The organism is Rothia sp. 27098_8_161, assembly GCF_041432905.1.
GTDB lineage: Bacteria > Actinomycetota > Actinomycetes > Actinomycetales > Micrococcaceae > Rothia.
In genome coordinates this window covers 1-45,109 of record NZ_JAPWAL010000017.1, presented here as the reverse complement: position 1 = coordinate 45,109, position 45,109 = coordinate 1, and the positions used below count along the sequence as shown (strand labels likewise).

Below are 45,109 nucleotides of genomic sequence, written 5' to 3'. Positions count from 1 at the left end.
CACGGTAGAACCCAGCCTCCTTCGTTATACCTAAGCTCGCATCGATCGCGCTGCGACCCAGGTCTAAAACCAGGACTAAAACCTCAGCCTAGATCCCCAGCCTAAAACCCAAGCCCAAAAGCCGAGCTATCCTAAATCCAGGACTTAAACCACATATGCGAATACCACTGCTCATACGGAATCACCTGAGCAGTCCACAACGGCATAAAGTACGCGCTCAACACCAGCACACCCACCAGGTAGATCGCCACCAGCGTCACGCCCAAACGAGCACGCAACACCGAACCGCGAGAACCCGACAGAGCCAGACCCAAAACACCCGCCAACAGTAGAATCAGGAACGGCTCAAAGGACAGCGCATAGAAATAGAACATCGTGCGAGTCGGGTACATAAACCACGGGAAATAGCCCGCACCGAATACAACCAGCAGCGCACCAAAACGCCAATCCCGCTTCAGCAGCAGAATCAGAAGCGCCACAATAATCGCCGGAATAAAAGCCCACCAAATCGCCGGGTTACCGATATTCAAAATAGCCTCGGAACACGACTTCACGGTACAACCCGAAGAACCCAACTGCGGCGACTCATAGTAGTACGAGGTTGGGCGACCCAAAACCAGCCACTGCCACGCCTGCGAAGAATATGTATGCGGGCTGCTCAAACCAGAATGGAACTTAAACGCCGAGACATGGTACTCCCACAGGGAACGCAAATCCTCAGGAAGCCACATGACACCCTTGCCCGGGTTCTCAACCGCCCAGCGACGGAAATACGCATTCGACGACTGGAACCAGCCCGCCCAGGTACTCAGATACACCAGCAGACCCATACCAATCATCTGGAAGAACGCGGGGATGCCATCACGCACCAGCGCCGTCAAACCCCACTTGTTCAGACCCACAATACGGCGAGCATTAATATCCCAGAACACCGTCAGCAGACCCATCGCCGCAATAAAGAACAACGAATTCCACTTCACGCCCACCGCAGCGCCGGCACATACACCGGCAGCGAAACGCCACAGACGCAGACCCATACTCGGGCCCCATGGCGTCGGTGGAAGCACACCGCTATTTTGGCGTGCTGCTTCCGCAATATGGTGCGCCAACACACGCCGTGCCTGAATACGGTCAAGCACCAGACACACAAAAGTCGCCAAAATCCAGAACATCTGGAAAATATCCAGCAGAGCCAGACGAGACTCCACCAGCATCAGACCATCAACAGCAGCCAGTAGCGCCGCAATAGTCGCCACAGTCATCGAACGGAACAGCAACCAGCCAGAATAGGCAATCAACGCCACCGACAGGGTGCCAACCACCGCAGCAGAAACACGCCAACCAAAGGGATTATTATCACCAAAAATCGCCATGCCCGCAGCAATCATCCACTTACCCAACGGCGGATGCACCACATACTCCGGCGAATCCGTCAACAGACCCGACGGGTGACCGGCAGCGAAGGAAGCGTTAGCCTCCTTTGACCAGCTCAGCTCATAGCCGTAATGCACATACGAATAGGCATCCTTGGCGTAGTAGGTCTCATCAAAAACAATGGCATTCGGATGCGCCAAATTATAAAAACGCAGAATGCCGGCAACCAGCACAATCAATGCAGGCGCCAACCAACCCCAACGCGGGGCACGAATATAGGCAACAGCGAGCGCATCCAGCAGAGAATCGAGGCTGTAACGACCATGTTCAGACGAAGAACGGGTCGAATCAGCCGGAGCGGCAGATGCGGGAGAAAGTAGCTTAGGTATCTTCACCCCATCAATCCTAAAGGGTCAGAAGGTACGATGCACCATTTCAGCACGTGAACGGCATATATGACGCACTCGGACCCCCCACTCGCACTAGCTACTTCTATCCTCTACCTCGCCTAGTAAGCCCACCCGGCATCCGACAGAGCGCGGGCGTTACACTTAGTGGGTACACGAAGACCAGACACAGACACGAGGCCTGCCATGACTGCATCCGCAGAATACACTGAAGCAACCACCGACCCCTTAGAAACGGTCCAGGGACCCCAGACTGACATCGCTGATACCGCTGACACCGCCGTCACTTCCGAAGAAGGCGGCGTGCTCATCCTCGGCGGTACCCCCATCGGCAACCTTGCCGATGCCTCCGACCGACTGCGCTCAGCCCTCGCCACCGCAGACCTCATCGCCGTTGAAGACACCCGTAAGCTACGAACCCTCGCCTCCGGGCTTGGCGTGCGCACGCGCGGCCGCATCATCGTCAACCACGACCACAACGAAGCCGAACGCAGCGAAACCATCGTGCAAGCGGTACAGGACGGCCAGCGCGTGCTACTGCTCTCGGATGCGGGCATGCCCACCATCTCCGACCCCGGTTACGTTGCCGCCGCAGCCGTCGCGGAAGCCGACCTGCCCGTCACCGTGGTGCCCGGTCCCTCCGCGGCGTTGACCGCGCTCGCGCTCTCCGGTCTGCCCACCGGACGATTCACCTTTGAAGGCTTCCTCGCCCGCAAGGGCTCCGAGCGCACCCGCCGTCTTGCATCGTTGGTGGGGGAGGAGCGCACCATGATTTTCTACGAATCCCCGCACCGCACCGCCGCAACCCTGGCAGACTTCGTGCAGACCTTCGGCGCCAACCGCCGCGGAACGGTCAGTCGTGAGCTAACCAAGCTTCACGAAGAGGTTCGACGCGGTACCCTGGCTGAGCTTGCCGAATGGGCTGAGTCTGAACGCGTCCGAGGCGAAATAGTCATTATCGTTGAGGGGGCACAAGCCCCCGAAACCCCCGAAGCGCAGGACGTAGTACAGCTGGTCCTCGACCGCGTGGCTGGCGGAGAGCGTCTCAAGAGCGCCTGCGCCGCGATCGCAGCTGAGACCGGCACCTCCAAGCGTGACCTGTACGAGGCGGCACTGGCTGCCCGCTCCGAATAGCCCAAAAACACCCCGCAGTTTTACCCCCCAGCTTTACCCCGTAGTTTTATCCCGAGGATTTATCAATGTGTCAGAGCCATCCCGGTCCTGAAATCACCCAGGAGTACTTGAACTCCCTCGCCGCACTGGCGAACTACACCCTGCCCACCCCCACGGCACTCCAAACAACCGCCCTCCCTAAAGGCTGGGAGCCGGTGCCCGGTGAAGTACCCGCACCCTATAAGGCGGAACTTTACACCGGCATCAGCGATGCCGAAGGCGGAGAGGGAACCCGCCGCCGCTCTACCACCGGCGAGAACGGCCGTAGCCGCAACCTGGTCTTCCCGCCTGCCCCCGAGCCGCTGCCGTACCCCATCGTGGATAACCACACCCACATGGACCTGCTCGACGGCGAAGTAGAAATCAGCGCCCGCGACGCACTTGACGCCGGTGAGAAGCTCGGCATCGCCGCCATCGTGCAGGTCGGATGCGATATCCCCTCCTCCCTATACGCGGTCGCCGCCGCGCAGGCTGATGAGCGTGTCCTCGCCGCTATCGCAATTCACCCCAACACCGCCCCCGAGCTGGCTGCAACAGGACAGCTGGAGGCGGCGCTCGCCACCCTCGACGAGCTCGCCACCGCCGACCGTGTACGCGCTATTGGTGAGACCGGCCTGGACTATTTCCGCACCGGCGAAGAAGGCATGGAGGCGCAGCACTACAGCTTCCGCGAGCATATTCGCATTGCGAAGAAGCACAACCTGGCGCTGCAGATTCACGACCGGGATGCGCACGAGGATGTTGTGCGGATTCTGGATGAAGAGGGTGCGCCGGAACGTACCGTGTTCCACTGCTACTCGGGTGGTCCGGAGCTTGCCGCAATCTGCAATGAGCGCGGCTGGTACATGAGTTTTGCCGGCACGGTGACCTTCAAGAACTCGAAGGGTATTCAGGAGTCGTTGGCGATGGCTCGCCCGGAGCTGATTCTTGCTGAGACTGATGCGCCGTTCTTGACCCCGCATCCATTCCGTGGCCGCCCGAACGCGTCCTACATGACGAACTACACGGTGCGGTTCATGGCGGCTCACCGTGGTGAGGAGCTGGAGGCGCTATGCCGCCGCATTCGTGAGAATTCGGAGCGGGTTTACGGTCAGTGGTAGGCGCGTACAGCCTGTAGCGGATAGATATTCTGGGCAGCCTCGCGGTGCGTGCCTGCGTGCTAGACTGTAACGGCTACAAACAAACTCACTCAGACAGCTATACCATGATTTGGTTTGCAGTATTTAGGTGCGTATAGTGCCTCAATAATTGGTGCTGCGAACATCCCGACAAGAGTTTATGTATAGCCCCCATGGCTGGTGTTTTAGGAGGATACTATGGCAAAGATTCTGAAGTATGTTCTGGGCCTGGATGGCGCTAACCGGTTTGATTCTTTCTTCTCGGTGGGGGCGCCCGCTCAAGATTTTAAGCGTTATTCGGCGGTAGATAATCGCGACGATCATGTCACTGATGCAGAATTCGATAGTAAGCCGTTCTTGACTCGTTACGGTAAAGACCCAAGTCCTGTCGAGAAGGGTTGTACGTTGAGCCACTACTACATGTGGAAGGACTTCCTCGCTTCAGATGCCGACTGGGCTTTGATTGCTGAGGACGATATCCTCATTTCCCCTGACCTGCAGCCTGTAGTGGAGAGGATTATCGAAAAGTATCCTCACGTGCAGATGGTTAACCTGTGCGATATTTACGCTTCTGAACCTGGCAAGCTCAACCCGCAGGTTGATTACCCCCGTCTTTCACTGTTCGCTCCCTTTGTGTACGGCAAGTACCGCATGGGTAGCACGTATCGTTCGAAGCCTCTGCACGGCACCGGCTTGTACCTTCTTTCACGTTCTGGAGCTGAACGACTCGTAGAGTGTTTTGGTGAACCGGCTCTGGGCGTTGTCGCTGACGATTTTACTCTCTATCGAGAGTGGGGAGTGGGCGTATATTTGGTGCAGCCGGGCCTGTGCGGTTGGGAGGGTAGCAGTGTCATCCTGGAAACCGGTAAGAGCCACCTTAAAATGCTGACTGAGAAGAAGAAGGGCGAGAACCCTTTGGACCGTCTGCGTATTGCGTTGGCTCTGAAGACGCGTCTGAAGAATGTATGGAATGCTCTATACGCAACCTTCGATGAGGTAAAGCAGCACCTGGGCAAGGTGAAGTAAGTAAAGCTTCTTTGCGAAACTTCCTCTTCGCCACATGTGTGGTGGGGAGGAACTTTTTTGTGGGCGCCTTCAATCTTTGCATGTGAGGCGGTATGCAAAGTGTGGGATATAACAGGAAGAAGTGTGCTAATTATTGGGGTTATCTTCGCTTGAATGATAGGCTGTTCTATATATTATTCGCTCAGTGACTAGGCAATATTTCATAGTACGCGCGTGTACTTAGCGCATCTCGTATATGTTGTTGTTCGGTCAACACTTCGGCAACTCATACAGAGCTCACGTCGTTTTATATAAAGGCTGTATGGGCGTGCTATAGAAGCCATAGACAAGGGGGAGAAAGCATGGCAAAATTCCTGAAATATGTCCTGGGTCTGGACGGCGCGAATCGTTTTGACTTTTTTTCTCTGTTGGGGCTCCTGCTCGGGATTTTCAGCGATACCCCGCGGTAGATAACCGGGATGATCATCTGACCGATGCAGATTTTGATAGTGAGGCCTTTCGTAAGCGCTGGGGCCGTGCCCCTTCGGCAACTGAAAAGGGATGCATGCTCAGCCACATAAATATGTGGCGCGATTTTCTGGCAAGCGATGCTGACTGGGCTTTGATTGCTGAGGACGACGCTTTCATCTCTGCTGATGCAGATCGCGTAGTTCAGCGGATTATTGAGCGTTATCCCGAGGTGCAGCTTGTTAATCTCTCTGATAATTATTCTTTCCATGCTGGTGTCATGAATCCGCGCAGGGCGTATATCCGTCTTTCTCTTCTCTCTCCGTTGGTGTACGGCAAGTACCGTATGGGGAAAATGTACGGCCCTCACCGTGTGGAGTGTACTGGCCTGTACCTGCTGTCCCGTTCGGGTGCTGAGCAGCTAGTGAAGCATTTTGAGCATAAGGCTCCGGGTACTGTGGCTGATGATTATCCCCTGTATGAGGCGTGGGGCTTGGATGTGCGTTTTGTGCAGCCGGGCCTGTGCGGTTGGGAGGGTAGTAGCGTCATCCTGGAAACCGGTAAGAGCCACCATAAAATGGCGACTGAGACGCAGAAGGGCAAGAGCCCTTTTGACCGCCTGCGTATTGCGTTGGCTCCGAAGATGCGTTTGGCGAATGCAAAGAACGCCCTGGACGCCACTATTGATGAGGTAAAGCAGCGTTTCTCGCGGTAATCTAAACTGTAACCTACCCACCATCCACCTATGTGAAGGAACGCTGTGAACGATCTGCCCCTGCTCGGCCCTGCTGAGATTCGCGAGCTTACCGAGATGCTCGGTATTCGTCCTACGAAGACTCTTGGGCAGAACTTTGTGATTGACCCCAATACGATTCGTCGTATTGTCAACGCGGCAGAGATTTCACCGGAGGAGACGGTGCTGGAGGTCGGCCCGGGCCTGGGTTCGTTGACCCTCGGTATCCTGGACGCTGCGAAGGACATGGTGGCGGTGGAGATTGACCCGCCGCTGGCTCAGCAGCTTCCGCACACGATTGAGAAGTTCCGCCCTGAGAAGGCGGGCGATATTGACGTGGTGCTCATGGACGCCCTGAAGGTCACCGAGCTACCTCGCACTCCGGACGCTTTGGTGGCGAACCTGCCCTATAACGTGGCGGTTCCGGTGCTTCTGCATCTGTTTGCGCAGTTCCCGAGCATTCGTCACGCCCTGGTGATGGTTCAGGACGAGGTCGCCGACCGTCTTTCGGCGACCCCGGGTTCAAAGATTTACGGTGTACCCTCGGTGAAGGCTAATTGGTATGCCGAGGTGTATAAGGCGGGCGTGATTGGCAAGAATGTGTTCTGGCCTGCGCCGAAGATTAACTCGGGCCTGGTGGGTTTCCGCATGCGCGAGGAGCCTCTCTCTACCGTTGACCGTGACCTGGTGTTCACGATTGTGGACGCCGCTTTCGCTCAGCGCCGTAAGACTCTGCGCGCTGCGTTGAGCTCCTGGGCGGGGTCGGGTGCGCGTGCGGAGCAGATTCTGGTGGCTGCCGGTATCGCTCAGACGGAACGCGGTGAGAAGCTGGATATTCACGGTTTTATCCGCATTGCGGAGGCTTCGCTGACTATTCCGGCTGAGCCTGTAGCGGAGTAGCTTTTTCCGCTCTGAATTTTTCACTGACGTTCTCTCGCGAGTTCCCGCGCGAAAGGTGTATGCGCTGATGAGTACCCAGGCCGCTATTTCCGTTGATGCTCCCGGTAAGGTCAATCTGTACCTCGCCGTGGGGGATGTCCGCCCGGACGGCTACCACCCGTTGACTACGCTTTTTGCGGCGGTCTCTTTGACGGAGACCATTACGGTCTCTGAGGGGCAGATACCGGGGCTGAGCTTGAGCATGGATATTGTGCCCGGTTCCCTGGTGAATCAGCAGATGCAGGCTGGCCAGTTCGATCCCGCCGACGTGCCGATGGACGAGCGGAACCTCGTATACCGTGCCGCCGAGCTGATTCTTGCCGAACACGGTATTTCTGGGCACGGCGTTGAATCCGCGCCGGCGCTGCACCTGCACATTGCGAAGGCTGTGCCCGTGGCAGGCGGCATGGCTGGCGGTTCAGCGGACGCGGCTGCTGCACTCATTGCTACGGACCGCTACCTGCACGCAACCGGCCGCACCGGTGCGCTCCTGACCCAGACAGATTATGAACGTCTCGCCGCGCAGCTGGGCGCCGATATTCCCTTTAGCGTGCGTGCCGCGCTCGGGCAGGCCCTCGCACTGGGGCAGGGGACCGGTACCGAGCTACAGAACGTTACGGCGCTTCGAGAGCCTCTGCACCTGGTAATCGTTGCCGCACAGTTTGGCCTCTCCACCCCCAGCGTCTTCAAACAGCTGGATGCGGGCCGCGCCTCGGGGCGGTACCCCGCCTCAGGTGAGCTGGTGGAACCTGCAGAACTTCTGGAAGCTCTGAACTCTTATGACGGTTCGGAGGCGGCGCTCGCCTCCCTAGCGGCCCTGTTGCGTAACGACCTGCAGGCACCCGCACTCTCGTGCGCCCCGCAGCTGGCTGAAACCCTGGCCCTGCGCAATGACGGGGCAGTGCACGCATCTCTGGTGTCTGGCTCCGGTCCGACCGTGCTGCTATTGGCCTCTTCTCAAGCACGAGCAGAGGCTCTCGCTACCTCTCTTCGTGTTGAGGGCCACCACGCCGTAGCTGCCGAAGTTACTAGTGCGTAGCCCGTATATCTGTCACACTAGATAATGATTTATCACTCACTGACTTCTATTATTCTCTGGCGGAAAGGGAGAATCTTATGAAGGTTAAAAATATTGTTATCTCCCAGGACCGTTTTAGCCTTCTTGGCGGTATTACGACCGTTAACAGGATCCTGGGCAGGGCCTTTAAAGAAGCCGGGTACAACGTTAGCTATCTGGCGCTCTACGATAATACGGGAGATAACCCTGACGCTGTGACCCCGGATTTTGTGATCCGCGCCGGTTCGCTTGTCTCGAAGACCACCCATAATAAGCTGGTGTACAACAACCCCGGACCGCTGGGTGCCGTGCTGGCGGCTAAGAAGGCATTTACCGCCCTGTGGGACCGCTATAACGCAGTGCGCACCCGCCGTTACCTGCAGTCGCTGGGCAAAGATACCGTTGTTCTGACCTCGATGACCGACATTGCTGAGTATCTGGTGGACTATGCGCGACAGGGGCGGAAGCAGGGGATCGGGTATCTCTACGAATTCCACAGCGCTTTCGACAGCTTTCACCGCACAACTCGTGAAAAGACCCTTAAGGATATTGGGCGCTACTACGACTCCTTCATCGCGCTTTCTGAAGGAGACGCGCGCCTATTTGCTGAATGGCTGAACCGCCCGGTTGACGCTGTCTTTAACCCTAACGTTTATATCACCCCTGAGATTCAGCAGAAGATTATGGGCATAGCTCAGCAGAAGAAGCCAGTTATTCAGTATATTGGCCGCTATGGGGCTGAGAAGGGTCTCATGCGCATTCTGGAGAGCTTCATTGCGTGTGCGCCGGAGTTCCCTGAATGGACTTTGAAGCTCAACGGCAGCGGAAATGACGAGACTGAGCGTCAGATGCATGAACTTCTCGAGACCCTTGAACCTGCCCTCGCCGAGCGTATCGTGGTGGGTGGACCCCTGAGCTCCGAGCAGGTGCTTGAAGCCTATGCTGAAGCATCATTGACCATTTGTGCCTCTGATTTTGAGGGTGGCCCCATGTCTTTGCAAGAGGGCATGCGCGTTGGTACGCCTTTGGTTTCTTACCCCTCCAGCTATCTATTGTTGGACTATTTGCCTGAATTCGGCTATCTCGCTGAAGAACGTAGCGTTGAGGCGCTGACGAAGCAGCTACGCCTGGCTATAGGTGATGATGAATTGAGAGCTAAAAAATCTGCTTTGTGTGTTGAGAAGTCCTCTATTTTCTCTCCCGAATATATTGTTCAGTGTTGGGAGAAGGTTTTTGGCTCTATCCACCGTTAGCTGTAAGCACCGAGGAATGCTTATATAGAAGAATGCCGGTTCTAGATTTACTCTAGAACCGGCATTCTTCTATATCCTCTGCAGGCTAACCATTAGAGGTGCATCGAAAGATACGTTATTATCCCATGAGCTGACGTTCCGGAACCGCATGGAAACGGTACTGGAACATCCCCTTGAGAGCACCTAGGTTCCCACCGGCTTCTCGTGCACCCACCAAACGAGTGGCAGGGAAGAGCAACAGTGGCAGGGACTTCGCCAGAGCAATAACCGAGTACTTGATGCTCGGGCCGGTCATACCTAAGTCCTTGAAACGAGCCCAGAGGAGCATACGGTAGTACTGGTAGTTATATTGCTGACGGAAAATCTGCTTTGGGGTGGAGCGAAGACGGTAGCGTACCAGCGAGGCGTAGGTCTTATAGAAGGGCACGCCGCTTAGACTCACGCGCCAGGAGAAATCAGTCTCTTCGGACCCCGCGATGTAGCTACAATCCATGCCGCCGTTACGTAGGTATACATTGCGCGGGACGGAGAAATTGCAACCGGTAATTGAGGGCAGGAAACCCGCGAAGGGAGGTACCTGGTCTTCGGTCTCCACGAGGGAGCTCTTCTCCAACACCTTCTTGTCAGAATCGAGGGGCACGCCGTAGGCTTTGAGCACCTCAGCGGGATTGGTATTGTGCAGGTTAGCTCCCGAAACGAGCGCGGGGCTGTGCCTGTCGTGTACCGCTAGGTGGCCTTCCAACCATCCGGTTTCCACGTAGTCGTCCGAGTCACAATAGGCAAGAATCTTGCCTCGGGCTTCCAACGCACCAACGTTACGGGCATTAGCGGGACCCTTAATGTTGCTGGAATCTACCCAACGTAACGGGTAGGGGGCGTTGAACCTCTCTACCAGTGTGCGGGTATTATCAGTGCTGCCATTATCACTGACCAGTACCTCGAAAGAGCGGCTAGTTTGCTGTTCAGCCAGCGCTTGTAGTTGCTTTTCAATGAATGCGGCGCCGTTGTAGACAGGAACCACGACAGAGGCTTCGTACTCGTACTTTTCGCTCATGTTACTCCCCCAAATCTTTAATGCGGCGTGCAGGAACACCCGCGTAAAGGCCATTCGGCTCGCAGTCGGAGACCACCACAGCACCTGCGGCAATCATGCATCCGGCGCCGATGGTGACGCCAGCAATGACGGACACGTTCTGGCCGAGCCAGGAACCGTCACCAATCACGATAGGAGCCTCAACATTTTTTCCTGCACGCTGGCGTGAGGGACCCATCTCGTGGCTTGCGGTGCATAGGGTGACGCGCGGGCCCAGGTAGACGCGGTCGCCCATCTGTACTGCGCAGTCGATAAAGATATCGTGGTTAACCCAGCAACCGGAGCCAATCCGAGCCCCTGGAAGAATCTCGGAGCTGGGATGCACGTAGGTGCCATCACCAATGGAGACGCCGGCGGCGCGGAGCTTTTCGATGCGTGCCGTGCGGCGCTTGGTCTTCTGCTCCAGAAAATGCTGGTGCTTGAGCTGTTTGAGCGTGTTGAGCATGAATACCTTCATAAGGGTGTACAGGGAAAAATGCTCCCTAAAAGGGGTAAAGGTTACTATCCATAATGGTAGCGGGATATCGCCCCGACGAGGTGATATCCCGCAGAAGTAGATAAGAAACCCACTGTTATATATGGCACATAAAGCAGACGCTATCCCAGTAGCTCGGAGAGTTCGAGCCAGCGCATTTCTAGCTCGTCAATCTCATCCTGAAGTGTCTGCTGCTGTTCGCCGAGTGTCGCCAAACCGGCGTAGTCCGAGGCGTCGTGCGCGCTCATCTGCTCGGAGAGCTTCTCCTGCTCTGTAGCGAGCTTGGCGAGGCGGCGTTCAATTGCACCGGATTCCTTCTGCGCCGCACGCAGCTCGGCACCCGAGACTTTCGGGATATCCTGCTCAGTGGAAGGCTGCACCGAGGAGGCGGCACGCGCCTGCACGCTACCGGCGGCAGAACCACCAGCACCGGTTGCAGAGAGCGCCAAGTACTCCTCCACACCGCCAGGCAGGTGACGGAATGAACCATCAATCACGGCGTACTGCTGATCGGTGACACGTTCCATGAGGTAACGGTCGTGGCTGACCACCAGTAGGGTACCCGGCCAAGTGTCTAGCAGGTCCTCCATCGCGGCGAGCATATCGGTGTCCAGGTCGTTGGACGGCTCGTCGAGAATCAGTACGTTCGGCTCATCCAGCAGAATCAGCATGAGCTGAAGGCGACGCTTCTGACCGCCCGAAAGGTCCTTGACCGGGGTAGACAGCTGCGCACTCGTAAAGCCCAGACGCTCCAGCATCTGCGAAGGGGACAGCTCCTTACCATCGGCAATGTAGCTACGCTTCTTGCGGCCAATCACATCCGAGACGCGGTCGTTAGCAACCTCGTTCAGCTCATCGAGCTGCTGGGTCAGGGTTGCAATCTTCACGGTCTTACCGTGCTTGACCCGGCCCTCGGTCGGCTTCAGATCACCGGTCACGAGAGAAAGCAGAGTGGACTTACCTGCGCCGTTCACACCCAGGATGCCGGTGCGCTCGCCGGGGGCAATACGCCAGGTGACCTTCTTCAACACCGGGCGCTTGCCGCCGGGCATCGAGGAATCGTCATAGACGACAGAAACGTTTTCGAGATCCACCACGTCCTTGCCGAGGCGGGATACCGCCATCTTCTTTAGCTCCACGGTGTCACGTACGGGCGGGACGTCTGCAATGAGGGCGTTGGCGGCATCAATGCGGAACTTCGGCTTGGAGGTACGCGCGGGCGCACCGCGGCGTAACCAGGCGAGCTCCTTGCGCATCAGGTTTTGACGCTTCGCCTCCGCTGCGGCTGCCTGACGGTCACGTTCTACACGCTGCAGAATATACGCCGCGTAGCCGCCCTCGAAGGGTTCGACGATGCGGTCGTGCACCTCCCAGGTATCGGTACAGATTTCGTCAAGGAACCAGCGGTCATGGGTAACGACCATGAGGCCGCCCGCATTCTTTGCCCAGCGGGACTTCAGATGGTTGGCGAGCCAGGTGATGGCTTCAACATCCAGGTGGTTGGTGGGCTCGTCAAGCATGAGCACGTCCCACTCCTGCGCGAGCAGTGAGGCGATTGCTACACGTCGGCGCTGACCGCCGGAGAGTGAAGAGATGGGCGCATCCCAGGGAAGGTCAGAGACCAGACCGGAGATGACATCGCGGATGCGTGCCTGCGACGCCCATTCGTATTCGGGGGTTTCACCCACAATTGCGTAGCCGACGGTGTGGTTGTCGTCGAGGATGTCTGACTGGTCGAGGTAACCGATGCGGGTGCCGCCGCGCACGGTAACCCGGCCGGAGTCCGGTTCGAGCCGGCCGGCAAGAATCTTCATGAGGGTGGACTTGCCGTCGCCGTTGCGACCGACAATGCCGATGCGGTCGCCTTCGTTCAGGCCGACTGTGATGCCTTCAAAGATGGTTCGGGTAGGGAATTCGAGGTGCAGCGATTCGCCGCCAAGTAGATGTGCCACGCCTTCTAGGGTACAGGGTGAGTCTTTACTTCAAGTAGCGCTCCAAATTTTGATGAGGGGGTACTTGATGGCGGTGAGACAAGCTGTGGGGATTGCGGGGTGTGCGGCTAAGTTGAGCACAGATATTTGATAAACTGAGGAAAGCATTTCCTGCATTGCGTTGTTCTGTGCCCAAAATTGCGGCCATGACGATGAGGACCCGTTAGCGGGGGCTTGTCGTGAATGTAAGGATAATCCGCCATGGTGTAATGGCAGCACAGCGGCCTTTGGAGCCGTTTGTCTAGGTTCGAGTCCTAGTGGCGGAGCGTAAGCACTCAACGGCACCGTTGATAGAGAGTTATCGGTCCGCGCTCACTCCTCACTCTTGCAACCTCGTCTAAGGAGTCTTCCCAGTGAACACTGAACTGGCACCCTCTGCAGTGATCGTTCTCGCTGCAGGCGCTGGTACGCGCATGAAGTCCGCTACCCCCAAGGTCATGCACGGCATTGGTGGTCGATCCATGGTTGAGCATGCTGTCGCTGCTGCACGAGATTTGAACCCCGAGCGCCTCGCTGTTGTGGTACGCCACCAGCGCGATAAGGTCGCTGAGCATGTGCTTACATTTGACCCTGAGGTAACCATCGTTGATCAGGACGAGACTCCGGGTACTGGTCGCGCGGTTGAGGTCGGTCTGAATGCCCTGGATGCGCAGGCACCCGTCTCCGGCACCGTCCTGGTGACCTACGGCGATGTTCCTCTGCTGCGCCCCGAAACCCTGCGCGAACTGATTGCCTTCCACGAAGAAGACAAGAACTCCGTAACCGTCCTGACCACCCATATTGATGAGCCCGGCGCCTACGGTCGTATTGTCCGTAACCAGGCTGGCGAAGTGACCGCCATTGTTGAGGCGAAGGACGCTTCCCCAGAAGAACTCGAAATTACCGAAATTAACTCCGGTATTTACGCTTTTGATGCCGCTGTTCTGCGCGAGGCACTGCTCGAGGTGACCACCAACAACGCACAGGGCGAGAAGTACATTACCGACGTTCTGTCCATCGCTCGTTCTAAGGGCTACCGCACCTCCGCTCTGGCTATTGAGGACCGTTGGGAGGTCGAGGGCGCTAACGACCGCGTGCAGCTGGCTCAGCTGGGTCGTATGCTCAACAACCGCATCCTTGAGACTCACATGCGTAACGGCGTGACCGTCGTTGATACTGAGAACACTTGGGTTGATGTTACCGTCACCATTGAGAACGACGTAACCCTGCTGCCTGGTGTACAGTTGCACGGTTCTACCACCGTCGCTACCGGCGCTACCATTGGCCCAGACACCACCCTGACTGACATGACCGTTGAGGCTGGTGCTACCGTCATCCGCGCGCACGGTCACGGCGCTGTCATTGGCAAAGGTGCAACTGTTGGCCCGTTCGCATACCTGCGCCCCGGTACCACCCTGGGTAAGGACGCTAAGCTTGGCACTTTCTGCGAGGCTAAGAACTCGCAGATTGGTGATAGCGCAAAGATTCCGCACCTGTCCTACGTTGGCGACGCCACCATCGGTGAGGGCGCGAACATTGGCGCTGGCTCTATCTTCGCGAACTACAACGGCCTGGTGAAGAGCCGCTCCGTGATTGGCGCACACGCCCGTATGGGTGCTGCAGGCATTTATGTTGCACCTGTTACTGTCGGTGACGGTGCCTACTCCGGCGCGGGCGCGCTAATCCGTAAGGATGTTCCTGCGGGCGCCCTCGCCTACTCTGAGACTTCCCAGCGCACTATCGACGGCTGGGTCCTGAAGAACCGTGCCGGTACTGAACCCGCCGAGGCAGCTAAAGCTGCTGGTGCGCAGGAACCGGCAGAATCCTAATTCGAGGAAAGAACAACACCATGAGTAGCGAGATTACCAACCCTGGTGAGCGCAAGCTTGTAGTGGTCTCCGGTCGAGCGCACCCCAAGCTTGCCGAGGAGATTGCGCAGGCACTTGATCACGACCTGCTGCCCACCTCCTCATACACCTTCGCCAATGGCGAGACCTACGTCCGCTTTGAGGAGTCAGTGCGCGGTGCGGACGCTTTCGTGATTCAGTCGCACCCGGCACCCATCAACGAATGGCTCATGGAGCAGATCATTATGATCGATGCGCTCAAGCGTGCATCCGCTCGTTCCATTACCGTGGTGTCTCCCTTCTACCCCTACGCTCGTCAGGACAAGAAGCACAAGGGTCGCGAGCCCATCTCGGCACGTCTGATTTCGGACCTATACAAGACTGCTGGTGCTGACCGCCTGATGTGCGTGGATCTGCACACCTCGCAGATTCAGGGCTTCTTTGACGGCCCGTTGGATCACCTCTTCGCGATTCCTGTTCTGGCGAAGCATATCCGCGAGCGCGTTGAGGATCTTTCGAACGTGACCGTTGTTTCCCCGGACACTGGTCGTGTCCGTGTAGCTGAGCACTGGGCTGATCTGCTGGACGGCGCCCCCCTGGCGTTCGTGCACAAGACTCGCGACATTAACGTCCCCAACCAGGCTGTTTCTAAGACTGTTGTGGGTGATATTGAGGGTCGTACCTGTGTGCTGATTGACGACATGATTGACACCGGCGGTACCATTGCTGGCGCTGTGAAGGTCCTCATGGACAAGGGCGCGAAGGAAGTTATCATCGCAGCTACCCACCCGGTTCTGTCTGATCCTGCTGCTGAGCGTCTGTCTCAGTGCGGTGCTGTGGAGGTCGTCGTGACCAACACCCTGCCCGTGCCGGAAGAGAAGCAGTTCGATAACCTGACTATTCTCTCCATCGCTCCGTTGATCGCTCGCGCTATCCGCGAGGTCTTCGACGAGGGCTCTGTGACCGAGATTTTCGAGCACTAAGCTTCTAAAGCCTAAAGAGAGTCCCCCGCCGACCGTCGGCCGGTGGGGGACTTTTTGTTGTATGAAGCTAAAGCTTACCCCGGCAGGGACAGATACTTGTCCCTGCCGGGTTAATGCTCTATACGGTGCAGCGTAATTAGCGGTGTACCTGTGCAAGCCAAGGCAGAATCATGCGGAGGGACTGCTCCACCTCGTCCACGGCAACTTTCGCTGCTGCGGGGCCGCGGCGGTAGGGGTCTTCTAACTTGTCGCTATCGAGCGGACGAGCACCGTGTGAGTAGAGGTAAGAGAGCGGCTCGGCGCGGCGTGCATCCTCACGGATACGTGCAACCTGCTTGAGCAGCTTGATCTTGGCGTGGTGCTGGGGCCATTCGCGCACGATCCAGTCGGCGTGTACCTTCTCAGCGACCAGGATAATGGTGGCGTTCTCGACGATCTGGCCGTTAAGTTGGCGGGAGGCGAAACCTTCGGGGTTGTAGCCGCGCTCAATAAGTTCGTTGGCTACGTGCTCGTAGACGCCGTGGCCAACGAGTGCGCCGGTACCCGCGCTGGAGAAAATCCACTTGTCTTCCAAACCGTATTCTGCGGCGAGGTGCTTGGAGATCACCTCACCGGATGCGCTGCGGGCAATGTTACCGGTGCATACGAAGAGCGCTTCGAAGGGGCCGTCTTTGCGGACGCTGTCGGTAGGGTTGAGAGTCTTGGGGGAGAGCTTGAAGAGGGAGGGGCGTTTGCCGCGAGGCGTAGTAGCCGGGCGGGAAGCCTGTGCGTTCTGGCTGTTAGCTTCTTCGGGGTTGGCGAGCTCTTTGGCATCAACGGTGGGTGGGTTGTGCTGGCCTACACGGATAATGCTGGGGCCTGTGGGCTTAGCGTCTACATCGAGGATGTCAGCGGGGGCTGCCTCGATATCGGTATGGGTGAGAGGCTGCGAGATGGTTGCGGTGCCGTCGGCGCTCAGTTCTTCTTTCGGGGTGACTTCCTGCTGAGGGGTCCGCGTAGCGGTGTATGCCTCGTAGTCGTCTACTGCTTCAAGGAGGGAATCGTCAGGGGAGATGGTGCGACTGGCTATCCCGTGGCGGTTCTTGCCTGCCAGCTCGGGGCTACTCTTAATGAGGGATCGGACTCCATCAGCAATATTTTCGGTGAGAGAGGCGGCGGTTGCCTGCTGCTCCTCAGCAGTTTCTGCGGAGCTGGTTTTGTCCTCGGAGGAGCCCCACGTGTACTTGTCCTTGAGGGACTTGATGTTGAAGATGCCCATCAAAAAGCCTTTTCTAATTGACGTACCCAACAGTAAACAGGGAAGCCGGAAGTGTCGGGTTTGCTGAATGAATAGTATCTATCATACCGAGTTACTTGCACTTTCAACGGTTCCTTTTCCTGTGCGTGGCGAATACCCTACAAGTGCGTAGAAGAGCAACAGTAGCCGTATAAACATCCGTTTAAAAATGACCTAAAGTACAGGAGGCTCTCCAAAGCTAAAGAAAGCCTGCATGCTAGAATTATGCGTAGATTCTACTCATCACTCCTCAAATACATGGGCCCGTCTGTAATTGATGGCGGGTCGAGAAAGGCATCATGGACCTTCTTATAACGAAACCTCTGTTCTATCAACAAACACTAGATTCATCTTTTGGTAAAAGATGCTGAGATTTAATGAATTTCTTTACAGTTTGTTACATTTCTCTTCTCCATACAGCGGTAGTAAGGGAGGTTCGGAGAGGTCTCCCTCTGTGCTGGGTAGCAGAAGTTAAACAGGCTCAGGATATTAGAAACGATGCTTATGGTGCAGAATGTTAAATTTTGGAATATCTATTTAAAACTTGTTTATTGTTGAAGGCTTAACTTTGTGTCTAATAGTAAAATTTGGATTAAAACTCTGAATTTATTGCAGATACTGTAATGTTTCTTCTCATATTCAATTGGTTTGTTCTATTGCGGATTTCTATCCGCAGAAGGTGCAGGTTTTATCGTGAAGAGTATGTACTCTAAGATCCGACTTTTCTTCCCGGGTAAGAAATTTAGGCTCCTCATCGTCAATATCATTGGCCTTTTCCTTGTATCGCTGGTCGAGATGCTTGGTGTTGCGCTGGTGCTTCCTCTGGTGAACCTTGCTACAGGAGCTCCACGTGAGGGTTTCATCTTGGAGGTTTCTAATTTCTTTGGCGACCCAGATACTCCGACCTTGATTATTATCTTCGGGTTGACTCTTGTTGCTGCGTTTGTACTTAAAGGCGTTTTTTCGTTGGCCATCCGTCGCTGGAGTCTTAGCTTTCTTGGAACCCAACAGAGCGCGGTGTCGGTAGCCCTCTTGAATCGATACACTCGTGAGCCTTATCTGGATCATCGCAAGCGTGGCGCAGCCTCAATTTATAACGCGGTGAATGATCTTACCACCCAAGCATATGGCGCCTATGTGGGTGGTGTCTTATCATTTATCGGCGAATTGCTGTCGATTCTAATGCTTATGGTCATGTTGCTGGTTATTATGCCTGTTCCAGCGTTGCTGGCAATGGTTTATTTCGGGCTGACATCTTTCGTTCTGCAGAGTGTTCTTAAGCGTAAGAACCGCGAACAGGGTGTTATCGCCCTGAATGCGACTAGGGGTGCATGGTCTGCGATGGTTGAGTCGGTAGACAGCTTCCGTGAGATTCGTCTGTACGATGCGGCCGATCGTTACATGTATCGTTACCAGGAAAAGCGTCAAGAATCGGTAGGTGCTTCTATGCGTAGTGCTTTCCTTTTGGATTTTCCTAAGTACACCCTTGAGATTATTTTTATCTTGGGCATTGCGGGTCTTCTTGCATTTATGAGCGCAACTCAGGGTGCAGATAGTACTGGGTATCTGGTTCTTTTTGCGGGTGCTTGTATTCGAATCCTGCCGAACTATACTCGTATGGTGTCATCTCTTGGTAACATCCGTGCTGGTGAGTATGCCAGCGATGAACTCGTGAAGGAGATCGAGCAGCTCTCACCTGAAGCTCGAATGTTTATCCTGGCTTCTAAGCCTATCGTTCCGGAAGGCCATGAGTACATCAATAAAACTATTGAACCGATTAACATTCAGGTTGATAATTTGAGCTTCCAGTACCCGGATGGTGATAAGCCGGTCCTTAATAACATTACGCTGGATATCCCGATGGGCTCTTCAATTGCTTTCGTGGGCGGCTCAGGATCGGGTAAGACGACTCTCATTGACCTTATCTTGGGTCTTATCGCTCCGACCCATGGACAAGTGCTCGAGAATGGTGAGCCGATCCAGAAAGATTTGCGTTCTTGGCATCAGCGTATTGGATATGTGCCTCAGGACGTTTTTATTGCAGACTGCACTGTAATTGAAGCAGTTGCTTTTGGCCTTGAGCCTCATGAGATTGATGTGGAGCGTGTTAATTACTGTCTTGAGGTTGCTGCGCTGACTGAGGTAGTAGAATCATTGGAAAATGGTTTAGACACTAAACTTGGGTACAATGCGACCCGTCTTTCGGGTGGCCAGAAGCAACGCCTGGGTATCGCCCGTGCACTGTACCGTAACCCGAGTGTGTTGATTCTGGATGAAGCAACCAGCGCATTGGACAACGAGACCGAGCACAAGATCACGAAGACAATCGAGCGTATTTCTAAGGACATTACGGTCATTATCGTGGCTCACCGTCTTTCCACGGTGCGCAACGTTGATCAGCTGGTATACCTCTCCCAGGGCCGCATTGCCAATAAGGGAACTTTTAAGGAAGTTCAGGCGGCAAACCAAGAATTCGCGAACCTCGTTCGCCTGGGCCAGCTGCCCGACTAATTGAAACTAAGGGGGTGATCGTATACAGATATAGATACGGTCGCCCCCATATTTAGACTTCTATAGCTTGTGAATTTCCGGCACATCACTCAAAGGACATATTGTGACTCATACTCCCCGTGTTTCTGCGGTTATTCCTTTCTACGGCGAGCCGGAACCGGTTCTTGCCATTATTGACACTCTGCGTGCTCAGCAGGGCATTGACCCTACTGATATCGAGATTATTGTCTCTGATGATGTTTCTCCCACCCCCTTCCCCGAAGTTGAGGGCGTGACCGTGGTTCGCCGCCCTGTTAATGGTGGTTTCGGTAAGGCTGTGAACTCTGGTGTTGCTGCCGCTACCGGTGAGTGGGTTTTCATCCTCAACAGCGACCTGGAGCTGGATAACAGCTTCGTCTCGCGCATGCTCGCAGCCGTGGAACGCCACGGCGAGATCCTGGCTAGCCCGCAGATCATTGGCCACGACGGCAAGCAGCAGTGGGTGGCACGTAAGTTCCCCACCGCAGCGCATGTGGCGTGGGAGTGGTTCACTCCGTTGGCTCGTTTCAAGCCGACCAACTGGTGGCACCGCGGTGTTGGCCACGATGTTGAGGCATGCACCGGCACCTCCGATGCGAAGGTCGACTGGGTTATGGGTGCGTGCATGGTCGTTCCTCGTGCGACCTTCAACCGCATTGGTGGCATGGATGAGCGTTTCTACATGAACAGTGAAGAGGTGGACTTCCAGTACCGCCTCCGGAACGCTGGCGTGGACCGTTACCTGATTCCTTCGGTGACTGTAACCCACGAGGGTGGCGGATCTTCGCCCTCCGAACGTCGTGTACAGTGGCTGACCACTGCTCGTTTCATTTATGCGGACAAATGGGGCTGGGAGAAGAAACTGGCCAACCTACTGCGTGTGACCAGCTACGTGAACTTCCTGGTGAACTCGATACGCGGCCTGCGCAATAAGGATGTGGATGCTCGTGGCTTCCTCGCCACAGAGTTGGAGCGTATCTCCAAGGCAGAGCGCCGCGAGAACTAGACGCGGAACGTGCGGAATCTACCGCGGTAGTTCCGCAAGATTTCTATTGCTCTTCATTAGAAGGCTCACGCAGAACGTAGGAGGCGACACAACGCATTCGCGTGTGTCGTCTCCTGCTTTCGTTGTAAAATTTTAATAGGTATGTTTTGCCTCAAATTGCAGGTGAAACTTTCCGTTCCTCTTCACTCCAACACATAGCACCGTACGGTTTTACCCTGCGGGTTCGTATAGCAAACGCCGACAGGATTCAATCCTCAATATGACTCAGACCAAACTTCTATTGCTCTCGCCCGCATTCCACGGGTACTGGAAGGCAATTCAGGCATCTCTGGAAGTGCACGGATACGAAGTGCGCACCCACATCTACGATGCGCCGGGTACTCTGCCCGAGCGTATCCTCAACAAGCTTGCCCACGAGCTGCCCGAGAAGTACCGCCCTGAAAGTTTCGCAGCGCAGGCAACCCGTAAGGCTATTGACGCTTTCAATGAGTTCCGCCCCGATATTGTGCTGATCATTAAGGGCGATATGCTCTCCCGCGAATGGTGGGATCTGCTGGAGACTTCCGGTGTTCGCTATGGTACCTGGCTCTACGACGAAATGCGCCGCATGAGCTACACCGAAGAGGACCTGCACCACCTGGGTGCGTTGGCAAGCTACAGCCCGCTGGATGCGCAGCACCTGCGTGAGCAGGGCTTCGAGGTGCTCGACATGCCTAACGCCTACGACACCCACTGCCCGGTCGTCCCCATGCGCGAGGACTCCATCAACTTCGTGGGCGCTAAGTACCCTAACCGTGAGGAGACCCTGCAGGCGCTGGTCGCAGCCGGTCTGCCGGTGCGTGCTTATGGTCGTGCTTGGTCGCGTCACCCCTACGACATTCTGCGCACTAAGCAGTTCAAGGATTCCGGTGTGCCCGCAGGCCGCGATATTGACCGCGCTGAGGCGTACGGTATTATGGCGTCCTCCCCGGCAACGCTGAACATCCACAATAACCAGGATGGTTTCACCATGCGCACCTTTGAGGCTCCCGGCGTGGGCGCTCTGCAGGTGATTGACCGTGCCGATGTGGATCGCTACTACATTCCTGGTGAAGAGGTTCTGGTCTACGAGAGCATTGATGAGCTCATCGAGATTTGTACCCGTATTTTCCGTGAGCCGAAATGGGCTCGTCAGATTCGTGAAGCCGGACAGAAGCGTACTCTGGCCGACCACACCTTCGATCAGCGTGTAAAGATCTTGGAGCAACTATGGGCCTAACCTATCCCGTTGATATTGACGCATGGGCTACTTGGCAAAAGCGCCAAAACACCCTGCGATGGGCTAAGAGCGAGGCTCGCGTTCTTGTGGGACGTCTGCGCGGAGGCGCGGATGAACAGGAAGGCCCCGTCGGCGGCGTGCTGTACACCCGCGGTGCCGTACCCCGCGTGCTCATCGTGCTCGATTCGTTCTCGCCGACGAGCCGTAACTCCCTATTGGAGCCGCTCAAGTACCTCGAAAACGTGGGTGTGGCCCTGTGGGTCCCTGAGGACGCTTCGGAGTACCTCAACGGCCAGTACGCCACTGAACGTTACGACCGCGATGCCTGGAGCGAGCAGGAAGCGACAGGAGACCAGCTGCAGGAGCTTCTGCCCGGTGTGCGCGTAGTTCTCTCCCTGGGCCACTACCTCGCACGCGGTGCGGCAGCGTACGAGTTCTCTCGTGCAATTGGCGCTGAGTACTGGGTGGTTCAGCACGGCCTGCTGGTGCCTCAGGCGCCGCCGCTACCGGTCGGATGCACCCTGCTGGCTTTCAGCGAGGCAGACGCCGAGTTCTGGGCATCGGGTCGCCGCGACGTGACCACTCACGCGGTGGGTTCGCAGCTGCTCTACCTCGCGTCGCAGAAGGCAACCGGTGCTGAGGCACAGAAGCAGAACGACCTGGAACCGATCTTCCTAGGCCAGATGCACGGTGCGGAACTGCCGCGCGCATCCTTCGCGTACGCTTCGCGCTCCTTCTTGAAGAAGTTCGGCGGAAGCTACCGTCCGCACCCGAGCGAGAAGGACAAGCTGTCGGTGCTGACCCACCAGCTGTGGGAGAAGGAAGGTATCCGCATTGACCGCTCCGGTACCCCGCTGAACGAGGTACCGAACCCGGTGGCGTCCATCTTCTCTACCGGTGTTCTGGAGGCTGCAATCCGCGGTATCCCGGCGTGGGTTTACCACCCGGCACCGCCGGCATGGCTGGTGGAATTTTGGGACCGTTACGGCATGAACCAGTGGGGTCAGGAACCGACCCCGGCGCCGGTTCAGCCGAAGAAGGAACCGGCACAGCGTATCGCTGAACTCATGATTGAAACTTTGGAGGCATAATGCGTATTCTCTGCGTCATCCCCGTGCGCGGTGGCTCAAAGGGTATTCCGCGTAAGAATCTGCGCCCCATCGCGGGTAAGCCGCTGGTCGCATGGACTATCGAGCAGGCACTGGCTACTAAGGAAGAAGTAGCCGGCGAGCACGAACTGCGTGTTGTCGTCTCCACCGACGATGCTGAGCTGGCTGATATCGCCCGCGAGTACGGTGCTGAAATGCCGTTCATGCGCCCTGCACACCTGGCTGAAGACACCACCGCAACCGAACCGGTCATCGAGCACGCCATCGAGTTCTACACCGAAAACGGTTGGGAACCCGAGGCTGTCATGCTGTTGCAGGCAACCAGCCCGGTGCGTCTGCCCGGTACCCTGGCTCGTGCGGTCCGCCAGTTCGCGGAGAACGGTAAGGACTCCATGGTCGGTGTGATTCCGATTGGTCCGTTCATCTGGACTTGGCACGCTGACGGTGAGCCCACTGCGGCGTTCGAGATTATGGCTCGCCCGCGCCGCCAGGAGCTGACCAAGGAAACCTTCCGCTACCGTGAGAACGGCTCGATGTACATCACCAAGACCCACGTGTACATGGACCACCACAACCGCCTGGCGGGCTACCCCGGCGGTACCATTGATTTGTTCATGCTGGACGAGGTCGAGGGCGTCGACATTGACGCACCGATTGACTTCTCCGTGGCAGAGCACCAGCTCACTCAGATCCTGGCCGAAGGAAAGTAACCTTCACCCGCGGCAGTACCTTGTCTGCCGCTCCCGGCTTGACCGGCACTCAGGCATTCAACTAAACATTCAAATAAAAAGGTCAAAATCGTGATTATTGAACGCAATATTGCCCCATACGTGGTCTTCGCTGAAGACCCGATTCTCAACGCACTGCAGAAGATTTCTGCTAACGGCCAGCGCATCATCTTCCTGGTGAACGAGTCCGGTATCCTGCGCGGTTCGCTCTCTGACGGCGACTTCCGTCGTTGGCTGATTGCTAACCCGACCGCATCCCTGGAGACCAGCGCGCTGGAGGCAGCGAACACCAACCCGCAGACCGCACCGGCTGACGCTGATCCCGAGACCCTGCGCGCATACTTCGCGAAGGGTATCAACCACGTGCCGCTGACCGACGAGCGCGGTCACCTCGTGGCGCTGGCAATGGACGAGCAGGACGTTCTGCGCATCGGTAAGCACACCATCAGCGAGGATTCCCCCTCCTTCATCATTGCTGAGATTGGTAACAACCACCAGGGTAGCGTTGACTTCGCTAAGGAACTGGTGGACTTGGCTGTTGAGTCCGGCGCGGACGCTGTGAAGTTCCAGCTGCGCGACATGGACGCTCTGTACCGCCAGCGCGGTGCAGCAACCGCAGGTGAGGACCTGGGCGTTCAGTACACCCTGGACCTGCTGTCTCGCTTCTCCCTGACCGTTGACCAGATGTACGAGGTCTTCGACCACGTCAAGCAGCACGACATGGACATCATGTGCACCCCCTGGGACGCACCCTCCGTTCAGGCGCTGGTTGACTACGGTATCCAGGGCATGAAGATTGCTTCGGCTGACCTGACCAACCACGAGCTGCTGCGTGACGTTGCTTCCCGTGGCCTGCCTATGCTGATTTCTACCGGTATGAGCCGCGAAGAGGAAATCCTCGAGTCCGTGGCTCTGCTGCGTAACGCTGGCGCATCCTACGCTCTGCTGCAGTGCCAGTCCGCATACCCGGCACCCTTCAAGGACGTCAACCTGGCATACATGGACCGCCTGGCTGAGATTGGTCAGTGCCTGGTTGGTTACTCCGGCCACGAACGTGGCTACCACGTGCCGATCGCTGCTGTTGCTCGCGGTGCGAAGATCATTGAGAAGCACTTCACCACTGACAAGACCCTTGAGGGTAACGACCACACGGTCTCCCTGCTGCCTGAGGAATTCAAGGCAATGGTTCAGCAGATCCGTGAGGTTGAGGCCGCTATTGGCTCCGCTGCTCCTCGCGAGGTGTCCACCGGTGAGCTGATGAACCGCGTGAACCTGGCGAAGTCCCTGGTCGCTACCCGCCACATTGCCAAGGGTGAGGTTGTGACTGAGGACGATGTGGCTGTGAAGTCCCCCGGCCGCGGTCTGCAGCCGAACTACCTGCCGAAGTTGCTGGGCCGTACCATGCAGCGCGACGTTGAAGAAGGCTCGTTCTTCTTCGAGGGCGATCTGAAGGACGACCTGGTGACCCGCCGCGACTTCAAGTTCGACCGTCCCTGGGGCCTGCCGGTTCGTTACCACGACTACAAGCCGCTGATTGAAGAGGCAAAGCCGGACTTCCTGGAGTTCCATTTCTCCTACAAGGACCTCGAGATCAACATCGACGACGTCTTTGACTCCAAGCTGGACATGAGCTTCACCACTCACCTGCCCGACCTGTTTGCCGGTGACTTCCTGGTGGATCTCGCGTCCAAGGACCCCGAGGTATGGGAGCGCTCCATCGCTGAGGTTCAGCGCACCATCGACATCACCCGTGGCCTGACCCGTTACTTCACCGTAGATGAGGACCCGGTCATGGTCGTGACCATGGGTGGCTTCACCAAGGACAAGCACATCCCTGCCGCTGCACGTGCTGAGAAGTACGAGCGTATCGGTGAGGCGCTGAAGCGTCTGGACGCATCCGGCGTTCGCCTGGCGGCTCAGACTCTGCCCCCGTACCCCTGGCTGATGGGTGGTCAGCAGTACCACAACCTGTTCCTGGATCCCAAGGACACCGCAGAGTTCTCGCGTGCATTCGATACCGCGCTCTGCCTGGATATCTCTCACACCATGCTGGCATGTAACTTCCTCAACATTCCGCTGTCGGAGGCTGTTGAGCAGCTGGCACCGCTGTCCATCCACCTGCACCTGGTGGACGGCACCGGCGTTGACGGTGAGGGCGTTCAGGTTGGCGAAGGCGATGTTGACTGGGCATCTCTGGGCAAGCAGCTGCGTGAACTGGCACCGAAGGCATCCTTCATTCCCGAAATCTGGCAGGGTCACATCAATAACGGTGAGGGCTTCTTCACTGCACTGGACCGCCTCGAGAAGTGGCTGTAGAAAGTAGACACTCACTCATGAATTTAAACGGAGTTCCCACGGCCCTATGGGTCGTTCCGGTTCCCGATTTTGGTGGAGTAGCTCGGCACGTTGTCGATATGGCACGTGCCGGGCTCCCCGGCTTTAACTTGGTGGTTCTCGCACCCGAAGGTAAGCTCACGAGCCGCCTTGAGGAACTGGGCGTCACTGTCATCAAGGCTGAGCTTGGCCCCGACTACGGTTTTAAAACTTCCTTTACCTCTCTGCAGAAGGCTATTGAGCAGCTCCGCCCGGATATTGTGCACAGCCACCTGGCGTACGCGGATGTTGTAGCGACCGCTGTGGTCAACGTGCTGCGCATCCGTAGCGTTATCAAGCGTGGCACTTGCGTGCCGAAGCTTCTGACCACTGAGCACGGTATTGCCGGTAATGACTCGGTGTACCACGGTAGCTCCTGGCGTTCTAAGCTCATGGAGACCGTGCACCGTGTGCGTCTGTGGGGTACCGATCAGGCGATTGCTGTTTCCCGTTCTACTGCTGATCAGATGCGCGCCAAATGGGGTGCTCGCGGCGTGGAGCTGGTGTACAACGGCGTGGATATCCCCGAGGTGCACGCGGCTGTTGAGCGGCAGCGTGTACCTGCCGAGGGCGGTCCCCGTATTCTTTCACTCTCTCGTCTGTCCCCTGAGAAGGGTATTGACGTGTTGCTGGATGCTTTTGCGCAGCTTCGTGTTGATTATCCGCAGGCTCATCTTGAGATTGCGGGCTCTGGCGATTTAGCGTCTGAGTTGCAGGCTCAGGCTCAGCGTCTGAACCTGGGCGATTCGGTGACCTTCAGCGGCTTTGTTAACCCGATTGAGGCGATGGGCCGTAGCGACATGATTGTTCAGCTGTCGGTGTGGGAGAACTGTTCCTACACTCTGCTGGATGCTAAGGCAGCCGGTCTGAAGACGGTCGCTACCGCTGTGGGCGGTAACCCGGAGATTTTGGGTGCCGACGAGCTAGTGGACCGCCAGAGCGCAACCCTGACTCAGGATGTTCAGCAGGCTATGCGCGCGCAGCTGCAGAAGGGCGAGTCTGAGCCTTTCACCTGGATTTCGAATGAGCAGATGGTTGCTCAGACGGTTGATATTTACGCACGTGTACTTCGAGGAGGCCGATGATGAGCCAGACTTCGCAGGTTTACGCGCATCTGAACGAGCCCGCTGAGAAGTCGGAAGTTTCGCGTTTCTCTGAAGCCGTGTCTCGCGGTAGCAAATACGTCCGCCACCAGAGTAGCCAGGTTCGAATGCCCGAGTTCATTATGGCGTTCCTTCTGCTTTTTGGTGAAGCCGTGCCTGGCGTCGGTTTGCCCTTTAACCAGGTAGTTATTATCGTTTTGGCGGTATACGGATTGACCCGTAAGCCGACTTTTGACGTGAGTCATTTTTCGGGTCTGCGCGCCATTATGTTTATTGCTATGGGCTACCTCGCAATTGTCTCGTTGTACGGCGTGCATTCGGAAGATGCATCAGACTGGACTCGACGTTTGATCCGCATGGTGGCGACAACAGTGCTGATTTGGGCTATTGCTGCCGGACGCTTGCATATCCGATCCATTATTTTGGGCTACTCACTAGCGATTGTGTTTAACGCAGCGGCTTATTTTGCTGGGTTTGCGCCGGTAACTGGTTATTACGGTTATTTGACCGGTTGGTTGAACGACAAAAACTTCTCAGGTCTGGTGTACTGTCTTTTTGGTTTGCTGATTCTGAGCTTTGCCCGTAACAAGATTGAAGTCATTCTTGCCATTGTGATTTTCGCTGCTTTGTTGTGGGCTACTGGATCTCGTACCTCTATCGCGGCGTATGTAGCGGGTCTGATTTGGATCGTTATTGCTCACCGTATGAAGACTTTCGGCCGCATAGCCTTGGGTGTGGTCCTGTATTGGCTCATTAATATTTTGACCAGTGACTACGCGCAGTCTGGCGCCTTCGCAGATCGTACCGGTACGGATGCGCTTCGTGCGTTGATCGACCAGGCATCTGAGATTAAGGTTCAGGCTTCTGGCTTCTTTGGCCAGGGCTTGGGCGAGGCGTACGTATACCTGACACATACTGGTTCGAAGATCTGGTTCTTCCACAATTCATACTGGTCTGCGCTTGTCGAGGGCGGTTGGCCGTGGATGATTCTGGTTGTTGCCATCACCCTGCTCTTTATCGTGAATGTGTCTAGTGGCAAAAAGACTCTGCCGCCGAAGTTCTATGTCGTGCAGGGTGCCGGTATCGCCATCATGATTTGTGCCGTGCGTCTGGGTGAAGTGTTCTACACCTGGCCGTGGGCTATTGCCTGTGGTTTGGCTCTGCGCGTGTTGTTGCTTGAACGTGAGCAGCGTCTTGGCACTGGTCATGATGAGGCAAGTATCGAAGGCTTTGACGAGCGAATTGAAATTCGTGATGCTGAAGAAGCCTATAACCACGTGCTAGCCGCCCAGAATATCCATAAGGCGTAGAGGATATTCACATCGTGTCGTCTGCCTCGGCAGGTAGTTTCTCTAAGTCTCCAGCATAGCGCTCTACATATTTGTTGAAATGCTTATTGGAGCGCCTTGTTCTGGCGTATCCGGGGAGGACAAATGATTCCCTAGAAGAACTATTCCCCTCGTCATTTGCTCTAGGAGTAGAACATTGAAGAAAGAACTGTACATCGCTACTAATAACGGTGATATTGGTGGCGGCGAGGTCATGCTTCTAAACATCGCCCGTGCAGCCCGTAACCTCGGCTATAAGGTCACTATTGTAGGCCCCTCCGAACCGAAGCAGCTCATGGAGGCCGCAGCGGATGAGGGCTTTGCCCGTATTATTCTGCCGGCAAAGAACCGTGCACAGTATATGCTTGCCCTGCGCGCTTGGCACGCCCACAATAGGGACGTTCTGCTGTGGTGCAACGGGCTGGTTCCTGCGACCGCTACCGGTGGACGTAAGAACCGTATCGTACATCTGCACCAGTTTGCTACCGGTATCAATGCTAAGCTGGTACCTTTCGCCCGACGTAACGCTTCGGTTACTCTGGTCCCCAGCCACTATGTGGTGCGTGCCTGCCCTGGTAGTGAGGTTTTCGCAAACTGGGTTAGCGGTGTATCCACCGAGCTGGACCATCATGTAGGTGATCGTCGTCTGCGCATCGGCTTCCTGGGGCGTCTAACCCCTGCTAAGGGTATTCCTACTCTGTGTGAGGCGTTGAGCATCCTCAATAAGGACGAAATCATTTACGACTTCATTATTGGCGGTGAGTCTGTCTTCGCTTCTGAGAAGGGCCGTGTTGAAGTCGAAACTGCTCTGGCTCGTGTTGCACCGTTCAGTACCCGTCTGGGATGGACTACTCCGGATCGTCTTTTCAGCGATATCGACATGTTCGTTGTGCCTTCGGCCGGTGCCGAAGAATCCTTCGGCCTGGTTGTTGCTGAGGCGATGAGCGCCCGCGTTCCCATCATTATTAGTGATTCCGCACCTCTGATGGAGGTTATTGGCGGCCTAGGTTCTTACCCCTACATCGTTCCTGTGAATCAGCCTCAGGCACTTGCTCAGGCTATTGAGAACTTGGGTAATGAAATCCGTGAAGAAACGGAAGAATTGGCGGAGCGTACATCTGAACTGTTTTGGCGATGGCAGGAGAACTACTCGCCTGAAGCAGGACAGGTCCGTGTCGGTGAGATTCTGGACCGTTTTATCCGCTAAGGTGCTTCTAAACCTATAGATCATTCCCAACGGATATCCTCTCACTCAAAACGGAAGGAAAATTATGAAGACTACCCCCCGCTACAAGGCTGCGGTTATTATTCCCTCTCGCGGTGGTGCAGACATTCTGCATTACCCGCTGGATGCGCTTGCCGCCCAGACCGAGAAGGACTTCCAGGTTATCGTGGTCCTCGACGGCGATATTGATAACAGTGAAGCTGTGCTTGATCGCTACATTGCAGAAGGCAAGCTGAACCTGATCAAGATCGTTTTTGATGAGAACCGCGGTCGTGTGGCAGCGCTGAACGCTGGCCACCGTGCGGCTAATGCGGATATTCTCATCCGTTGTGATGACGACCTGCAACCCGACTCCAACTACGTTGCGAACCATCTCAAGTACCATGAGGCTCCCGGTGAGCACGGCGTGATTGGTATTTACCTGAACCAGTTCCCGGACACTCCTTACTCTCGTGTGTACGGTAACTACCGTGACCAGAAGTTTCGTGAAACTGCGTACCAGGTTGCCCCTGAGAAACGCTGGATTTACTGGGCAGGTAATGTATCTATGTCGAAGAAGCTCTTCGACGAGATTGGTGGCTACGACCCCGCGTACCGTCTCTACGGTTGGGAAGACGTAGACATGGGTTACGAGGTTGCTCAGCACTGCAGTGAAATTCACATCGCCCCTGAACTGGCGACTAAGCACTACGTGGCTGCTACCACCACTGCTGTGCGTGCTCTGCGTGCCCTGCACTCGGGCTCTGCCCGCACCATCTTCGCGCGTAAGCACGGCGAGGAAGCACACCCCGCCCCGAACCCGACGGGCCCGTGGGGTTTGCTGGTCAAGACCCTCGCTCGTTTCACCACCGAGAAGACCATTAAGGCTCTCGGCGATGCGAGCGATAAGATTCTGCTAAAGCTGCCTGCTAAGGCTGCTGAGAAGCTTGTGGCGTTACAGGTTGAGGCTGCATCTTACGCCGGTATTCACTATCCTGAGCGCGCTCAGAAAGTTTTCTAGGAGGAAAAGAAAATGTCACTCACTCAGCTCTTGACCTCCGCTCCGTTTACCGCACCGAAGAACCCCGACGCGGTGCTTGCGGATATACCGAAGAGCCTCAAGAAGCTTGGTCGCCTGGCGCGCCGTTACGTGCCGCTGGTCAAGCCTGAGGCTACTGAAGAGATTGCAATTGCCCACGACTATCTGACTCAGCGCGGCGGCGCGGAGCGTGTTGTTCTGGCGATGCACCGTGCGTTCCCGGATGCACCGATTTACACGACTCTGTACGACCCGGAGGGCACCTTCCCCGAGTTCAAAGACGCGAAGATTATCACGAGTCCCTTGAACAAGATTGGTTACCTGCGTCGTAACCACCGCATGGCTCTGCCGATTTTGCCGTTTGCTTCTTCTTTCTTGAAGGTGCCGGCTGAGCGTGCTGTGGTATCGACGACCGGTTGGGCGCACGGCTTCAACTTCGCCGGCCGTAAGTTCATTTACTGCCATTCACCGGCGCGTTGGCTATACCTGAGCGATCAGTACCTGGGCGAGAAAAGCACCGGCCCCGTGCCGCTGCTATTGAAGACCCTGCGTCCTGCGCTGATGCTCTGGGATCACTGGGCGGCTCACCGCTCGGCGGTGTACGTGGCGAACGCGAGCGTGATTAAGAAGCGCATCGAGAACGTGTACGGCAAGAAGGACGTTCCGATTTTCTTCCCGCCGCACTCGGTAGAAACCACCGCACCGGTTGAGCCTATTCCGGGTCTGGAAGAGTTCACCGAATCGGACGATTATTTCCTGATCGTTTCTCGCCTGCTGCCCTACAAAAATGTTGATAAGGCTATTGAAGCCTGCAATGAGTTGGGCAAGAAGCTACTGGTGATTGGTCGCGGTCCGGAGAAAGAACGCCTGGAAGTGCTTGCGGGCCAGACCGTTCGTATCGTTTCGGGCGTTTCGGACGCGCAGCTACGTTACGCGTACCGTCACTGCCTGTCACTGCTGGCTATCTCTTATGAGGACTTCGGCATTACCCCGCTGGAGGCAGGTGCTAGCGGTAAGGCTGTGATTGCCTACCGTGCGGGCGGCTTCCTGGATACCATTCAGGAAGGCAAGACCGGTATGTTCATTAACCAGCCGACCGTGGAGCAGCTGGTGGAAGCTCTCAAGGCTTTCAACCCGGATGACTGGGATGCTGACTACATCCGTGAGCACGTTGACGGTTTCTCGGAGGCTCGTTTCATCACCCGTCTGAAGATGTACGTGCAGGCTCTGCCCGAAGACTAAAAGAGCTAGACGGCTCATAAAGAAGGCGGGGTGGTAGAACTATAAAAAGTTCTACCACCCCGCCTTCTTTATGCATTCTGAGAGCCCTAGCGGGCTTCTAGGAGCCCCTTGGAGAGCAACTCCGGAATAAAACCCTCAATCTGCGGTCCCATAATCTCTACGGGCTGTTCATACATTTCACAGAGCGCATCGATAGCATCCTGCAGAGACATCGGATCTTCAAAAATACTCCAAATAATGGAGGCTGAATCCTGTAGAACAGACAGCTCACCGTTGGCAAGATTCGCGAGATAAGTTGCCGTGGTGGAGTACTTAGCGAACTCTTCAGAATGAACGTACGCGATGTTCTCGGGGATACCGTATACGGTCTGACGGAAATCTACTGGATTGCTCATTTATTCACCTTGATTCCGAAACGTTCAAAGAACTTTGCACGTATCTCTGCCTTAGTGGGGGTGCGTCCCAGCTGCATCGCCAGGTGGTCCTTATTTACGAGGAAAATGTTCTTGAGGGTGCGTAGCTTATCGTGCAGGGTGGTCGCTGACTGCAGGCGCCCAATCCACTGAATATAGTGGGGCACATCCTGGGAGACTGAGAGCCACAGCAGATAGTCGCGGTCGTCACGGTACTGCTCCAGACTACCCATAGCCGCGCTATATGCGAGGGATGAGTCAAGCTCCTCGGCACGGGCTCGCAGGCGCTGCCAATCGCTATAGGAGAGTAGAGAAACCAGATAGTTAATATCCGCGCTGTAGCGTGATGCCGCACGGGCGCGGTGAAGCACCACGAGAAGACGTGCGTCCAGATCGCTGGGAACAGCGCAGGGATGGTGAGCAATCATACGGGTCTTACGTGCCGCCCAGACACGGTCAAACGCCTTCTCATAATCGCCGTGGCGTCCAAGACCGGGGAAGAAACGATGAATATCGGTTAGGCCCCATGAAGCGTGGTAGAGCGTCATTGCGTGCTCGAACACTGAGCCTGTCTCGAAGTGCGCTTGAATACGCCATCCATCTGCCAGAAGAATCTCTACAAAACGGTCCACATGAGAGGGACGGATCAGCAGGTCGGCGTCGGAGCTGTACCTACCCTTGCGGTAAATTTCCTGAGAGAAAGCGTAGCCTTTGACATGCAGAATATCGATTGAGTGCATGTCAGCCATTCGTTGGAAGTAGGCGTGCGCAAGCCGAATCCGTGCCGCCAGAGGAGTAGTCTGCGGCTCCGGGGTATTGGGTGAGTGAGTGGTCACAATAGCCTTTCGGTGCACATGTATACCAGATAAGTATAAGGCGGGACGGGCAGAAAAACTGCCCATCCCGCCCTAAGTCGCTCCCTAAGATTTAGGGTGCTTATTACGTTATTACTTCTTGGTCAAGGACTTCTTAGATGACTTCTTATCGTCTTCCTTGCTGTAACCGTAGTAGGTTGCATAACCAACGTAAGCGCTTGAGTAACCGAAGCCGTAGTAGGAGTTACCGAGGCCCTTACGGGGTGCACGGTTCAGAACCATACCGATGAGGTTTGCGTTGACCTTCTTTAGAATGTTGGAAGCTTCAGCCATCTGCTCACGGTGGCTTCGGCCGATAGAAGCAACGAGAATCACGCCATCCACGGAGTGGGAGAGCAATGAAGCGTCGGTCACGGGTAGCAGCGGCGGAACGTCAACGACTACGATGAACTCTTCGGAAAGCTCATTGATCAGCTGGCGCATCTTATCGGAGCCCAGAAGTTCGGAGGGGTTCGGGGGGATACGACCTGCAGGAAGGACGAAGAGGTTTGATTCACCGAGTTGGTGCACAGCGTTAGCGATCTCAACCTGGCCAGCCAGAACCTGGGTCAGGCCAACCTTAGCGTCCAGCTTCAGCTTCTTAGCTACGGTGGGGCGGCGGAGGTCGGCGTCAATGAGGATGACGGGCGAACCCGCATCAGCCATTGCGCGAGCCAGAGACAGCGACACGGTCGACTTACCTTCACCGGGCACTGCGGAGGTGACGATGAACGAACGCGGGGGGGTATCAACATTCACGAAGCGTAGGTTGGTGCGCAGCTGACGGATGGATTCCTGTGCAATGTGGTCGTCAGTGTTGCCGTTAACGATGTTTTCTTCGTTTAGGTCGTCACTAACAGGCAGAACGCCCAGGACGCTTGCACCGGTTGCCTTGGTAGCGTCGTCACGGGTACGGATGCGCTGATCCAGTGCACGGCGCAGGAAGATTGCCGCGTAGACCAGAACCAAACCGGCACCAGCACCCATGAGCACGTTCTGCTGGTAGTTCGGAGCTATCAGCGGAGGGTTTACGCTTGCGTTATTCAACGGAATCACGCGAATGGTGTTGCCTCCAGTAGGTGAAGCAACAGTATCGTCGCCATTTACCAGAGCCTCAGCGTTACCGGGGTTCTGCTCAATTTGCTTGATATAGTCCGCAGTAGCCTGCAAAGCACTGTTAGCGAGCAACTGTGCGTTTTTTGGCGAAGAAGCTTGCGCGTTCACGGTAATCAGTGCAGTATTTTCACCTGCAGCTGCAGTGAGGCTTGCGCGAATCTGGCCGGTAGTCAGGGACAGCTCAGGGGTGTTCTGCTTAATCTTCTGTGCCACAGCCTCAGAGGAGACGATAGCTGCGTAGGCGCGAGCGCGATCCTTAGCGGCCGAAGAGCCTGAGAGAACATCCACCGTACCGGATTCACCCACGGTCACGTAGCCCGAGGCCGATGCGGCGTAGACCTTCGGCTGGAGAGAAGCATAGCCGAAGCCCGCTGTGGCACCGACAACGATGCCAATGATCAGCAACCAGAGGTTAGCCCTCGTGGTGCGGAAAAATTCCAAAATGGTCATGGTAGTGAGAATACTCCAGAAAGTTTGAGTTAGTGTACCTGCGACGTGGAGTGTTGTTGCAGACGGTGAAGGGATACGAAAATCCCCTGGTGTTTATTAGCGGAGCAATCCGAGCAGGTAGCTACCGTAACCGCTCTTGACGAGGGGGGTAGCAATGTCGCGCAACTGCTCATCGGAAAGCCAACCGTGGCGCCACGCAATTTCCTCCGGGCAACCAACTGACAGGCCCTGACGGCTCTGAACAGTGCGGATGAAGTTACTGGCGTCAGCTAGTGAATCAAAGGTTCCAGTGTCCAGCCACGCGGTACCGCGAGGTAGAACCTCTACCTTCAGTTTACCCTGTTCCAGGTAGATGCGGTTGAGGTCAGTGATTTCCAACTCACCGCGCGGGGAAGGCTTGATCTGACGTGCATACTCTACAACCTTTGAGTCGTAGAAGTACAGACCCGGAATAGCGTAGTCGCTCTTGGGGTTTTCAGGTTTCTCCTCAATGGATAGCGCGTTGAAGTCCTCATCGAACTCCACCACACCGTAGGCGCGAGGGTCAGCAACCTGGTAAGCGAAGACAGTCGCGCCGTCCTTCTGCTCGTAGGTGGCAAGCTGAGTGCCCAGACCGGGACCGTAGAAGATATTGTCACCGAGCACGAGCGCTACAGGGTCATTGCCAATAAAGTCGGCACCCAGAATGAATGCCTGTGCCAGGCCATCCGGAGAAGGCTGCACCTTATATTCGAGATTAATACCGAAACGGGAACCGTCACCGAGCAGTCGCTGGAACTGCTCCTGGTCGGCAGGAGTGGTAATAATCAAAATATCGCGGATACCCGCCAACATGAGAGTGGACAGCGGGTAGTAAATCATCGGCTTGTCATAGACCGGAGTGAGCTGCTTGCTAATACCCTGAGTGATAGGGTGCAAACGGCTTCCGGTACCGCCGGCAAGAATAATTCCCTTCATAACTTCTTATTGTGTCATGTTTATCTCTTTGTTGAGGCATAAAAATCACTGTTTAGCCAGGTAAAATCTACCGTATGACTCACATTCTTGTTACCGGCGGTGCCGGTTTTATCGGTTCGAACTTTGTTCACCACCTCATCGATAACACTGATCACACTATTACTGTGCTAGATAAGATGACCTACGCCGCAAACGCCGCGTCTTTGGAAGGTCTTCCTGAATCCCGCTTCAAGCTCGTTGTAGGCGATATTGCCGACCGCGGGCTGGCTGACGAACTGGTCGGTAAGGCAGACGCTGTTGTCCACTACGCTGCGGAATCACACAACGACAATTCTCTGTCTAACCCCGAACCGTTCATCCACACTAACCTCATCGGTACTTTCACCCTGCTGGAAGCAGTCCGTAAGCACGGCACTCGCTACCACCACATCTCCACCGACGAGGTCTTCGGTGACCTTGAGTTGGACGATCCGGCAAAGTTCACCGAAACCACCCCCTATAACCCCTCTTCCCCTTACTCCTCCACTAAGGCAGGCTCCGACCTGCTCGTGCGTGCATGGGTCCGCTCCTTCGGTATTGAAGCAACCATCTCTAACTGCTCCAATAACTACGGCCCCTACCAGCACATCGAGAAGTTTATCCCCCGCCAGATCACTAACATCCTCTCGGGTCTGACCCCGAAGCTGTACGGCGAGGGCCTAAACGTTCGTGACTGGATTCACGCATCCGATCACTCTTCTGCTGTGCTGCGCATCCTGGAGCAGGGAAAGATTGGCGAAACCTACCTCATCGGTGCAGACGGTGAAGAGAATAACATCACCGTTCTGCGCACCATCCTGCGCCTGATGGGCAAGGATGAGAACGATTTCGAGCACGTGGTTGACCGCCCCGGTCACGACCTGCGCTACGCAATCGACGGTAGCCGCCTGCGTGCAGAGCTCGGTTGGGAGCCGAAGTTCACCGACTTCGAGTCCGGTCTTGCCGACACCATTAAGTGGTACACCGAGAACCGTGGCTGGTGGGAGCCCCTGAAGGCTGAAGTTGAGGCTAAGTACGCAAAGGCAGGTCAGTAATGACCAAGGAACTGAAGGTTACTGAAACCGAGATTCCGGGTCTGCTCATTATTGACCTGCCGGTTCACGGCGATAACCGCGGCTGGTTCAAGGAAAACTGGCAGCGCGAGAAGATGCTCGCAGCTGGTCTGCCCGACTTCAACCCCGTCCAGAACAACATCTCGTTCAACGCTTCGGTAGGTACCACTCGCGGTATCCACGCCGAGCCGTGGGATAAGTACGTTTCTGTTGCGACCGGCCGTATCTTTGGCGCGTGGGTTGACCTGCGTGCCGGCGAGTCCTTCGGCAAGCTCGTCACCGTGGAGCTGGGCCCGGACACCGCAATCTTCGTGCCCCGCGGCGTGGGTAACTCCTTCCAGACCCTGGAAGAGAACACTGCCTACACCTACCTGGTGAACGACCACTGGTCGGCGGACGCAGTATCCGGCTATAGCTTTCTGAACCTTGCCGATGAGACCGTTGCAATCGACTGGCCCATCGACCTGGCGAAGGCAGAGCTCTCCGAGAAGGACCGTAACCACCCACGTCTGAACGAGATCGAGCCCCTGGAGGCCGATCCGATCCTGATCATTGGCGCGGGCGGTCAGCTCGGCACCGAGCTGGTTCGCCAGCTCACCGAGCAGAACGTACCCTTCCTGACTGTGGATCGCGACCGCCTCGACCTGGGCAAGCCCGAGCAGTGGCGCGATGCATTCCGTTGGCGCTCCTTCCGTGCGGTCATCAACGCTGCAGCGTACACCGCAGTGGATCAGGCTGAAACCCCCGAGGGTCGCCGCGACGCCTGGGCAGCTAACGCCCTGGGCGTGAGCGCTCTTGCCTCCATCTGTGAAGAAGCTAACCTGCCGCTGGTTCACGTATCCACCGACTACGTCTTTGACGGCTCCCTGCCCCTGGGTGAGGAATACCCGGAGAATTATCCCCTGGCGCCGCTGAGCGTCTACGGCGCGTCCAAGGCTGCTGGTGAGGTTGCCGCTGCCGCATGGCGTAAACACTACATCCTGCGCACCAGCTGGGTTGTTGGTGCCGGCAAGAACTTCGTTGGCACCATGGCGTCCCTGGCTGAGCGCGGTATCGACCCGTCCGTGGTTGCCGACCAGTGGGGTCGTCCGACCTTCACACAGGATCTGGCAGCAGCTGCCCTGTACCTGCTCTTCTCCGGCGCTGAATACGGCACCTACAACGTGTCGAACACCGGTGAAGTCATCAACTGGGCACAGTTCGCTCGTGCAGTGTACGAAGGCACCGGCCACGACCCGGCACGAGTCAGCGACACCACCACCGAGGAATACTTTGCCAGCGCTGAGCTCTTCGCTCACCGTCCGGCGAACTCGGCAATGGACCTGTCCAAGCTGATTGCTGCAGGCTTCACCCCGCGCGATCACCGCGTCGCATTGGAGGGCTATCTGAAGCAGTAAATACAGAGTGCTCACTGGTTAGCCCCTCAAATTCGAGAGTATTAGTTATAACTTGTGAAATCGGCAAACGATTAGCTCCGAATTTGAGGGGGGTATAAGTAATAGGGTGTACGAATATAGATTTATTCAGGTATACATAAATCGTTGATTTAATGTAATCTAACACCTATACAACTGTATTCATTCATATTGGAGGAGACTATGGCTGTTGATAGCCTGGGTGAGATTGTTATTGTTGATCCCGGAAATGCTTTTGAAGATTCTGATGGTTTTTATATCTATGAACGTAGCTTCGTGGGATATAAAGCGTATAAGGATTTTCTTGAAGAAAACTATCCTGAGGTGAAGTTTACTGTAGTTACTGAAGGGGGTGTTATTGATTTTCGAACATGTCTAAATCCTTCGACCTGTAGGAGGTTCTCGAAGGATGATATTAACCTCAGAAAGGAATCTGCAGATGAGTATCTGCAGAGCGCCAAGGGTAACGTTGTCGCCCTAGTTCTTGGTAAAAAGGGTGCAGAGCGTTTCCTGTCCTTGCCTTGTAAAGTTGTGTATATTGCCGAAGTTACGCGACGGATTCGTTACGCTATCTTCCACGCTGAATCATCGCGAAACGGAAAAGTCGGAGTGATGGATACTCTTCGGGCATACCTTGGTCTCTGGAAGGGGGAACTTGCGACCCGAAAAATGATGCGTAAATCTGCGGGTATTCAGTGCAATGGTCCTGCGGCATTTGAATCATACGGCAACCTTTCCAAGAACTCATTCTTGTATTTTGACCATCGCGTTGACGATGTTGCTGAAAAGAAGGATTTTCATAAATCCTTGAAGTCAATTGCATTTTCGGGAAATATATCTCCATTGAAGGGGTCAAAGTATATAGCTGATATATCATGGGCTGTATATAACCTAAATCCTGAAATTGTTTTCTATCTCATTGGAGATGGGCCGGATAGACAGGAGATTCTTGAAAAGGGCGCCCCTAATATTGTGTATAAAGGTTTTATGTCCTATAAGGATGAATGGGAGCCGTTTGTTCAAAAGAATATTGATTTGATGGTTATGCCTCATCTGCAGGGTGACCCCTCGATGACATATTATGAAACCCTTGGGCAGGGAGTTCCCATTATTGGATTCTCCAATGAAACGCTAGACTTTCTGGTCTCTCAAAAAATGGCTTGGTCTGTTCCTCAGGGCGACGTTCAGCAACTAGCTCAAAAGATTGATGGGATTCTTCGCGCTCCTAGTGAATTGGCAGCTGCTTCAGAGCGGGCTCGTAGATTTATGACTGAGAATTTGTATTCCCGGGTAGTTGCTCGAAGGATTGAGCACCTTGTGTCGATTCTGAAGGCGAACGCCTCCTAAAGTCAGCGTTCCAAGGTTTGTACTCTAAGGTTAGTATCGCTGCGAGGGGAACGGACGTCCGCCACCCTCGCAGCGCTCATGCTGATGCTATTCAGCATAAAAGGCGTGAAAAGCGCCATATCACAGGTTCCCGGCCCTTGAAGATAGAGCCGGGCACCTGTACAATATTGTCTTGGCCAAGGCGGTGGAATACACGAAACGTGTAGGTCCGTAACTGACGGTGGCTGGTTGGAAAGAGATTTCTGGCGCCAGTCCCTATTCCACTTGGCGCATCACTTCTAACCAAGAAAGGGTGGACAACTTATGTCAGATACCATCAAAATTTCAGCTACCGTACGTAGCGACTTCGGCAAGGGCTACGCGCGTCGCATCCGCATGGCAGGCGACATCCCCGCCGTCATCTACGGCCACGGCGAAGAGCCCAAGCACGTAGTACTCCCCGGCCACGCAACCACCCTGGCTGCCCGCGTCCCCAACGCTATCCTCGACCTCGACATCGAAGGTGAATCACACCTCGCAATGATCAAGGACATCCAGCGTCACGCAATCCGCCCCGAACTGCAGCACATCGACCTGCTGACCGTTAAGCGCGGCGAGCGCGTTGAGATTGAGGTTCCTGTACACGTTGAAGGCGAGCCCGCTGTTGGCGCCGTTGCTAACCAGGAAGAAACCGTTCTTCTGGTTGAAGCTGACGCACTGAAGGCACCCGAAGCTTTGACCGTGACCATCGAAGGCCGCGAAGCTGGCGCTCACGTTCTGGCATCAGACGTTGAACTGCCCTCAGGCGTAACCCTGGTTGCAGACGCTGAACTGCTGATCGTTAACGTTTCTGAGCCCGAGGAACTCGACGTTCCCGAGCCCGGTGAAGAAGGCGAAAACGCACCCGAGGGTGACATCGTTGAAGCTTCCGAGGAATCAGATCAGGCTGGCGAAGCTCACGACTCAGATAACTCAAAGCACTAGACCGCGCCCTGCGCCTAGCGCAACAGCGATTTGTGGATGGCCCGCCGCTACCTCTCTTCTGAGGTGGTAGCGGGCCATACTCATAGAATGGTGTAGTCCATGAATTTTCTAAAAACCTTTTACAGCGCCGTGGAAAGGGCGAAGATATGTCTGATGCGTGGCTCATTGTTGGTCTGGGGAACCCGGGCCCGGAGTACGAGAAAACCCGCCATAACATCGGCCAGATGGTGGTTGATGAACTGGCGCGTGAAGTAGGCGGTGGCTTCAAGAAGCACGGACGCGCGCGCGCCCAGGTGCTGGAAGGACGTTTGGGTATAGGCGGGCCCAAGGTAGTGCTGGCCAAGCCCCTGACCTATATGAACACCTCGGGCGGCCCGGTATCGGCTCTAGCCCAGTTCTACGATATTAACCCCGACCGTATCATCGCGGTGCACGATGAACTGGATATCCCCTTCGACACCATTAAGCTCAAGATTGGTGGGGGAGAGGGCGGTCATAACGGTCTGCGCGATATCACTAAGGCGCTGGGTACCAAGGACTACTACCGTGTTCGCACCGGCATCGGTCGTCCTCCCGGACGCATGGACACCGCAGACTTCGTGCTCAAGCCTTTCAGCAGCACCGAAGCGAAGGACCTGCCCTTCCTCATCTCAAACGCAGCGGATGCAACCATGATGCTCGTGAAGGAAGGCCTGCTGGCAACCCAGCAGCGCTACCACGGAGCAGGCTCCTAGCCGTATGACCCGTACCGAGTAAATGCTGAACTGAGGTAACGCATGATGCGGGCCGATGCGTGAACTAGGCTCTACCTAACTATGCAAGAGCCAGATGAGGGAATAAGCTAGAAAAGAATGACGTTATACGCTCCACGACGGGAAAATACCCGACCCGTGGAGCGTATGAGCGAGAGAAGAAGGTACCCGTGGCTGAATACTCCACCCCCGCCAATACCCCGCTGAGCGACGACATCGTACGCCAGCTTCGCCAGGACTTCCCGATCCTCAACACTGAGGTTAACGGGCACCCTTTGATTTACCTGGATTCGGGGGCGACCAGCCAGAAACCCCTTCAGGTTCTCGACGCAGAACGCGACTTCTACCTGCACGCCAACTCTGCCGTACACCGCGGCGCCCACACTCTCGCGGTCGAAGCAACCGACCTGTTTGAGGATGCGCGCATCACCGTCGCGAACTTCGTCGGTGCCACTGAGGAAGAAATCGTGTGGACCTCCAACGCAACCGAGGCGCTAAACCTGGTTGCCTACTCCATCGGCAATGCCTCCCAGGGCATCGGCGGTTCCGCCGCTGAGCGCTTCGTGCTGAAGCCCGGCGATGAAATCGTCACCACGGAGATTGAGCACCACGCGAACCTCATCCCCTGGCAGATTCTTGCACAGCGTACCGGCGCGACTCTGCGCCACATCCCCTCCACCGAGGACGGCCAGCTCGACTACGAGGCAGCCGAGAGCATCATCAACGAGAAGACCCGCATCGTGGCCTTCACCCACGTCTCGAACGTGACCGGCGCGATTACCGATGTGCCCCGCATGGTCGCCATGGCACGCAAGTATGGCGCGCTCGTCGTACTGGACGCCTGCCAATCCGTACCGCATATGCCCGTAGACTTCCACGCCCTGGATGTTGACTTCGCGGCGTTCTCCGGCCACAAGATGCTGGCACCCACCGGTATCGGTGCCCTCTACGGCCGTGCTGAACTGCTCGAAGCTCTGCCGCCCTTCCTGACCGGTGGCTCCATGATTACCCGCGTGGGTCTGCAGGATGCCGAGTACATGCCCGCCCCCATCAAGTTTGAGGCAGGTACCCAGCGTGTCTCGCAGGCAGTCGCTTTTGCTGCTGCTGTGCGCTACCTGCAGCACCTGGGCATGGAGAATGTTGAGGCGTGGGAACACGAACTGGGTGCCCGCCTGGTTGAGGGATTTCAGAAGATTGAGGGTGTGCGCCTGCTCGGGCCCACCGACCCCACCAAACGTGCCGGCCTGGTATCCCTCGCTATTGAGGGTGTGCACCCGCATGATGTGGGTCAGCTGCTCGACACCCAGGGCATCGCCGTGCGCGTGGGTCACCACTGCGCCCAGCCGCTGCACCGCTGCGCAGGCGTGACCGCCTCGACCCGCGCCTCCACCTACATCTACAACACCACTGAAGATGTGGATGCTTTTCTGAAAGCACTTGCCAAGGTGCGCCCCTACTTCGGCTTTTGAAGCAGATGCGTTAGAAGCTAACGTCCCAATTTTTCAGACAGACCAACTGACGGAAGAAGATCACCGTGTCTCTTGAATCCCTGTACCAGGAAATTATTTTGGAGCATTCTAAGCAGCGCAGCGGCGAGCACCTCGTAGAGGTACCCGTCGGCCATGCAAGCGCCGATAACCACCAGTACAACCCCACTTGCGGCGACGAAATCAACCTGCGCGTGGTGCTCTCTGACGAGCTGAAGGACGGCGAGAAGACCATTGAGTCGATCTCCTGGGAAGGTGATGGTTGCTCCATCTCCATGGCTGCCGCCTCTGTGCTTTCTGAAATGGCTCCCGGTATGACCACCTCTGAGCTGCAGAGTCACGTGGATGCGTTCCGCGAGATGCTGCGCTCGCGCGGTAAGGTGACCCTGGACGAAGAGGAGTACGGCGATATGGCGGCTTTCTCCGGCGTTTCGAAGTTCATGGCACGTGTGAAGTGCGCGATGCTTTCGTGGGTTGCGGTTGAGGAAGCTACTAAGGAAGCAGCCGCAAAGAGCTAATTCTTTGCCGAGAGGATAGGCTGGATTGTTCGGTAAGTAACCAATATTTGAACACCAATCGAAAATATCGAATGGAGCCATCGACAATATATTGCATGGATATGTAATGCTTTTCGATGAACTTTTAGCGGTGAGCGCCGAACAAGACTCGAGTCGAGAATCTATACCCTACTCTTTCTTGATATAAGATTTCTTCGATATAAATCAATATGATGAAAATATGAGGTGGATACTACTCTGTATCCGCCTCATATTTATATCTTTTCCTTTTTCCTTCAAAAAGGTGACTGGTAAAATAAAAGGACGAAGGGCACCCAACCAGCACCCTCGAGAAACTCTTTTCGGACCCGCATATTCTCATGTGATAGCGAGAAGAAAAACAGCTTAGAGAGAGTATTTTCTCAGTGGTAAACATTCTTCGCTAATTCTCGTGTTTTCACTACAGATATCGGTTATATTTCTCACCCCTCCGATACTTCAACCACACCGGAATAACTATCGCCGCTACCAACCACAAGGAAGCCCCATGATTATTGGCTACGCCGCTGGCGCCTACGACCTTTTCCACTACGGCCACCTCGAGATTCTCCGCAAGGCTAAGGAAAACTGCGACTACCTCATTGCAGGCGTCGTGCACGATGACGTTCTGGAAATGACCAAGGGCCGTCGCCCCGTCATCCCCATCGAAGAGCGTGCCGCCATCGTCAGCCACATCGACTACGTGGACGAAGTGCACATCGAAACCACCCCCGACAAGCTCAAAACCTGGAAGCAGAAGCCCTTCAATATCTTCTTCAAGGGCGACGACTGGAAGGGTACCGAAAAAGGCAACGCCCTGGAAGCACGCTTCGCAGAGGTCGGTGTGGAAGTACACTATTTCCCCTACACCGAGCACACCTCCAGTACCAAGCTGTGCAAGGTCGTTGATTTGCTCGAAGCAGAACACGATCTGCGCGTAGAGATGCGCCGCTTCGCTGAGCTGCTTGGTGAGCGTGAATACTCCGAAGCGATTATCGCCCCCTAACACCCCTACCCCTTCATAGGTGCGTTAGAGCTCATAAGATTCATGAAGAGACACAAAGAAGATCCCCGCCGTAAGTACTTACAGCGGAGATCCTCTGCATATTCGCGGTATATCAGCTACACCTCAAAGGTGAGCGTCTTATAAGCTTTAGCGCTGTGCCAGCCACTTCTCAGCGGAGGAGCCCAGAACCTTCAGCACACGGCCAACCTGCGGCTCAGCAGCGACTGCAATCTTCTTGCCCACCAGCGGGATGGAGCAGGAGACTTCACCGTTGACGTCCAGGCGGGTCTGCTCACCCTCGGGGGTCAGCTTCTGAGTAGCCTGAGCGGACACGGGCATGCCGTTGACCTTGACCTCGGTAGAAACAGTGCGGGAGCCGTCAGCAGCCGGTGCGCTTACGGTGTCCACCTGGGTCATAGCAACGCCGTTGCCGACGAACTTACGAGCGATGTCCGGCACGCGCTCGGCGGGCACGGTACGCTCGGTGGTTGCGGTGAACTCAGCGGAGGTGTCACCGGAAACGGAGAAGCTACCGAATTCCACGCCAATCTCGGAGCATACGAAGCGTGCGAAATCCTCGTTAGAGAATGCCTCGATAACCTGCTCAACGCTTGCGTTGATAATGGTTGATT

Annotated in this window: 38 protein-coding genes and 1 tRNA gene; 29 read left to right on the top strand and 10 right to left on the bottom strand. The window is 55.8% G+C overall.

Annotated features, from left to right (window positions below):
* Positions 1-131 precede the first annotated feature (131 nt).
* Positions 132-1,769, bottom strand: a complete 1,638-nt coding sequence (locus O3648_RS06675; protein ID WP_279741795.1) for a phospholipid carrier-dependent glycosyltransferase — start codon at positions 1,767-1,769, stop codon at positions 132-134.
* 198 nt (positions 1,770-1,967) lie between these two features.
* Here O3648_RS06675 and rsmI point away from each other — a divergent pair, with 198 nt between their 5' ends.
* From rsmI to O3648_RS06640, 7 genes are all read left to right on the top strand, one after another.
* Positions 1,968-2,915: a 16S rRNA (cytidine(1402)-2'-O)-methyltransferase gene (gene rsmI / locus O3648_RS06670; protein ID WP_371569212.1), complete on the top strand. Its 948-nt coding sequence runs from the start codon at positions 1,968-1,970 to the stop codon at positions 2,913-2,915.
* A gap of 65 nt (positions 2,916-2,980) precedes the next feature.
* Positions 2,981-4,054, top strand: coding sequence for a TatD family hydrolase (locus O3648_RS06665; RefSeq protein ID WP_371569211.1), 1,074 nt, complete (start codon positions 2,981-2,983; stop codon positions 4,052-4,054).
* A 216-nt stretch (positions 4,055-4,270) separates the two neighbouring features.
* Positions 4,271-5,098: a glycosyltransferase family 25 protein gene (locus tag O3648_RS06660; RefSeq protein WP_371569208.1), complete on the top strand. Its 828-nt coding sequence runs from the start codon at positions 4,271-4,273 to the stop codon at positions 5,096-5,098.
* Between the two features lie 466 nt (positions 5,099-5,564).
* Positions 5,565-6,260 carry a glycosyltransferase family 25 protein gene (locus O3648_RS06655; RefSeq protein ID WP_371569214.1) on the top strand — a complete coding sequence of 232 codons (696 nt, stop codon included), beginning with the start codon at positions 5,565-5,567 and terminating at the stop codon, positions 6,258-6,260.
* A gap of 45 nt (positions 6,261-6,305) precedes the next feature.
* The gene (rsmA, locus tag O3648_RS06650; protein WP_371569206.1) at positions 6,306-7,178 is read left to right on the top strand and encodes a 16S rRNA (adenine(1518)-N(6)/adenine(1519)-N(6))-dimethyltransferase RsmA; all 873 of its coding nucleotides are present in this window, start codon (positions 6,306-6,308) and stop codon (positions 7,176-7,178) included.
* Positions 7,179-7,245: 67 nt separating this feature from the next.
* A complete protein-coding gene (locus O3648_RS06645; RefSeq protein ID WP_371569203.1) occupies positions 7,246-8,256 on the top strand; it encodes a 4-diphosphocytidyl-2C-methyl-D-erythritol kinase in 1,011 nt (336 codons plus the stop codon).
* Between the two features lie 77 nt (positions 8,257-8,333).
* Positions 8,334-9,527 (top strand): glycosyltransferase, encoded by a 1,194-nt coding sequence (locus O3648_RS06640; RefSeq protein WP_371569201.1) that lies wholly within the window; start codon positions 8,334-8,336, stop codon positions 9,525-9,527.
* 118 nt (positions 9,528-9,645) lie between these two features.
* Here O3648_RS06640 and O3648_RS06635 read toward each other — a convergent pair whose 3' ends face one another.
* The 3 genes from O3648_RS06635 to O3648_RS06625 form a co-directional block, all read right to left on the bottom strand.
* Entirely contained in the window at positions 9,646-10,581 is a 936-nt protein-coding gene (locus O3648_RS06635) for a glycosyltransferase family 2 protein (protein ID WP_371569200.1), read from the bottom strand.
* A 1-nt stretch (position 10,582) separates the two neighbouring features.
* Complete coding sequence (locus tag O3648_RS06630) at positions 10,583-11,065, bottom strand: DapH/DapD/GlmU-related protein (RefSeq protein WP_371569198.1); 483 nt, start codon at positions 11,063-11,065, stop codon at positions 10,583-10,585.
* Between the two features lie 152 nt (positions 11,066-11,217).
* Positions 11,218-13,047: an ABC-F family ATP-binding cassette domain-containing protein gene (locus O3648_RS06625; RefSeq protein WP_371569196.1), complete on the bottom strand. Its 1,830-nt coding sequence runs from the start codon at positions 13,045-13,047 to the stop codon at positions 11,218-11,220.
* 234 nt (positions 13,048-13,281) lie between these two features.
* Between O3648_RS06625 and O3648_RS06620 the strand changes: the two genes are divergently transcribed.
* The 3 genes from O3648_RS06620 (at position 13,282) to O3648_RS06610 (ending at position 15,895) form a co-directional block, all read left to right on the top strand.
* Positions 13,282-13,352 (top strand) — tRNA-Gln (locus tag O3648_RS06620).
* Between the two features lie 87 nt (positions 13,353-13,439).
* The gene (gene glmU, locus O3648_RS06615) at positions 13,440-14,894 is read left to right on the top strand and encodes a bifunctional UDP-N-acetylglucosamine diphosphorylase/glucosamine-1-phosphate N-acetyltransferase GlmU (RefSeq protein ID WP_371569194.1); all 1,455 of its coding nucleotides are present in this window, start codon (positions 13,440-13,442) and stop codon (positions 14,892-14,894) included.
* Between the two features lie 20 nt (positions 14,895-14,914).
* Positions 14,915-15,895: a ribose-phosphate diphosphokinase gene (locus tag O3648_RS06610; RefSeq protein ID WP_279754304.1), complete on the top strand. Its 981-nt coding sequence runs from the start codon at positions 14,915-14,917 to the stop codon at positions 15,893-15,895.
* 136 nt (positions 15,896-16,031) lie between these two features.
* Here O3648_RS06610 and O3648_RS06605 read toward each other — a convergent pair whose 3' ends face one another.
* The gene (locus O3648_RS06605; protein ID WP_279789398.1) at positions 16,032-17,153 is read right to left on the bottom strand and encodes a phosphotyrosine protein phosphatase; all 1,122 of its coding nucleotides are present in this window, start codon (positions 17,151-17,153) and stop codon (positions 16,032-16,034) included.
* A gap of 720 nt (positions 17,154-17,873) precedes the next feature.
* Here O3648_RS06605 and O3648_RS06600 point away from each other — a divergent pair.
* The 11 genes from O3648_RS06600 to O3648_RS06550 all read left to right on the top strand — a co-directional run bounded on the left by O3648_RS06600 (position 17,874) and on the right by O3648_RS06550 (position 32,090).
* The gene (locus O3648_RS06600) at positions 17,874-19,682 is read left to right on the top strand and encodes an ABC transporter ATP-binding protein (protein ID WP_371569190.1); all 1,809 of its coding nucleotides are present in this window, start codon (positions 17,874-17,876) and stop codon (positions 19,680-19,682) included.
* 103 nt (positions 19,683-19,785) lie between these two features.
* Positions 19,786-20,706: a glycosyltransferase family 2 protein gene (locus O3648_RS06595; protein ID WP_371569187.1), complete on the top strand. Its 921-nt coding sequence runs from the start codon at positions 19,786-19,788 to the stop codon at positions 20,704-20,706.
* A 259-nt stretch (positions 20,707-20,965) separates the two neighbouring features.
* Positions 20,966-21,964: a glycosyltransferase gene (locus tag O3648_RS06590; protein WP_371569185.1), complete on the top strand. Its 999-nt coding sequence runs from the start codon at positions 20,966-20,968 to the stop codon at positions 21,962-21,964.
* Complete coding sequence (locus tag O3648_RS06585) at positions 21,955-23,055, top strand: RNA-binding protein (RefSeq protein ID WP_371569182.1); 1,101 nt, start codon at positions 21,955-21,957, stop codon at positions 23,053-23,055. Before O3648_RS06590 ends, O3648_RS06585 begins: the two co-directional genes overlap by 10 nt.
* Positions 23,055-23,783: an acylneuraminate cytidylyltransferase family protein gene (locus O3648_RS06580; protein WP_279741821.1), complete on the top strand. Its 729-nt coding sequence runs from the start codon at positions 23,055-23,057 to the stop codon at positions 23,781-23,783. Before O3648_RS06585 ends, O3648_RS06580 begins: the two co-directional genes overlap by 1 nt.
* 90 nt (positions 23,784-23,873) lie before the next feature.
* On the top strand, positions 23,874-26,117 hold the full coding sequence (locus O3648_RS06575; protein WP_371569180.1) for an N-acetylneuraminate synthase family protein: 2,244 nt from the start codon (positions 23,874-23,876) through the stop codon (positions 26,115-26,117).
* Positions 26,118-26,134: 17 nt separating this feature from the next.
* On the top strand, positions 26,135-27,259 hold the full coding sequence (locus O3648_RS06570) for a glycosyltransferase family 4 protein (RefSeq protein WP_371569177.1): 1,125 nt from the start codon (positions 26,135-26,137) through the stop codon (positions 27,257-27,259).
* Positions 27,256-28,587, top strand: coding sequence for a hypothetical protein (locus tag O3648_RS06565; RefSeq protein WP_371569176.1), 1,332 nt, complete (start codon positions 27,256-27,258; stop codon positions 28,585-28,587). The genes O3648_RS06570 and O3648_RS06565 overlap by 4 nt, the downstream gene beginning before the upstream one ends.
* A gap of 175 nt (positions 28,588-28,762) precedes the next feature.
* Positions 28,763-29,812, top strand: coding sequence for a glycosyltransferase family 4 protein (locus tag O3648_RS06560; RefSeq protein ID WP_371569174.1), 1,050 nt, complete (start codon positions 28,763-28,765; stop codon positions 29,810-29,812).
* Positions 29,813-29,876: 64 nt separating this feature from the next.
* Positions 29,877-30,830 carry a glycosyltransferase family 2 protein gene (locus tag O3648_RS06555; RefSeq protein ID WP_371569172.1) on the top strand — a complete coding sequence of 318 codons (954 nt, stop codon included), beginning with the start codon at positions 29,877-29,879 and terminating at the stop codon, positions 30,828-30,830.
* Positions 30,831-30,842: 12 nt separating this feature from the next.
* A complete protein-coding gene (locus O3648_RS06550) occupies positions 30,843-32,090 on the top strand; it encodes a glycosyltransferase (protein ID WP_279790591.1) in 1,248 nt (415 codons plus the stop codon).
* Positions 32,091-32,176: 86 nt separating this feature from the next.
* Here O3648_RS06550 and O3648_RS06545 read toward each other — a convergent pair whose 3' ends face one another.
* The 4 genes from O3648_RS06545 to rfbA all read right to left on the bottom strand — a co-directional run bounded on the left by O3648_RS06545 (position 32,177) and on the right by rfbA (position 35,880).
* Positions 32,177-32,485, bottom strand: coding sequence for a PqqD family protein (locus O3648_RS06545; RefSeq protein ID WP_279790589.1), 309 nt, complete (start codon positions 32,483-32,485; stop codon positions 32,177-32,179).
* Complete coding sequence (locus O3648_RS06540; RefSeq protein ID WP_371569168.1) at positions 32,482-33,339, bottom strand: nucleotidyltransferase family protein; 858 nt, start codon at positions 33,337-33,339, stop codon at positions 32,482-32,484. Before O3648_RS06540 ends, O3648_RS06545 begins: the two co-directional genes overlap by 4 nt.
* 111 nt (positions 33,340-33,450) lie before the next feature.
* Entirely contained in the window at positions 33,451-34,923 is a 1,473-nt protein-coding gene (locus tag O3648_RS06535; protein WP_371569166.1) for a polysaccharide biosynthesis tyrosine autokinase, read from the bottom strand.
* A gap of 96 nt (positions 34,924-35,019) precedes the next feature.
* Positions 35,020-35,880, bottom strand: coding sequence for a glucose-1-phosphate thymidylyltransferase RfbA (gene rfbA / locus O3648_RS06530; RefSeq protein WP_279741836.1), 861 nt, complete (start codon positions 35,878-35,880; stop codon positions 35,020-35,022).
* Between the two features lie 74 nt (positions 35,881-35,954).
* On the opposite strand from rfbA, the gene rfbB reads away from it, so the two are divergent.
* The 8 genes from rfbB (at position 35,955) to O3648_RS06490 (ending at position 44,477) form a co-directional block, all read left to right on the top strand.
* Positions 35,955-36,953, top strand: a complete 999-nt coding sequence (gene rfbB, locus O3648_RS06525) for a dTDP-glucose 4,6-dehydratase (protein ID WP_279741838.1) — start codon at positions 35,955-35,957, stop codon at positions 36,951-36,953.
* Positions 36,953-38,368: a dTDP-4-dehydrorhamnose reductase gene (rfbD, locus tag O3648_RS06520; RefSeq protein ID WP_371569163.1), complete on the top strand. Its 1,416-nt coding sequence runs from the start codon at positions 36,953-36,955 to the stop codon at positions 38,366-38,368. The genes rfbB and rfbD overlap by 1 nt, the downstream gene beginning before the upstream one ends.
* A 201-nt stretch (positions 38,369-38,569) precedes the next feature.
* Entirely contained in the window at positions 38,570-39,733 is a 1,164-nt protein-coding gene (locus tag O3648_RS06515) for a glycosyltransferase (RefSeq protein ID WP_371569160.1), read from the top strand.
* Between the two features lie 303 nt (positions 39,734-40,036).
* Complete coding sequence (locus O3648_RS06510; protein WP_371569159.1) at positions 40,037-40,696, top strand: 50S ribosomal protein L25/general stress protein Ctc; 660 nt, start codon at positions 40,037-40,039, stop codon at positions 40,694-40,696.
* A 146-nt stretch (positions 40,697-40,842) separates the two neighbouring features.
* The gene (gene pth, locus O3648_RS06505) at positions 40,843-41,430 is read left to right on the top strand and encodes an aminoacyl-tRNA hydrolase (protein WP_012904011.1); all 588 of its coding nucleotides are present in this window, start codon (positions 40,843-40,845) and stop codon (positions 41,428-41,430) included.
* Positions 41,431-41,618: 188 nt separating this feature from the next.
* A complete protein-coding gene (locus O3648_RS06500) occupies positions 41,619-42,917 on the top strand; it encodes a cysteine desulfurase (RefSeq protein ID WP_371569157.1) in 1,299 nt (432 codons plus the stop codon).
* 65 nt (positions 42,918-42,982) lie between these two features.
* Positions 42,983-43,453 carry a Fe-S cluster assembly sulfur transfer protein SufU gene (gene sufU / locus O3648_RS06495; protein ID WP_279754318.1) on the top strand — a complete coding sequence of 157 codons (471 nt, stop codon included), beginning with the start codon at positions 42,983-42,985 and terminating at the stop codon, positions 43,451-43,453.
* 526 nt (positions 43,454-43,979) lie between these two features.
* Positions 43,980-44,477: an adenylyltransferase/cytidyltransferase family protein gene (locus O3648_RS06490; protein WP_279754319.1), complete on the top strand. Its 498-nt coding sequence runs from the start codon at positions 43,980-43,982 to the stop codon at positions 44,475-44,477.
* Between the two features lie 147 nt (positions 44,478-44,624).
* On the opposite strand, the gene O3648_RS06485 is transcribed toward O3648_RS06490, so the two are convergent.
* Positions 44,625-45,109 (bottom strand): DUF2505 domain-containing protein (locus O3648_RS06485; protein WP_371569155.1); only part of this gene is annotated, 485 nt, incomplete at its 5' end.

Bases quoted from the DNA above. Each gene is read 5' to 3' on its own strand.
- O3648_RS06610 (WP_279754304.1), top strand. From the start codon at position 14,915: ATGAGTAGCGAGATTACCAACCCTGGTGAGCGCAAGCTTGTAGTGGTC.
- O3648_RS06635 (WP_371569200.1), bottom strand. From the start codon at position 10,581: ATGAGCGAAAAGTACGAGTACGAAGCCTCTGTCGTGGTTCCTGTCTAC.
- O3648_RS06640 (WP_371569201.1), top strand. From the start codon at position 8,334: ATGAAGGTTAAAAATATTGTTATCTCCCAGGACCGTTTTAGCCTTCTT.
- O3648_RS06570 (WP_371569177.1), top strand. From the start codon at position 26,135: ATGAATTTAAACGGAGTTCCCACGGCCCTATGGGTCGTTCCGGTTCCC.
- rsmI (WP_371569212.1), top strand. From the start codon at position 1,968: ATGACTGCATCCGCAGAATACACTGAAGCAACCACCGACCCCTTAGAA.
- O3648_RS06515 (WP_371569160.1), top strand. From the start codon at position 38,570: ATGGCTGTTGATAGCCTGGGTGAGATTGTTATTGTTGATCCCGGAAAT.
- O3648_RS06535 (WP_371569166.1), bottom strand. From the start codon at position 34,923: ATGACCATTTTGGAATTTTTCCGCACCACGAGGGCTAACCTCTGGTTG.
- pth (WP_012904011.1), top strand. From the start codon at position 40,843: ATGTCTGATGCGTGGCTCATTGTTGGTCTGGGGAACCCGGGCCCGGAG.
- O3648_RS06665 (WP_371569211.1), top strand. From the start codon at position 2,981: ATGTGTCAGAGCCATCCCGGTCCTGAAATCACCCAGGAGTACTTGAAC.
- O3648_RS06605 (WP_279789398.1), bottom strand. From the start codon at position 17,153: ATGGGCATCTTCAACATCAAGTCCCTCAAGGACAAGTACACGTGGGGC.
- O3648_RS06600 (WP_371569190.1), top strand. From the start codon at position 17,874: ATGTACTCTAAGATCCGACTTTTCTTCCCGGGTAAGAAATTTAGGCTC.
- O3648_RS06645 (WP_371569203.1), top strand. From the start codon at position 7,246: ATGAGTACCCAGGCCGCTATTTCCGTTGATGCTCCCGGTAAGGTCAAT.
- O3648_RS06510 (WP_371569159.1), top strand. From the start codon at position 40,037: ATGTCAGATACCATCAAAATTTCAGCTACCGTACGTAGCGACTTCGGC.
- rfbD (WP_371569163.1), top strand. From the start codon at position 36,953: ATGACCAAGGAACTGAAGGTTACTGAAACCGAGATTCCGGGTCTGCTC.
- O3648_RS06550 (WP_279790591.1), top strand. From the start codon at position 30,843: ATGTCACTCACTCAGCTCTTGACCTCCGCTCCGTTTACCGCACCGAAG.
- O3648_RS06580 (WP_279741821.1), top strand. From the start codon at position 23,055: ATGCGTATTCTCTGCGTCATCCCCGTGCGCGGTGGCTCAAAGGGTATT.
- O3648_RS06660 (WP_371569208.1), top strand. From the start codon at position 4,271: ATGGCAAAGATTCTGAAGTATGTTCTGGGCCTGGATGGCGCTAACCGG.
- rfbA (WP_279741836.1), bottom strand. From the start codon at position 35,880: ATGAAGGGAATTATTCTTGCCGGCGGTACCGGAAGCCGTTTGCACCCT.
- rfbB (WP_279741838.1), top strand. From the start codon at position 35,955: ATGACTCACATTCTTGTTACCGGCGGTGCCGGTTTTATCGGTTCGAAC.
- O3648_RS06565 (WP_371569176.1), top strand. From the start codon at position 27,256: ATGATGAGCCAGACTTCGCAGGTTTACGCGCATCTGAACGAGCCCGCT.
- O3648_RS06545 (WP_279790589.1), bottom strand. From the start codon at position 32,485: ATGAGCAATCCAGTAGATTTCCGTCAGACCGTATACGGTATCCCCGAG.
- O3648_RS06490 (WP_279754319.1), top strand. From the start codon at position 43,980: ATGATTATTGGCTACGCCGCTGGCGCCTACGACCTTTTCCACTACGGC.
- O3648_RS06585 (WP_371569182.1), top strand. From the start codon at position 21,955: ATGGGCCTAACCTATCCCGTTGATATTGACGCATGGGCTACTTGGCAA.
- O3648_RS06555 (WP_371569172.1), top strand. From the start codon at position 29,877: ATGAAGACTACCCCCCGCTACAAGGCTGCGGTTATTATTCCCTCTCGC.
- O3648_RS06590 (WP_371569185.1), top strand. From the start codon at position 20,966: ATGACTCAGACCAAACTTCTATTGCTCTCGCCCGCATTCCACGGGTAC.
- O3648_RS06630 (WP_371569198.1), bottom strand. From the start codon at position 11,065: ATGCTCAACACGCTCAAACAGCTCAAGCACCAGCATTTTCTGGAGCAG.